General features: G+C 65.6%; 64 protein-coding genes and 1 pseudogene (2 of these 65 cut by a window edge). 30 read left to right on the forward strand and 35 right to left on the reverse strand.

The window, feature by feature from the left end:
• The 5 genes from ccoG to ccoN all read right to left on the reverse strand — a co-directional run.
• Positions 1-1,065 carry the 5' portion of a cytochrome c oxidase accessory protein CcoG gene (ccoG, locus tag AB5S17_RS10430; RefSeq protein ID WP_369238956.1) on the reverse strand. 498 nt of this gene lie to the left of the window's left edge, so the window shows 1,065 of its 1,563 coding nt (coding positions 1-1,065); the start codon lies at positions 1,063-1,065; its stop codon lies off the left edge, out of view.
• A 279-nt stretch (positions 1,066-1,344) separates the two neighbouring features.
• Positions 1,345-2,217: a cytochrome-c oxidase, cbb3-type subunit III gene (ccoP, locus tag AB5S17_RS10435; protein WP_369238958.1), complete on the reverse strand. Its 873-nt coding sequence runs from the start codon at positions 2,215-2,217 to the stop codon at positions 1,345-1,347.
• A 3-nt stretch (positions 2,218-2,220) separates the two neighbouring features.
• Positions 2,221-2,376 (reverse strand): cbb3-type cytochrome c oxidase subunit 3, encoded by a 156-nt coding sequence (locus AB5S17_RS10440; protein WP_369238960.1) that lies wholly within the window; start codon positions 2,374-2,376, stop codon positions 2,221-2,223.
• Between the two features lie 10 nt (positions 2,377-2,386).
• On the reverse strand, positions 2,387-3,160 hold the full coding sequence (gene ccoO, locus AB5S17_RS10445; RefSeq protein ID WP_369239100.1) for a cytochrome-c oxidase, cbb3-type subunit II: 774 nt from the start codon (positions 3,158-3,160) through the stop codon (positions 2,387-2,389).
• A 38-nt stretch (positions 3,161-3,198) separates the two neighbouring features.
• A complete protein-coding gene (ccoN, locus tag AB5S17_RS10450) occupies positions 3,199-4,836 on the reverse strand; it encodes a cytochrome-c oxidase, cbb3-type subunit I (RefSeq protein ID WP_369238962.1) in 1,638 nt (545 codons plus the stop codon).
• 288 nt (positions 4,837-5,124) lie between these two features.
• Here ccoN and trxC point away from each other — a divergent pair, with 288 nt between their 5' ends.
• A complete protein-coding gene (trxC, locus tag AB5S17_RS10455; protein ID WP_369238964.1) occupies positions 5,125-5,574 on the forward strand; it encodes a thioredoxin TrxC in 450 nt (149 codons plus the stop codon).
• A gap of 42 nt (positions 5,575-5,616) precedes the next feature.
• Here trxC and AB5S17_RS10460 read toward each other — a convergent pair whose 3' ends face one another.
• Positions 5,617-6,207: an NAD(P)H-dependent oxidoreductase gene (locus tag AB5S17_RS10460; protein ID WP_369238966.1), complete on the reverse strand. Its 591-nt coding sequence runs from the start codon at positions 6,205-6,207 to the stop codon at positions 5,617-5,619.
• 278 nt (positions 6,208-6,485) lie between these two features.
• On the opposite strand from AB5S17_RS10460, the gene AB5S17_RS10465 reads away from it, so the two are divergent.
• Complete coding sequence (locus AB5S17_RS10465) at positions 6,486-6,758, forward strand: hypothetical protein (RefSeq protein WP_369238968.1); 273 nt, start codon at positions 6,486-6,488, stop codon at positions 6,756-6,758.
• A 110-nt stretch (positions 6,759-6,868) separates the two neighbouring features.
• Here the strand turns inward: AB5S17_RS10465 and AB5S17_RS10470 are convergent, their stop codons facing one another.
• Positions 6,869-7,306: a MarR family winged helix-turn-helix transcriptional regulator gene (locus AB5S17_RS10470; protein WP_369238970.1), complete on the reverse strand. Its 438-nt coding sequence runs from the start codon at positions 7,304-7,306 to the stop codon at positions 6,869-6,871.
• An 89-nt stretch (positions 7,307-7,395) separates the two neighbouring features.
• Between AB5S17_RS10470 and hmgA the strand changes: the two genes are divergently transcribed.
• From hmgA to AB5S17_RS10505, 7 genes are all read left to right on the forward strand, one after another.
• A complete protein-coding gene (hmgA, locus tag AB5S17_RS10475; RefSeq protein WP_369238972.1) occupies positions 7,396-8,709 on the forward strand; it encodes a homogentisate 1,2-dioxygenase in 1,314 nt (437 codons plus the stop codon).
• 7 nt (positions 8,710-8,716) lie between these two features.
• Complete coding sequence (locus tag AB5S17_RS10480) at positions 8,717-9,739, forward strand: fumarylacetoacetate hydrolase family protein (protein WP_369238974.1); 1,023 nt, start codon at positions 8,717-8,719, stop codon at positions 9,737-9,739.
• A gap of 7 nt (positions 9,740-9,746) precedes the next feature.
• Positions 9,747-10,151, forward strand: coding sequence for a glutathione S-transferase N-terminal domain-containing protein (locus AB5S17_RS10485; protein ID WP_369238976.1), 405 nt, complete (start codon positions 9,747-9,749; stop codon positions 10,149-10,151).
• Positions 10,152-10,231: 80 nt separating this feature from the next.
• Complete coding sequence (locus AB5S17_RS10490; protein ID WP_369238978.1) at positions 10,232-11,275, forward strand: TRAP transporter substrate-binding protein; 1,044 nt, start codon at positions 10,232-10,234, stop codon at positions 11,273-11,275.
• A gap of 12 nt (positions 11,276-11,287) precedes the next feature.
• A complete protein-coding gene (locus AB5S17_RS10495) occupies positions 11,288-11,830 on the forward strand; it encodes a TRAP transporter small permease (RefSeq protein ID WP_369238980.1) in 543 nt (180 codons plus the stop codon).
• Positions 11,827-13,134 (forward strand): TRAP transporter large permease, encoded by a 1,308-nt coding sequence (locus tag AB5S17_RS10500; RefSeq protein WP_369238982.1) that lies wholly within the window; start codon positions 11,827-11,829, stop codon positions 13,132-13,134. Before AB5S17_RS10495 ends, AB5S17_RS10500 begins: the two co-directional genes overlap by 4 nt.
• Before the next feature lie 16 nt (positions 13,135-13,150).
• Entirely contained in the window at positions 13,151-13,594 is a 444-nt protein-coding gene (locus AB5S17_RS10505; protein ID WP_369238984.1) for a MarR family winged helix-turn-helix transcriptional regulator, read from the forward strand.
• A gap of 87 nt (positions 13,595-13,681) precedes the next feature.
• On the opposite strand, the gene maiA is transcribed toward AB5S17_RS10505, so the two are convergent.
• The 7 genes from maiA to AB5S17_RS10540 all read right to left on the reverse strand — a co-directional run bounded on the left by maiA (position 13,682) and on the right by AB5S17_RS10540 (position 21,026).
• Positions 13,682-14,332, reverse strand: a complete 651-nt coding sequence (gene maiA, locus AB5S17_RS10510) for a maleylacetoacetate isomerase (protein WP_369238986.1) — start codon at positions 14,330-14,332, stop codon at positions 13,682-13,684.
• Positions 14,329-15,024: a fumarylacetoacetate hydrolase family protein gene (locus AB5S17_RS10515; RefSeq protein ID WP_369238988.1), complete on the reverse strand. Its 696-nt coding sequence runs from the start codon at positions 15,022-15,024 to the stop codon at positions 14,329-14,331. Before AB5S17_RS10515 ends, maiA begins: the two co-directional genes overlap by 4 nt.
• 10 nt (positions 15,025-15,034) lie before the next feature.
• Positions 15,035-15,805, reverse strand: a complete 771-nt coding sequence (locus tag AB5S17_RS10520; RefSeq protein WP_369238990.1) for a maleylpyruvate isomerase N-terminal domain-containing protein — start codon at positions 15,803-15,805, stop codon at positions 15,035-15,037.
• A 5-nt stretch (positions 15,806-15,810) separates the two neighbouring features.
• Positions 15,811-16,908, reverse strand: coding sequence for a cupin domain-containing protein (locus AB5S17_RS10525; RefSeq protein WP_369238992.1), 1,098 nt, complete (start codon positions 16,906-16,908; stop codon positions 15,811-15,813).
• A gap of 406 nt (positions 16,909-17,314) precedes the next feature.
• Entirely contained in the window at positions 17,315-18,367 is a 1,053-nt protein-coding gene (locus tag AB5S17_RS10530) for a substrate-binding domain-containing protein (protein ID WP_369238994.1), read from the reverse strand.
• Positions 18,368-18,477: 110 nt separating this feature from the next.
• Complete coding sequence (locus AB5S17_RS10535; protein WP_369238996.1) at positions 18,478-19,467, reverse strand: ABC transporter permease; 990 nt, start codon at positions 19,465-19,467, stop codon at positions 18,478-18,480.
• Positions 19,467-21,026, reverse strand: a complete 1,560-nt coding sequence (locus tag AB5S17_RS10540; protein ID WP_369238998.1) for a sugar ABC transporter ATP-binding protein — start codon at positions 21,024-21,026, stop codon at positions 19,467-19,469. The genes AB5S17_RS10535 and AB5S17_RS10540 overlap by 1 nt, the downstream gene beginning before the upstream one ends.
• A 184-nt stretch (positions 21,027-21,210) precedes the next feature.
• On the opposite strand from AB5S17_RS10540, the gene mtnK reads away from it, so the two are divergent.
• On the forward strand, positions 21,211-22,494 hold the full coding sequence (mtnK, locus tag AB5S17_RS10545) for an S-methyl-5-thioribose kinase (RefSeq protein WP_369239102.1): 1,284 nt from the start codon (positions 21,211-21,213) through the stop codon (positions 22,492-22,494).
• Positions 22,491-23,597, forward strand: a complete 1,107-nt coding sequence (gene mtnA / locus AB5S17_RS10550) for an S-methyl-5-thioribose-1-phosphate isomerase (protein ID WP_369239000.1) — start codon at positions 22,491-22,493, stop codon at positions 23,595-23,597. Before mtnK ends, mtnA begins: the two co-directional genes overlap by 4 nt.
• A gap of 23 nt (positions 23,598-23,620) precedes the next feature.
• Here the strand turns inward: mtnA and AB5S17_RS10555 are convergent, their stop codons facing one another.
• Positions 23,621-24,589, reverse strand: a complete 969-nt coding sequence (locus tag AB5S17_RS10555; protein ID WP_369239002.1) for a sugar-binding transcriptional regulator — start codon at positions 24,587-24,589, stop codon at positions 23,621-23,623.
• A gap of 187 nt (positions 24,590-24,776) precedes the next feature.
• Between AB5S17_RS10555 and AB5S17_RS10560 the strand changes: the two genes are divergently transcribed.
• The 6 genes from AB5S17_RS10560 to AB5S17_RS10585 all read left to right on the forward strand — a co-directional run bounded on the left by AB5S17_RS10560 (position 24,777) and on the right by AB5S17_RS10585 (position 30,024).
• The gene (locus tag AB5S17_RS10560; RefSeq protein WP_369239004.1) at positions 24,777-25,445 is read left to right on the forward strand and encodes a class II aldolase/adducin family protein; all 669 of its coding nucleotides are present in this window, start codon (positions 24,777-24,779) and stop codon (positions 25,443-25,445) included.
• Positions 25,446-26,179: 734 nt separating this feature from the next.
• On the forward strand, positions 26,180-26,527 hold the full coding sequence (locus AB5S17_RS10565) for a hypothetical protein (RefSeq protein WP_369239006.1): 348 nt from the start codon (positions 26,180-26,182) through the stop codon (positions 26,525-26,527).
• Between the two features lie 79 nt (positions 26,528-26,606).
• Positions 26,607-28,616, forward strand: coding sequence for an AAA family ATPase (locus AB5S17_RS10570; RefSeq protein WP_369239008.1), 2,010 nt, complete (start codon positions 26,607-26,609; stop codon positions 28,614-28,616).
• 27 nt (positions 28,617-28,643) lie between these two features.
• On the forward strand, positions 28,644-28,832 hold the full coding sequence (locus AB5S17_RS10575) for a hypothetical protein (protein WP_369239010.1): 189 nt from the start codon (positions 28,644-28,646) through the stop codon (positions 28,830-28,832).
• A complete protein-coding gene (locus AB5S17_RS10580; RefSeq protein WP_369239012.1) occupies positions 28,832-29,518 on the forward strand; it encodes a metallophosphoesterase in 687 nt (228 codons plus the stop codon). The genes AB5S17_RS10575 and AB5S17_RS10580 overlap by 1 nt, the downstream gene beginning before the upstream one ends.
• A 47-nt stretch (positions 29,519-29,565) precedes the next feature.
• Positions 29,566-30,024: a hypothetical protein gene (locus AB5S17_RS10585; RefSeq protein ID WP_369239014.1), complete on the forward strand. Its 459-nt coding sequence runs from the start codon at positions 29,566-29,568 to the stop codon at positions 30,022-30,024.
• 50 nt (positions 30,025-30,074) lie between these two features.
• Here the strand turns inward: AB5S17_RS10585 and AB5S17_RS10590 are convergent, their stop codons facing one another.
• The 5 genes from AB5S17_RS10590 to AB5S17_RS10610 form a co-directional block, all read right to left on the reverse strand.
• Positions 30,075-30,350, reverse strand: coding sequence for a hypothetical protein (locus AB5S17_RS10590; protein ID WP_369239016.1), 276 nt, complete (start codon positions 30,348-30,350; stop codon positions 30,075-30,077).
• 67 nt (positions 30,351-30,417) lie between these two features.
• Complete coding sequence (locus AB5S17_RS10595; protein WP_369239018.1) at positions 30,418-30,612, reverse strand: hypothetical protein; 195 nt, start codon at positions 30,610-30,612, stop codon at positions 30,418-30,420.
• Between the two features lie 15 nt (positions 30,613-30,627).
• Positions 30,628-31,023, reverse strand: coding sequence for a hypothetical protein (locus AB5S17_RS10600; protein ID WP_369239020.1), 396 nt, complete (start codon positions 31,021-31,023; stop codon positions 30,628-30,630).
• Between the two features lie 40 nt (positions 31,024-31,063).
• Positions 31,064-31,294 carry a helix-turn-helix domain-containing protein gene (locus AB5S17_RS10605; RefSeq protein WP_369239022.1) on the reverse strand — a complete coding sequence of 77 codons (231 nt, stop codon included), beginning with the start codon at positions 31,292-31,294 and terminating at the stop codon, positions 31,064-31,066.
• Positions 31,291-32,379, reverse strand: coding sequence for a hypothetical protein (locus AB5S17_RS10610; RefSeq protein WP_369239024.1), 1,089 nt, complete (start codon positions 32,377-32,379; stop codon positions 31,291-31,293). Before AB5S17_RS10610 ends, AB5S17_RS10605 begins: the two co-directional genes overlap by 4 nt.
• A gap of 280 nt (positions 32,380-32,659) precedes the next feature.
• On the opposite strand from AB5S17_RS10610, the gene AB5S17_RS10615 reads away from it, so the two are divergent.
• Positions 32,660-32,893, forward strand: a complete 234-nt coding sequence (locus AB5S17_RS10615) for a helix-turn-helix domain-containing protein (protein ID WP_369239026.1) — start codon at positions 32,660-32,662, stop codon at positions 32,891-32,893.
• A gap of 327 nt (positions 32,894-33,220) precedes the next feature.
• On the opposite strand, the gene AB5S17_RS10620 is transcribed toward AB5S17_RS10615, so the two are convergent.
• Positions 33,221-33,628, reverse strand: a complete 408-nt coding sequence (locus tag AB5S17_RS10620) for a helix-turn-helix domain-containing protein (protein WP_369239104.1) — start codon at positions 33,626-33,628, stop codon at positions 33,221-33,223.
• 143 nt (positions 33,629-33,771) lie between these two features.
• On the opposite strand from AB5S17_RS10620, the gene AB5S17_RS10625 reads away from it, so the two are divergent.
• Complete coding sequence (locus AB5S17_RS10625; protein ID WP_369239028.1) at positions 33,772-33,960, forward strand: hypothetical protein; 189 nt, start codon at positions 33,772-33,774, stop codon at positions 33,958-33,960.
• Here AB5S17_RS10625 and AB5S17_RS10630 read toward each other — a convergent pair.
• The 5 genes from AB5S17_RS10630 to AB5S17_RS10650 all read right to left on the reverse strand — a co-directional run bounded on the left by AB5S17_RS10630 (position 33,943) and on the right by AB5S17_RS10650 (position 35,905).
• Positions 33,943-34,407, reverse strand: coding sequence for a MarR family winged helix-turn-helix transcriptional regulator (locus AB5S17_RS10630; protein WP_369239030.1), 465 nt, complete (start codon positions 34,405-34,407; stop codon positions 33,943-33,945). The genes AB5S17_RS10625 and AB5S17_RS10630 overlap by 18 nt on opposite strands.
• 87 nt (positions 34,408-34,494) lie before the next feature.
• Entirely contained in the window at positions 34,495-34,899 is a 405-nt protein-coding gene (locus tag AB5S17_RS10635; RefSeq protein ID WP_369239032.1) for a dATP/dGTP diphosphohydrolase domain-containing protein, read from the reverse strand.
• The gene (locus AB5S17_RS10640; protein WP_369239034.1) at positions 34,896-35,027 is read right to left on the reverse strand and encodes a hypothetical protein; all 132 of its coding nucleotides are present in this window, start codon (positions 35,025-35,027) and stop codon (positions 34,896-34,898) included. Before AB5S17_RS10640 ends, AB5S17_RS10635 begins: the two co-directional genes overlap by 4 nt.
• Positions 35,011-35,280, reverse strand: a complete 270-nt coding sequence (locus tag AB5S17_RS10645) for a hypothetical protein (protein WP_369239036.1) — start codon at positions 35,278-35,280, stop codon at positions 35,011-35,013. The genes AB5S17_RS10640 and AB5S17_RS10645 overlap by 17 nt, the downstream gene beginning before the upstream one ends.
• Positions 35,281-35,428: 148 nt before the next feature.
• Entirely contained in the window at positions 35,429-35,905 is a 477-nt protein-coding gene (locus tag AB5S17_RS10650; protein ID WP_369239038.1) for a response regulator, read from the reverse strand.
• A gap of 373 nt (positions 35,906-36,278) precedes the next feature.
• Here AB5S17_RS10650 and AB5S17_RS10655 point away from each other — a divergent pair, with 373 nt between their 5' ends.
• From AB5S17_RS10655 to AB5S17_RS10665, 3 genes are all read left to right on the forward strand, one after another.
• Positions 36,279-37,739: a diguanylate cyclase gene (locus tag AB5S17_RS10655; protein WP_369239040.1), complete on the forward strand. Its 1,461-nt coding sequence runs from the start codon at positions 36,279-36,281 to the stop codon at positions 37,737-37,739.
• A gap of 313 nt (positions 37,740-38,052) precedes the next feature.
• Positions 38,053-40,257 carry a PAS domain S-box protein gene (locus tag AB5S17_RS10660; RefSeq protein WP_369239042.1) on the forward strand — a complete coding sequence of 735 codons (2,205 nt, stop codon included), beginning with the start codon at positions 38,053-38,055 and terminating at the stop codon, positions 40,255-40,257.
• Positions 40,258-40,355: 98 nt separating this feature from the next.
• A complete protein-coding gene (locus AB5S17_RS10665; protein ID WP_369239044.1) occupies positions 40,356-41,171 on the forward strand; it encodes a hypothetical protein in 816 nt (271 codons plus the stop codon).
• Here AB5S17_RS10665 and AB5S17_RS10670 read toward each other — a convergent pair.
• The 5 genes from AB5S17_RS10670 to AB5S17_RS10690 form a co-directional block, all read right to left on the reverse strand.
• Positions 41,165-41,545 (reverse strand): hypothetical protein, encoded by a 381-nt coding sequence (locus tag AB5S17_RS10670; protein WP_369239106.1) that lies wholly within the window; start codon positions 41,543-41,545, stop codon positions 41,165-41,167. The two genes, AB5S17_RS10665 and AB5S17_RS10670, sit on opposite strands and share 7 nt — an antisense overlap.
• 58 nt (positions 41,546-41,603) lie before the next feature.
• Positions 41,604-42,032: a hypothetical protein gene (locus tag AB5S17_RS10675; RefSeq protein ID WP_369239046.1), complete on the reverse strand. Its 429-nt coding sequence runs from the start codon at positions 42,030-42,032 to the stop codon at positions 41,604-41,606.
• A 63-nt stretch (positions 42,033-42,095) separates the two neighbouring features.
• Positions 42,096-42,749, reverse strand: coding sequence for a hypothetical protein (locus tag AB5S17_RS10680; protein ID WP_369239108.1), 654 nt, complete (start codon positions 42,747-42,749; stop codon positions 42,096-42,098).
• Between the two features lie 352 nt (positions 42,750-43,101).
• Positions 43,102-43,338: a WGR domain-containing protein gene (locus AB5S17_RS10685; protein WP_369239048.1), complete on the reverse strand. Its 237-nt coding sequence runs from the start codon at positions 43,336-43,338 to the stop codon at positions 43,102-43,104.
• Complete coding sequence (locus AB5S17_RS10690; protein WP_369239050.1) at positions 43,335-43,904, reverse strand: recombinase family protein; 570 nt, start codon at positions 43,902-43,904, stop codon at positions 43,335-43,337. Before AB5S17_RS10690 ends, AB5S17_RS10685 begins: the two co-directional genes overlap by 4 nt.
• A gap of 89 nt (positions 43,905-43,993) precedes the next feature.
• On the opposite strand from AB5S17_RS10690, the gene AB5S17_RS10695 reads away from it, so the two are divergent.
• Positions 43,994-45,064: an EamA family transporter gene (locus AB5S17_RS10695; protein WP_369239052.1), complete on the forward strand. Its 1,071-nt coding sequence runs from the start codon at positions 43,994-43,996 to the stop codon at positions 45,062-45,064.
• Between the two features lie 119 nt (positions 45,065-45,183).
• Here AB5S17_RS10695 and AB5S17_RS10700 read toward each other — a convergent pair whose 3' ends face one another.
• Genes AB5S17_RS10700 through AB5S17_RS10710 form a run of 3 tightly spaced genes read right to left on the reverse strand, consistent with a single transcriptional unit; the run spans position 45,184 to position 46,602 of the window.
• Complete coding sequence (locus tag AB5S17_RS10700; protein ID WP_369239053.1) at positions 45,184-45,411, reverse strand: tautomerase family protein; 228 nt, start codon at positions 45,409-45,411, stop codon at positions 45,184-45,186.
• 14 nt (positions 45,412-45,425) lie between these two features.
• Positions 45,426-46,169 (reverse strand): SDR family oxidoreductase, encoded by a 744-nt coding sequence (locus AB5S17_RS10705; RefSeq protein ID WP_369239055.1) that lies wholly within the window; start codon positions 46,167-46,169, stop codon positions 45,426-45,428.
• A gap of 31 nt (positions 46,170-46,200) precedes the next feature.
• Positions 46,201-46,602, reverse strand: coding sequence for a cupin domain-containing protein (locus AB5S17_RS10710; protein WP_369239056.1), 402 nt, complete (start codon positions 46,600-46,602; stop codon positions 46,201-46,203).
• 114 nt (positions 46,603-46,716) lie between these two features.
• Here AB5S17_RS10710 and AB5S17_RS10715 point away from each other — a divergent pair, with 114 nt between their 5' ends.
• From AB5S17_RS10715 to AB5S17_RS10745, 7 genes are all read left to right on the forward strand, one after another.
• Complete coding sequence (locus AB5S17_RS10715; RefSeq protein ID WP_369239058.1) at positions 46,717-47,628, forward strand: LysR family transcriptional regulator; 912 nt, start codon at positions 46,717-46,719, stop codon at positions 47,626-47,628.
• A gap of 141 nt (positions 47,629-47,769) precedes the next feature.
• Positions 47,770-49,716 (forward strand): M23 family metallopeptidase, encoded by a 1,947-nt coding sequence (locus tag AB5S17_RS10720; RefSeq protein WP_369239060.1) that lies wholly within the window; start codon positions 47,770-47,772, stop codon positions 49,714-49,716.
• A gap of 283 nt (positions 49,717-49,999) precedes the next feature.
• Complete coding sequence (locus tag AB5S17_RS10725) at positions 50,000-50,314, forward strand: MarR family winged helix-turn-helix transcriptional regulator (protein WP_369239110.1); 315 nt, start codon at positions 50,000-50,002, stop codon at positions 50,312-50,314.
• 267 nt (positions 50,315-50,581) lie between these two features.
• Positions 50,582-51,355, forward strand: a complete 774-nt coding sequence (locus AB5S17_RS10730) for a MauE/DoxX family redox-associated membrane protein (protein WP_369239062.1) — start codon at positions 50,582-50,584, stop codon at positions 51,353-51,355.
• A gap of 404 nt (positions 51,356-51,759) precedes the next feature.
• Positions 51,760-51,966: a heavy-metal-associated domain-containing protein gene (locus tag AB5S17_RS10735; protein ID WP_369239064.1), complete on the forward strand. Its 207-nt coding sequence runs from the start codon at positions 51,760-51,762 to the stop codon at positions 51,964-51,966.
• Positions 51,967-52,002: 36 nt separating this feature from the next.
• Positions 52,003-52,413, forward strand: coding sequence for a hypothetical protein (locus AB5S17_RS10740; protein WP_369239066.1), 411 nt, complete (start codon positions 52,003-52,005; stop codon positions 52,411-52,413).
• A gap of 142 nt (positions 52,414-52,555) precedes the next feature.
• On the forward strand, positions 52,556-53,257 hold the full coding sequence (locus AB5S17_RS10745) for a multicopper oxidase domain-containing protein (RefSeq protein WP_369239068.1): 702 nt from the start codon (positions 52,556-52,558) through the stop codon (positions 53,255-53,257).
• Between the two features lie 150 nt (positions 53,258-53,407).
• On the opposite strand, the pseudogene istB reads toward AB5S17_RS10745, so the two are convergent.
• Positions 53,408-53,880 (reverse strand): annotated as a pseudogene (istB, locus tag AB5S17_RS10750) (IS21-like element helper ATPase IstB); its annotated part runs 334 nt beyond the window's last position; the annotation flags it as partial.

The raw sequence follows: 53,880 nt of genomic DNA on the forward strand, positions 1-53,880 counted from the left end.
GCCGCGCACCCGCGTCGGATCGATCGTCCCGGTCGCCGGGTCGGTCGCGATCGCCATGTTGGCGTTGTAGTCCTTCAGCGTCGCATAGGAGATCAGCCCGCGGGCGCGGCCGAGCCGGTCCATGACGCCGTCGCAGGCGTCGATGCACAGCGCGCAGGTGATGCAGGCGAGCTGCTGGCCGTCGCGGATGTCGATGCCGGTGGGGCACACCGCGACGCAGGCATTGCAGTCGACGCAGTCGCCGACGGCGAGACCCGCCGCCGCGGCCTTCTTGGCGCCGTGGCTCCGCGGCTCGCCCCGCCAGTCGTTATAGGTGACGACGAGGGAGTCCTCGTCGAGCATCGCCGCCTGGATGCGCGGCCAGGGGCACATGTAGATGCAGACCTGCTCGCGCATCAGTCCGCCCAGCACATAGGTGGTCGCGGTCAGCACGCCGACGGTGGCGTAGGCGACGAACGGCGCCTGGCCGGTGAGGAAGCTCGTGAGCAGGCTCGGCGCGTCGGCGAAGTAGAAGATCCAGGCGCCGCCGGTCGCCACGGCGATGACCAGCCACACCGCATGCTTCAGCACGCGCTTGCGGATCTTGTCGGCGCTCCAGGGCGCCTTGTCGAGCCGGATCCGGGCGTTGCGGTCGCCCTCGAAGAAGCGCTCGACCACTAGGAAGAGGTCGGTCCAGACCGTCTGCGGACAGGCATAGCCGCACCAGGCGCGGCCGACGACCGAGGTCACCAGGAACAGTCCGACGCCGGCCATCACGAGAAGACCGGCGACGAAGAAGAACTCCTGCGGCCAGATCTCGACGAAGAAGAAGTAGAAGCGCCGGCTGGCGAGATCGATCAGCACCGCCTGGTCCGGCGCGAACGGGCCCCGGTCCCAGCGGATCCACGGCGTCAGGTAGTAGATGCCGAGCGTCACCGCCATGATGATCCACTTCAGCCGGCGGAAGCGGCCCTCGGCGCGCTTCGGATGGATCTTGCGGCGGGCCTCGTAGAGCGGCTGCGACTGCCGCTCCGGTGCGTTGACCGGCTCGACGTCGAAGCGATGGATGTCTGGCTGCTGAAGCATCGAGGCTCTCGGCTGGAAGACCGGGGATGGCGGGCGATACCCGATCGCCTACGGGAGCCGACGAAGCGCCGCCTTGATCTCGCGCAATCGTACTGTCCCGATGCGATCCGAAGGGCCGGGAGGGCCGGGGAGAGCGGGAAGTCCACAGGCCGGCCCCGCAGCTTCGCGGTGGCGCCGGCGCTGCGACGATGGTTTCGCGACGGCCCGTCAGAACAAGCGAGCCCCCGGCCGTTGGGACGGGGGCTCGCATACGTCCGCTTCGACGACGGCGATTTGGGGCTACTCGCCGCCGCCGAGGCTGTGGACGTAGACGGCGAGCTCCTTGACCGTGGTTTCGCCGAGCCGGGCGCCCCAGGCCGGCATGACGCCATGCCGCGGGTTGGTGACCTGCGCCATGATGGCGGCGTGGCTGCCGCTGTAGAGCCAGATCGCATCGTTCAGCCGCGGCGCTCCGACGTCGCGATTGCCCTGGCCGCTCTCGCCGTGGCAGGCGGCGCAGTTGTCGGCGAAGATCTGGGCGCCGCGTCCGGCCGCCGCCGAATCGGTCTCCTGGCCGGAGATCTTGCGGACATACCAGGCGACGTCCGAGATCTGGTCCCGGGTGAGGATGCCGTCGCGGCCGAAGGCCGGCATCTCCGAGACCCTCGTGTTGTCGTCGGTGGCATAGCGGATGCCGTCTTCCAGCGTCGTGTGGATGGCGGCGAGGCTGCCGCCCCAGAGCCAGCTATCGTCGTTGAGGTTGGGATAGCCGACGCCGCCCTCGGCGCCCGAGCCGTGGCACTGGACGCAGTTGACCTTGAAGGCCGCGCGGCCGGCGGCGATCGCCATCGGCCGCAGCTTGGGATCGGCGGCGATGGCTTCGACGTCGAGCTTGCCGATCGCCTGCAGCTTCTCGGCATTAGCGGCGTTGACGGCGGCCATCTGCCGGCCGAGCTCGGCCCGGCTCGACCAGCCGAGCAGGCCGGGCGTCGCCGAATGGATCATCGGCCAGGCCGGATAGAGGATGGTGTAGACCAGCGCGAAGGCGATGCAGCCGTAGAAGGTCCACAGCCACCAGCGCGGCAGCGGGTTGTTGAGCTCCTTGATGCCGTCCCAGGAATGGCCCGTGGTCTCGACACCGGTGACTTGATCGACGTCCTTGGACTCGGCCACGGATCAGTCCTCCTTGAAGGGGATGGCGGCGGCATCGTCGGCGGACCGGCGGGCGCCGGGGCGGACGACGAAGACGAGCACCGCGATGAAGAACAGCGCCATGGCGACAAGGCCCCACGAGTCCGCGAAGGCGCGCATGGCTTGATATTCGAGGTTCATGCCAGCCTCCTCAGCGGTCGTTTTCTTGGGGCTGGTAGACCGAGAAGTCGACGAGCGTGCCGAGCATCTGCAGATAGGCGACGAGCGCATCCATCTCCGTCAGGCGCTGCGGATTGCCGTCGAAATCGGCGACCACGGCCTTGGGGTAGCGGGCGAGCAGCCCCTTGGTATCGGCATTCGGATCGGCCTGGGCGCGAAGATCGGCCTTGGCATCGGCGATCATCTCGTCCGTGTAGGGCACGCCGACGTCGCGGTTGGCGGCGAGATGCGCGGCGGGATCGGCCATGTCGAGATCGGTCCTGGCCAGGAAGCCGTAGGTCGGCATGATCGATTCCGGCACCACCGAACGCGGATCGGTCAGGTGCTGCACCTGCCACTCGTTGGAGTAGCGGCCGCCGACGCGGGCGAGGTCCGGTCCGGTGCGCTTCGATCCCCACTGGAAGGGATGGTCGTACATCGATTCCGCGGCCAGCGAATAATGCCCGTAGCGCTCGACCTCGTCGCGGAACGGCCGGATCATCTGGCTGTGGCAGTTGTAGCAGCCCTCGCGCAGGTAGATGTTGCGTCCGGCGAGTTCCAGCGGCGTGTAGGGCCGCATGCCGGCGACCTTTTCCACCGTGTTCTGCAGGTAGAACAGCGGCGCGATCTCGACGATGCCGCCGATCGTCACCACCAGAAGCGACAGGACCAGGAGCAGCGTGACGTTGCGCTCGATCTTGCCGTGGTGGGAGAGGATGCCGCGGGCGACGGGATCGGCCTTCAGCTCCGGTCGGGCCCCGGCCATGGCGGGGTTGGGTTCGTTGTGTGCCATCGTGGTTCCCCTCACTCCGCCGGCTGCAGCACGGGCGCCGAGCCACCCATCGGGACCTCCTCGCGCAGGTCGCCGCGGATGGTCTTGTAGACATTGAAGGCCATGATCAGAGCGCCGGTGAGGTACATCAGCCCGCCCATCATGCGCAGGACGTAGTAGGGATGCATCGCGGCGACCGTCTCGGCGAAGGAGTAGACGAGGTAGCCGTCGTCCCCGTATTCGCGCCACATCAGGCCCTGCATGATGCCCGACACCCACATCACCGCCGCGTAGACGACGATCCCGAGGGTCGCGAGCCAGAAGTGCCAGTTGACCAGCCGCAGCGAGTAGAGGCGCCGGCGGTCCCACAGCTTCGGCACCAGATGATAGACCGCGCCGAAGGAGATCATGCCGACCCAGCCGAGCGCGCCGGAATGCACGTGGCCGATGGTCCAGTCGGTGTAGTGGCTGAGCGAGTTGACCGACTTGATCGACATCATCGGGCCTTCGAAGGTCGACATGCCGTAGAAGGCGACGGAGATCACCAGGAAGCGCAGGATCGGGTCGGTCCTCAGCTTGTCCCAGGCGCCCTGCAGCGTCATCAGGCCGTTGATCATGCCGCCCCAGGACGGCATCCACAGCATGACCGAGAACACCATGCCGAGCGTCTGCGCCCAGTCGGGCAGGGCGGTGTAGTGCAGGTGATGCGGGCCGGCCCAGATGTAGAGGAAGATCAGCGCCCAGAAGTGGATGATCGACAGCCGGTAGGAATAGACCGGGCGGTTCGCCTGCTTCGGGATGAAGTAGTACATCATGCCGAGGAAGCCGGCGGTGAGGAAGAAGCCGACGGCGTTGTGGCCGTACCACCACTGGGTCAGCGCGTCCTGGACGCCGGAGAAGGCCGAGTAGCTCTTCGAGCCGAGGAAGGAGACCGGCATCGACAGGTTGTTCACCACGTGCAGCATCGCGATGGTCACGATGAAGGCGAGGTAGAACCAGTTGGCGACGTAGATGTGCGGTTCCTTCCGCTTCACCAGCGTGCCGAGGAAGACCACGAGATAGGCGACCCAGACGATCGTCAGCCAGATGTCGACGTACCATTCGGGCTCGGCATATTCGCGCCCCTCGGTGATGCCGAGGAGGTAGCCGGTCGCCGCCATCACGATGAACAGCTGGTAGCCCCAGAAGACGAACCAGGCGAGATTGCCGCCCCACAGCCGCGCCCGGCAGGTGCGCTGGACGACGTAGAAGGAGGTCGCGATCAGCGCGTTGCCGCCGAAGGCGAAGACCACGGCCGAGGTGTGCAGTGGCCGCATCCGGCCGAAGTTGAACCAGGGCTCGATGTTGAGATGCGGCCAGGCGAGCTGCGACGCGATGACGACGCCGACGAGAAAGCCGACGATTCCCCAGCCGACCGTCGCGACGACGCCGTAGCGCACCACCTCGTCGAAATAGCCCTGGTCGTGGGTCTTTGCCGCCTGCAGACGCAGCGGGATCATCTTCGCGTCGGTGAATTCGATCCGCCGCAGCAGCACGATCGTCGCGATCGCGAGCACGAGGAACAGCACCCAGGCATGCGCCTGGAACGCGGCGTCCTTGGCAAAGCCCGCGGCAAGCAGCGCCAGGAACGCCGTGATGCCGATCCCGACCGCCTCCATGTGGTTCTTCATTTCCGGTTCTTCCCTCCAGCCTCGCCGCCCGTGCGCTCGAGTTGAGCGGCGCCCGAGGCAGGCTCTCCCGCTCTGCCGCAAGGTGAGGCCGCCGGCCTTGACCTGGATCAAAGGCGCGGGCGGGCTGACGGTCAGCAGCCGTGAGTGGCAGGGCGGTCGGGCGATTCGGACGGGCGATGATCGGCGGAAAATGCGCCCGCCGGTCGGGGATGCGGCGGATGACGTTGCGGGCGCTCGCCGAAGGCATCATCTTCAGAGGATCGAACAGGACAAGCGGGAGGTGGATCCGTGGACCGTCATATCGTCTGCACGCATTGCGGAGCGGTGAACCGCGTCGGCCGGGAGCGCGACGCCGACAAGGCGAAGTGCGGCTCGTGCCATCAGCAGCTCTTTTCGGCTCATCCGGCCGATGTCGACAGCGCGATGTTCGACCGGCAGGTCGGCCGGGGCACGATCCCGGTGCTGGTCGACGTCTGGGCGCCCTGGTGCGGCCCGTGCCGCGCCATGGCGCCGGCCTATGAAGCTGCGGCGCGCGAGCTGGAGCCGGACATCCGGCTGTTGAAGCTGAACTCGGACAAGGAGCAGCAGGCAGCGGGGCGCCTCGGCATTCGCGGCATCCCGACAATGATCCTGTTCCACCGCGGCGCCGAGGTTGCGCGCGTGTCCGGCGCCATGTCGGCGGCGCAGATCGTCGGCTGGGTCCGCCAGCAGGCGGGCAAGCTCGCGGAGACGGCGTAGGAGCGGCGACCGGTTCGCCGGGAGGTTCCTGTTCGCGCGGATTCAGCCGGCGCGGGCGCCGAGCGCCCGCATCTCCTTGAGCCAGCCTTCCCGTCTCCTGGCGTCCGTCGCCTCCACCATGCCGTAGAGCGTCTCGCGCACGGGCCTGATGCCGACGAAGTTCAGGATGTTGCGGCGCAGGCAGGCGATGCCGTGATTGCGGAACCACAGCCGGTAGATCGTCGACGGCATGCCCATGGTGACGACGACGCGGGCGCTCCGGCCAGCGAGCCGGCCCTTCGGGAAGCGGGCGTTCTCCGCCGTCGCCTCGAAGGCCAGCCCGGGGCGCATCAACTGTTCCAGGAACGCCTTCAGGAGGGCCGGCATGGTGCCCAGCCAGAGCGGGAAGACGATCACGACGTGGTCGGCGGCCATGAGCGAGTCGGCGGCGGGCCGAAGGCTCGCCGGAATCGCACCCTCCGCGAAGTCGGCGGGGCTGCGGAGGAACGGTATGTCGAGGGCGGCGATATCGACGAAGTCGACGCCGTGGCCGGCGGCCCGGGCGCCCTCGCTATAGGCCTCCGCCAAGGCCCGGCAGAAATGGCCGGTCGCCGGATCGGGATGGCCGAGGATGACGAGGAGGCGGCGCGGCATGGCGAATCTCCGAGGCTGCTCCGCCGCAGCATCGCCTGCCGAAAGGCCGGCCGCCTTGATGCCCGTCAAGCACGCCGCCCGGACGGAGCCTCCAGCGTCTACCGGTTCGGCACCGGCGCGGTGCGGATCAGTCTCTCGGCGTTGCTACAGAGGAACGGTCTGACGCTCCCCGGCGAATATCCCGAAGGCATCCGCGACCAGGCCGGATTCTCGGTCTTCCGTGCGGTCTTCTGCGACGGCGGGCAGGCGCGGTCAGAAAGCCAGAGGCGCTGGACGCCATGGTCGTCAACGTCCGTCCCGGCTCTGTCCTGCCGCTCGCCACCTCCGCGACGGGCCGCATCGTCTGCGCCTTCGGATCGCCCTTGCCGGTCGCGCGGCGGCTGGCCGCGGAGCAGGGCATAGACATCGCCGGAGCCGAAGCGTTGCGCAGCACGATCGCCGCCGGCGTCGCCAGTGAGGGCATGGTCCGCATCGAGCGGCTGCTCCTGCCGGGCATTCCGCGATCGCCGTGCTTGTCTTCGACGATCGGGGCGGGCTCGCCGGCGTGTTGACGACGCTCGGGCCCTCGGCGGCGTTCGATGCCGCGCTTGCCGGTCCCGTCGCAGGCGCTGTCCGCAAGGCCGCGCGGGACCTTTCGTCGAGGCTCGGCTACTCGTCCGCTTCAGCGCAATGAGGGCGCGTCGAGCACCCGCTCGAAAGCAGAGAGCGCCAGTTTGACGGTGCGCCGTTCCTCCGGCGACAGATCGGCCAGAACCGCATCTGACAGCGCGACCATCTGCGGAAAGATCGTGTCATAGGCCTTGCGGCCGACGGGCGTGATCTCGACCTCGTTGAACCGCCGGTCGTCCTCGCTCTTCGCCCGCTTGATCCAGCGTCGCGTCTCCAGATCCTGCAGGGCCCTGCTGACCTTGGTCTTGTGCATGGCGCTTGCGGTGCCGAGCTGCTTCGCCGTCGCGGTGCCGAGCCGGGCGAGATGGGCGAGAACCCGCCATTCCGGCCGCGTCATCCCCTCGCTGTCACGATAGACCGGCATCACCCGCCGGCTCATCAGTTCGGCGATGATGTTCAGGCGGTAGGGGACGAAATCGTCGAGATGCATGCCGTGAGGGCTCGCCCTTGATGGTTACAATTTGGACCAATACCCTTTCGGCCAACGAGTCCACAAGGAAGCGAACCGGGGAGGCGAGGATGGACCGCACCGCCCAGTACATGCCGGGCTTCGGCAACGACTTCGAGACCGAGGCGCTGCCCGGCGCTCTGCCGCAGGGCCAGAACTCCCCGCAGAAATGCGCCTATGGGCTTTACGCCGAGCAGCTTTCGGGCACCGCCTTCACGGCGCCGCGCGGCCAGAACGAGCGGACCTGGTGCTATCGCATCCGGCCCTCGGTGAAGCACACCGGGCGCTTCGAGAAGATCGCCGTGCCGCTGTGGAAAAGCGCGCCGAACGTCGATCCCGATGTCATCTCGCTCGGCCAGTATCGCTGGGACCCGGTGCCGCATTCCGACGAATCCCTGACCTGGATCACCGGCATGCGCACGGTGACGACCGCCGGCGACGTCAACACCCAGACCGGCATGGCGGCGCATGTCTATCTCGTCACGGCGTCGATGGTGGACGAGTACTTCTACTCCGCCGACGGCGAGCTACTCGTCGTGCCGCAGGAGGGGCGGCTGCGCTTCACCACCGAACTCGGCATCATGGACGTCGAGCCGAAGGAGATCTGCGTCCTGCCGCGCGGCCTCGTCTACCGGGTCGAGGTGCTGGAGGGACCGTGCCGCGGCTTCGTCTGCGAGAACTACGGACAGAAGTTCGACCTGCCGAACCGTGGGCCGATCGGCGCCAACTGCATGGCCAATCCGCGCGACTTCAAGACGCCGGTTGCCGCCTTCGAGGACCGCGATACGCCGAGCACGGTGACGATCAAGTGGTGCGGGACCTTCCACCGCTCGGCGATCGACCACTCGCCGCTCGACGTCGTCGCCTGGCACGGCAACTACGCGCCATGGAAATACGATCTTCGGACCTATTCGCCGGTGGGCGCGATCCTCTTCGACCATCCCGATCCGTCGATCTTCACGGTGCTGACGGCGCCCTCGGGCGTCGAGGGGACGGCCAACATCGACTTCGTGCTTTTTCGCGAACGGTGGATGGTGGCCGAACACTCCTTCCGCCCGCCGTGGTACCATAAGAACGTGATGAGCGAGCTGATGGGCAACATCTACGGTGTCTACGACGCCAAGCCGAAGGGCTTCGTGCCCGGCGGCATGAGCCTGCACAACTGCATGCTGCCCCACGGGCCGGATCGGAACGCCTTCGAGGGCGCCTCGAACGCGGACCTCAAGGCGGAGAAGCTCGATGAGACCATGAGCTTCATGTTCGAGACCCGCTTTCCGCAGCAACTGACCGCATGGGCCGCCACGGAGGCGCCGCTGCAGGACGACTACGTCGATTGCTGGACCAGTCTCGACAAGAAATTCGACGGCACCCCCGGCGTGAAATGAGGACGGCATGAAACTCGGCACCTTGAAGGACACGACGCGCGACGGCCGGCTGGTGGTCGTCTCGAAGGACCTGACCCGCTGTTCGGAGGTGCCGCACATCGCCCGCACCCTGCAGGCGGCGCTGGACGACTGGGAGTACGTGGCGCCGCGTCTGCTGGCCGTCGCCGAAGGCATCGAGACCGGCAGCCAGCCGACCGTGCGCTTCCACGAGCACGATGCCCATTCGCCGCTGCCGCGCGCCTATCAGTGGGCGGACGGCTCGGCCTATGTGAACCACGTCGAGTTGGTGCGAAAGGCGCGCGGCGCCGAGATGCCGGAGAGCTTCTGGACCGATCCCCTGATGTATCAGGGCGGCTCCGACAGCTTCCTGCCGCCGCGCGACCCGATCCGCTTCCCCGCCGAGGCGGTGCCGGACTGGGGTGTCGACTTCGAGGCCGAGATCGCGGTCGTCGTGGGCGACGTGCCGCTCGGCGCGGACGAGGCGACCTGCCGCGACGCGATCCGCCTCGTCATGCTGGTCAACGACGTGTCGCTGCGCGGGCTGATCCCCGGCGAACTCGGCAAGGGCTTCGGATTCTTCCAGGCCAAGCCGTCTTCCGCCTTTTCGCCGGTGGCCGTGACGCCGGACGATCTGGGCGCGGCCTGGGACGGCGGCAGGCTCTCGCTGCCGCTTCTCGTCGCCCTGAACGGAGAGGCCTTCGGCAAGGCCGACGCCGGAACCGACATGACCTTCGACTTTCCGAAGCTCATCGCCCATGCCGCGCGGACGCGGCCGCTTGCGGCCGGCACGATCATCGGCTCGGGCACGGTGTCCAACAAGGGTGCCGACGGCGGTCCGGGACAGCCGATCGCGGCCGGCGGCGTCGGCTATTCCTGCCTCGCCGAGATCCGCATGGTCGAGACGATCGAAAGCGGCGCGGCGAAGACGCCCTTCATGGCCTTCGGCGACACCGTCCGCATCGAGATGGCGGACAAAGCCGGCCATTCGATTTTCGGGGCCATCGAGCAGACGCTCCAAGAGGCTGCCTGACGGGGCGATGAAGCTCTACCACTTTTGGCGATCCTCGGCGAGCTACCGCGTCCGGATCGCCCTCAACCTCAAGGGCCTCGACGCCGACCTCGTGCCCGTCGACATCCTCGCCGGCGAGCATCGCGGCGCGGCCTTCACGGCGCTCAACCCGCAAGGCTTCCTGCCGGTGCTGGTCCACGAAGACGTGACGCTCGGCCAGTCCTTCGCCATCCGAGACCGGCTGGAGGCGCAGGCGGCCGAAACCGCGATCCGTCCGGCGGATTCCGTTCGCCCGGCGCGGGCAATGCAAATCGGGGCCGCTTCGTGGCGGACTTTCTCACCGCCCTACACACTGATCGGCGCCGCGGCCTCCGCGACCGGACGAACGGAGGCGGACGCTCGGAAGGGGCGGAGCCGGTATTGCCGGGGCTAGAAAAGCCGTATACGACCTATTTGTCGCGTGGATGGGAGCTGCGGGACGTTCGAGACGATGACCATATTGGGAGGACTGATATGAAGTTGCACACCACTCGCCGCGGATTCATGGCCGCGACCGGCCTGTTCGCCGGTGCGCTCGCCGCACCGACCGTTCTTCGGGCGCAGACGAAGTACACGCTGAAGATCAGCCACTACCTGCCGCCGACGCACGGGTTCCAGACGGATTTCATCCAGCCCTGGGCGGAGAACCTCAAGCAGAAGACCAACGGCGCGATCGACTACAAGATCTATGACGTCAGCACCGCCTTCGGACGGGCGGACCGTCAGGCGGATCAGGTCCGCGCCGGCGTCGTCGACATCGCGCTCGGCCTGTGCGGCATTCCGCGCGGCCGCTTCCCGCATTCCTCCGTGATCGAACTGCCCTTCGTCGTCGAGCGTGCCGAGAGCGGCTCGCGGGCCCTGTGGCAGCTCTACAAGGAGAACAAGCTCGGCAACGAATACGCGCCCTTCAAGGTGCTGCTCCTGATGACGCACAACGGAGCGCTCATCCACACGGTTGACCGGCCGGTGAAGCAGCTCTCCGACCTGAAGGGACTTCGGATCCGCTCGCCCGGTCCGGCGGTCAACGCGATGCTCGAATACGAAGGCGCGAGCGCGCTGGCGCTGCCGCCCTCGCAGATCTACGAAGGCCTTGAGAAGGGCTCGCTGGACGGCCTCGCGACGACCTGGGACCTCGTCGCCGCGGTCCGCGCCAACGAAGTGCTGAAGTACCACACCGACTGCCGACTTTACGGCGCCGCCTTCTACTACCTGATGAACAAGAACAGCTTCGCGCGCCTGCCGAAGGAGCTGCAGACGCTGATCGACGAGACGACCGGGGAGGCGTTGCTGCCGAAGGTCGGGCCGTGGTGGGACAAGTGGGACGCGGTCGGCAAGGCCGACGCCGTCAAGCGCAACGAAGAGATCATCGTCATCGACGACGCCGAGCGGCGCAAGTGGCGCGACCAGCTGAAGCCGATGACGGAGAAATATCTCGCAAGCCTGAAGAGCGAGGGCGTCGACGATCCCGCCGCGCTCTACAAGGACGCGTTGGACCTCGTCCAGAAATACGGCGCGTGACGGGCGGCGCGGGTGAACCAGCGTCCGAGTGAGATGACCGGTGACGGCGGCGCGGTGGGCGCGCCGCCGCTGCCGCTCGTGCCACGCGTCATCAGCGTCTTCGGCTGGATCGGCGTCGCCGTGCTTCTGGTGCCGATCGTGCTGACATGCGCCGACATCGTCTGGCGCCGCGCCATCGGCGGCGCCTTCATGGACACGTTCGACATCACCAAGCTCTGCCTCGTCGCCGCCGCGGCCTGGACGATCCCCTACGGCTTCGTCCATGGCAGCCATGTGACCGTCGACCTTCTCCTCGAGCAGTTCCCGGCCCGTCTGCAGACGCTGGCCGACGGGCTGATCCACCTCGTCTGCGGAGCGCTGTTCGTGCTCCTCGGCTGGCTGTCCTGGAACGGCGCGATGCTGCACTACAGCTACGGCGACACGACGCAGAACCTCGCGCTTCCCGTCGTCTACTACTGGGCGATCTTCATCGTCGGCCTCGCGCTGGCGGTCGTCGCCTGCCTGTGGCGCAGTTTCGCGGCCTTTCGGCGGCTGAGGGGCGGGAGCCCGTCATGACGGCGCAGCTCGCCGGGCCTGCCGGCTTCGCCATCGTCCTTCTCCTGATCGCCTTCCGGGTGCCGATCGCCATCGCGATGGCGCTGGTCGGCACGGTCGGCGCGATCCTTCTCGGCGGCTGGGACCAAGCCGCCTACATCCTGTCGAACCTGCCCTACGAGGCGGTCTCCGGCGACGGGATGGAGGTCGTGCCGCTGTTCATCTTCATGGGCGTGTTCGCGTCGTTTTCAGGCCTGTCGGCCAATCTGTACAACGGCGTGCAAGCCTTCATCGGCCATCGCCGCGGCGGCATCGCCATGGCCACCGTCGGCGCGTCGGCGATCTTCGGGGCGATCTGCGGCTCCTCGCTCGCCACCGCCGCGACGATCGGGCGCGTCGCCATGCCGGAGATGCGTTCGCGCGGCTATGCCGACAGCCTGGCAGCCGCCTCCGTCGCCGCGGGCGGAACGCTGGGCGTGCTGATCCCGCCGTCGATCATCCTGATCCTCTACGCGATCATGACCCGCAACTCGATCGGCGCGCTGTTCTCGGCCGCGCTGGTGCCGGGCCTCATCGCCACCGCCCTCTACATGACCGCGATCACCATCCAGGTCGCGCGACGTCCGGCGCTCGGTCCGGCCGGCGCACGGCTGAGCCTTGCCGACCGGACCCGTTCGCTCCTGCGGATCTGGGACGCGGCGCTGCTCATCGTCCTGGTGATCGGCGGGATCTACGGGAAGGTCTTCTCGCCGACCGAGGCGGCGGCCGTCGGCGCCGGGGGCGCCCTGGTCATCACCGCCGCACGCGGCCGGCTGACCCGCGCCGTCCTCAAGGCCGGCATCGCCGAGACCGCCGCGATGACCGGCATGATCTTCCTGATTCTGCTGGGGGCCGCGATCTTCAACTACTTCGTCGAGCTCAGCGGCCTGACGGAGATGCTCACCGGGGCGATCCAGAGCACCGGTCTGCCGCCGCTCGGGGTGCTGATCCTCGTCATCGCCTTCTACATCGTGCTCGGCTGCTTCATGGACAGCCTGTCGATGGTGCTGCTGACCGTCGTGCCGATGTACAACCTGATCACCGGCGCGGGCTATGACCCGGTGTGGTTCGGCGTGCTGCTCGTCTGCGTCGCCGAAATCGGGCTGATCACGCCGCCGATCGGCATGAACCTCTTCGTCCTGCAGGGCACGACGCCGGGGCTGAAGCTCGAGACCATCGTGCGCGGCATCCTGCCGTTCATCCTCGCCGACGTCGTGCGTATCGCCATCCTCGTCGCCGTGCCGGGCCTTTCGCTCTTCCTGCCGAGAATGCTCGGCCTGTCGTGACCCGAAGGACGCTGCATTGAGCGATGAGGACAGGAGCCGGTCCGGGCTAGAGCGCTATCCCGCCTTCCTGGTGCGGCGCCTCAACCAGGTGTCGACGGCGCATTTCTCGCAGGTGATGGCGGAGAACGGTCTCGACGTGACGCCGGTCCAGTTCGCCGCCCTGCGCGAGATCGCGGATGCGCCGGGGCTCGACCAGGGCACTCTGGCGAGCCGGATCGCCTGCGATCGGGTGACCACCGGCGACGTGATCAACCGGCTCGTCCGCAAGAAGCTGGTCGAGCGGCACCGCTCGACCGTCGACCGGCGCTCCCGGGCCTTGTTCGTCAGCGAGGACGGCCGAGACCTGCTCGCATCGATCATGCCGCTCATCGACGAGGTGCAAAGCCGGCTGACGGCGAGGCTCGACCCGGCGGAGCTGGCGCAGCTGATGGCGCTGCTGAACAAGGCGGTCGGGGAGTGACGCAGAGACGGCGTCCGGCCAGCGGATCTGCGCGCCCGCGACCGGACGGGCCGGAACCTCCCGAGACTCATCCCTGCCGGCGGGGCGTCAGGCCTCGGCGTCCGGTTGCCTCGCCGGCACGGCGTCCGCGAAGGCGGGGAGTTCGGCGCAGGCGGCGGTGATCTCGCGCAGGCGCGGCATCGCGCTGGTGTCGACCCCGAACCGATCGGCGGAACCCATCTGCGGCACCAGGCAGATGTCGGCAAGGCTCGGCGCATCGCCGAAGGTGAAGCGCGTGTCCCCTCCGTGGCGGCGGGCCAGCGCCTCGCATGCCGCCAGCCCGTCGCCCAGCCAGCGGCGGCACCAGGCGTCCACGCTCTCCTGCGGCAGGCCGATCTCCTCGCGGAGATAGCTGAGGACCCGCAGGTTCTGCAGCGGATGGATGTCGCAGGCGACCGCTTCGGCGAAGGCCCGAACGAGCGCCCGCCGGGCGGGATCGGCAGGCAGCAGCGGCGGCTCGGGATGGGTCTCGTCGAGCCACTCGATGATCGCGAGCGACTGCGTCAGGACCGTCCCGTCGTCGAGTTCCAAGGCGGGAACCAGCCCCTGCGGGTTCAGCGCGCGGTACGCCGGGCGCTTCTGCTCGCCGCCCTCCCTGCGCAGATGGACGAACCGCGTCTGCGGCTCGATCCCCTTGAGATTGAAGGCGATCCGGCAGCGCCAGGCGGCCGACGAGCGGAAATAGCCGTGGAAGATCATTCTGCCGGCCCGAGCGTCAGTTCGATATCGGGGAGCCCGTCGATCCCGCCGCGGATCGCGTCGCCGGGTCCCACCGGCCCGACACCGGCCGGCGTGCCGGTGAAGATCACGTCGCCGGGCGCCAGGTGGTAGTAGCGCGACAGGTGCGCGACGAGTTCGACCGGCGACCAGACGAGGTCGGAGAGGTGCGCGTCCTGTTTGACCGCGTCGTTGACCGACAGCCAGATGCGCTGCGGTCCGACCGCGCCGAACTCGGCGGCCGGGACGAGCGCGGTCATCACCGCCGACTGCTCGACATTCTTGCCGATATCCCACGGGCGCTGCTTGGCGCGGGCGGCGAGCTGGAGGTCGCGCCGGGTCATGTCGAGCCCGCAGCCATAGCCCCAGATCGCGGCCGCCGCCTCGCTTGCCGTGGCGCGGAAGACCGGGGCACCGATCGCCATCACCAGTTCCATCTCGTAGTGGTAGTTCTCGGTGCCGGGCGGATAGGGCACCGTCGCTCCGGAGGGCACCAGGCTCTGCGCGTCCTTGAGGAAGTAGAAGGGCGCCTCGCGGTCGACCTCGACGCCCATCTCTGCGGCATGGTCCGCGTAGTTGCGCCCGACGCAGAAGATGCGGTGCACGGGATAGAGGGCATCGTGTCCTGCAGGGACGGTCGGATAGGCGGGGGATTCGAACAGGCGCGTGGCCATCGGTCTTCCTTCAGCTGTCGGTGAGATCGGGCATGGGCGGGCGGGGCAGGGGGCGATCGCATGTCAGGCGGTGCGCGCCCCGGCCGGCGAGCCAGCGGACGAGGTCGGCGGCCCGGCCGGAAACCGTGGCGTTCCCGGGGCGCGGGGGTGCCGCCGGCGGCCGGTCGGTCGGCTGCAGCGCCACCGGGACATCGTCCCAGGCGGCGATGGCCTCAGCGAGCATCCGGTCGACCATCTCTCGCGGCGCGTCCAGCAGCGACCCGCCGGTGCCGAGATCGACGGCGCGAAGCCAGATCCTGCGGGCGCGCAACCAGGCGGTGTCGCGGGCGGTGATCCGGCGCCCGTCCGGCAGGGTGAGCGGTGCGTCCCAGGCGGGACCGTTGAGATCACGCCATTCGACGTCGAGGTGCACGGCGGCATGGCGAAAGAGCCCGCGTAAGGCTCTCGCAGGCAGCGTCGCGCCGGACGCGATCTCTTCTCTCTGCGCGGCGCGCGAGGCGTACATCGGCCGGGGAACGCCGTCCGCCGCCCATTCCGTCAGCCGCGTCAGCGCGCGCGCGTGGTATCCGACGTCGGCGACGACGTGCCGCCGGGTCCAGCCGGGCACGAGGCTCGGCCCTGCGAGATCTGCGTCGGGCAGGTCGTTCAACAGTCGCGCGAAATAGGCCGTGCCGAGACGGGCCCATCCGAGCTCGACCGCGGGCGCCTCCGGTGCGTCGTAGCGCGCGCCGCTTCCCTGGCGCTCCCGCAGGGCCGCCCGCGCTTCGTCCAGCGTCGTCATCGGCCTCAGCGATCGCCGGCGTCGACATGCGTGCGGGCAAAGTGCAGGCGTTCCATGATCGGCGCGTCGGAGAAGCGAAAGAGGTCGAACTGCGTTTCTGCGCCGAGCGACCAGTGGCACCACGAGGGCGCGACGAACATGTCGCCCTTTTCCAGCCGATGCTCGGTGCCGTCGAGCGTCACCAGGCCCCTGCCTTCGAAGACCTGGAACACCGAGGAGCCGACCTCGCGGCGGCCGGGCGTCTGTGTGCCCTCGCGCAGGCGGTGGAACTCGGCGCGGATCGTCGGCATGACGTCGCCGCCGGTCGTCGGATTGACGTAGCGGACCGCGGCATGGCCCTGTTCGACCGTCGCCGGCTGGCCTTCCTCCTCGAGCAGGAGCTGTTCGGTCAGGGCGCGGTCCGTGAACTCCCAGCGATAGGCGCCGATGGGGGAGGAGACCGTGTCCTGAAGTCCCGACAGCGGACGCAGGCCCGGATGGCACCAGAGCCGCTCACCGCGCGAGAAGGCGGGCGTCGCATAGTCGGTGACGCGTTCGGAGCCGAATTCGAAAAAGCCGACGTCCATCTGCTGCGAGAACGGAATGTCGAGGCCGTCGATCCAAGCCATCGGCGCATCGGTGGCGTTCTGGTGGCCGTGGAAATGCCAGCCGGGCGTCAACAGGAAGTCGCCGCGGCTCATGCGCACCGGATCGCCGTTGACGACGGTCCAGACGCCTTCACCCTCGACGACGAAGCGGAAGGCGTTCTGCGAGTGGCGGTGTTCCGGTGCGGTCTCCCGCGGCCCGAGATATTGGATCGCGGCCCACAGCGTCGGGCTGACATAGGCGTGGCCGCCAAGGCCGGGATTGGCGAGGCCGATCGCCCGCCGCTCGCCGCCGCGGCCGACCGGGACCAGGTCGCCGGAGCGCTTCGCGAGCGGGTAGAGATCCGCCCAGCGCCAGACATGGGGGACCGCCTTCGGCTTCGGCGTGAACGGCATCAGGTCGTTGGTCTGCGTCCACAGCGGCATCAGATGATGGGTTGCGAAGTCGGCGTAGAGCTGCTCGAGCTGCCGTTCTTCCTCTGCGGTGGCTTCCGGCGCGGGGCTTTTCAATGACGACATCTTCTCCTCCGGATCTGGCGGCGCGACGACCGCACAAGCCCCGGCGGAACTCGAGCGGCGGCCCGGCGGCCTCCTCCGCCGCCAAGATTATGATACGTGTACGTATCAATTGGGGGCGCTGTCAACCTGTCGAGGGCCTCAGGAAAGCAGCGGCCAGAGCGCGGAGTTGGCGGAGATCATCTTGTGGAGGTCGTTCCGCAGGCGGGGCTTCCCGACGTCTTGCTCGCGATCCTCGCCGCGGCGAGACGTCCCGCGGCGGCCCTCCGGCCACCGGCGGTCGCCGTCCCTGACGATGGCGACCGCTGGCAGGCGAAGCTTCAGCAATGCCCGCCGGCCGGCTCGATCTGCGCGTGAAGCCGGGCCGGATGCCACCTGGCCGCGTCGCGCCCGGCGCGTTCCCGTGTTCTCAGGGAACCGGCATCCATTTCGGCGTCGCGACGTCGGTCTTCGCGAATTGCGGCAGCTTCTTCGCCAACTCGTCCATGTTCTTGATGTCGTTCGTCATCAGCATGTCGCGGGTCACCAGCGTCGGCGGCACCACGACGCTGTGGCCGGGATCCTCGCCGGCGAGCAGCATCGCCAGCGCGCGCACCGAAACCTCGCCGATCAGCTGCGGATTCGTGGCGGCGGTGGCGACCCAGGCGCTCGGCTCCTCGCGCATTGCCTGGATGTCCGCCGTCGAAATGTCGGCGCTGTAGATCTTGATGGCGTCGGTCAGCCCAGCCTCGTCGACCGCGATCTTCACCCCTTTGGCGAACTCGTCATAGGGAGCGAAGACCACGGAGATGCCGGGATTGGCCCGCAGCACGGCGGCCGCCTGGTTGGCGACGGAGTTGGCGATCGGGTTGTCGAGCGTTCCGAACTGCGCATCCTGCTTGATGCCCGGATACTGCTTCTTGAACTTCCGCCAGGTCTCGTCGCGGCGGTCCAGGGGGGCGATGCCAGGCACGTAGACATAGGCCGCCTCGAAGCTGTCGCCGTTGTCCTTGACCGCCTGTTCCAGGGCGAGGCGGGCGAGGTCGCGGTCGCTCTGCTCGATCTGCGGCACCTTCGGATTGTTCACGTTGACGTCGAAGGCGACGACCTTGATCCCGGCCGCAACGGCGCGCTTGACCGGTTCGCTCATCGACTCCGTCAGGCCGTGCTGGACGATGATGCCGTCCACCCCGAGCGCGATGGCCTGGTCGACCATGTCTGCCTGGAGCGCCGCATCCTGGCGCGAATCGAGGACGCGCAGGTTGATGCCGAGCGCCTTCGCCTGGTTCTGCACGCCGGTGAGATAGGCCTGGAAGAAGTCGCCGGTCGACAGGTAGCGCACCAGCGCGATCGTCACGCCATCCGGCTTGTCGAAGGGCTTCGGCCGGTCCTGCGCGAGGGCGAGCCCCGGCAGGCAGAGGAGCATCGCGGCCCCCGCCGCGAGCTTGGCGAGGGATCGCCGGGTCCATGTCGTCTGTTGCATGCCATGTCCTCCCTTGTCGTCAAGATGATGCCACCGGCCCGGTCCTCCACCGGGGCGGCCGCGATTGAAGCTGTCGTGGCGGCGCGGGGCGGCGGCCCGGGCGCAGCGCGTCAGGTGCCGGCCCGGCGCGTCATCGAGAAGGTGAAGAGCAGCGCCAGGACCAGCACCGCGCCCTTCACCGCGTCCTGCGTGTAGTAGGGGGCGTTCATCATCGTCAGCCCCTGCAGGAGCATGCCGACGAAGAGGGCGCCGATCAGCGTTCCGAACGCGTTGGGCTTGGCGACCCCCAGCACGGCGAAGCCGATCAGCGCCGCCGCGACCGCGTCGAGCAGGAGATTGTTGCCGGAGGAGACGTCGCCACGCCCGACCCGCGCGGCGAGCAGGATGCCGCCGACGGCGGCGAAACCGCCGGAGATCATGTAGGCGCCGATCTTGTAGCGGCTGACCGGGGCGCCGGCGAGCCGGCTCGCCTGCTCGTTCGAGCCGATCGCATACATGACGCGGCCGAAGCGGGTAAATTCCAGGAACACGAAGATCATCGCCGCCAGCGCCAGCATGACGATCACCGAGATCGGCAGGATGTGGAAGAGGTGCGAACGGCCGAGCGCCAGGAAGGACTTGTCGAACGAGCCGGTCGCGGTCGAGCCGTCGGGGAGGAGCATGCCCTTGGCGATGGAGCGCCCCGCGGTCGGAACGAGCTGCAGGCCAAGCAGCAGGAACATCGTGCCGAGCGTCGCAAGGAGGTCCGGCACCCGGCCGTAGACGATGATCAGGCCGTTGATCAGCCCGACGAGCAGCCCGAAGCCGATGCACAGTGCAACGGTCGGTGCCGTGCCCCAGCCCCAGATCACCATGGCGTAGGAGGCGGCCATCATCGAGGAGGCGGCGACCGAGCCGATCGACAGGTCGAAGCCCCCGACCACCAGCGTCGCCGTGACGCCCAGCGCGAGAATGGCAGTGATCGAGACGGACTGGAAGACGAAGATCATCGAGCGCAGCGACAGGAAGGCCGGCTGTGCCACGAAGAAGAAGATGGCGAGGGCGATCAACAGCACGAAGAAGCCGTAGCGGATCGAGAGGTCGCGCATGGCGAGTGGCATCAGGCGGTCCTTTCGCGGGAGGGCGCCGGCAGAGCTTCGGCGGTCGACGGGCTTCCGGCGACCTCGGCGAGAAGCTGCGCCATGTCGAGCGTCGGGCCGGTGCGGTGATCGCCGACGATCGTGTGGTCGGACATGACGAGGATCCGGTCGGCAACCGCCAGCGCCTCGTCCAGCTCGGTCGCCAGCACCAGCGTCGCGCGGGTCTCCGCCGTGTCGCGCAGCCGGCGGCCGATATCGGTGCGGGCGCGGATGTCGACGCCCTGGAAGGGCTCGTCGAGGACCAGCACCGCGCAGGGCTCCGACAGCCAGCGCCCGACCACGACCTTCTGCTGGTTGCCGCCCGACAGCATCGGCATCTGGTCGGTCTCGCCCCGGCAGACGATGCCGAGGCCGGCGATGGTCTGGCGGGCGCGCCGCCGCTCCTCGGCAAAGTCGACGAAGCCGGCGCGCGATCTGCGGTCGAGGAAGGGCAGGGAGAGGTTCCGTGCGATGTCGAAGGCCGGGATCAGCGAATTGGTGGCGCGGTCCTTGGCGGCCATGAAGACGCCTGCCCGGATCGCGTCCGCGCTGCTCTGCGGCCGATAGGTCTCGCCGCGAAGCCCCAGGCGGCCGGCGACCGGGCGGCGCACGCCGAACAGGATCTCGGCAAGCTCGCTCTTGCCGGTGCCGACGAGACCGGTCAGAGCCGTCACCTCGCCGGCATGAAGCGCGAACGAAAACGGCCGCGACCAGGGCTTCAGCCGGCAGTCCTCGACCGACATCACGACCGGGCCCTGGACGCCGCCGGCGGTGCCCGCCGGCTGGACCGCCTCGCCGAGCATCGCGACCACCGCCCCTTCGTAGTCGAGCGGCGGCGAAAACGTTCCGGTGATCCGCCCGTCCCGCAAGGTGACGATCCGGTCCGCCAGGCGCCGGATGTCGGACATGCGGTGCGAGATGTAGAGGATGGCGACGCCGCGCCGCCGCAAGGTCTCCACGATCCCGAACAGGCGCTCGGCCTCGCGCTGCGAGAGCGAGGAGGTGGGTTCGTCGAGGACCAGCACCTTCGGATCCTCTGCCAGCGCCCGGCAGATCGCGACCAGCTGGCGGTCGGCGAGCGGAATGTCCCGCACGGGACGGTCGAGCGGCAGGTCGAGGCCGAGGATCGCCTGGATCTCCCGAGCCTGCCGGCGCGCGTTCCGTCGGGTGAAGAGGGCGCCGGCGCGTCCGGAGCACAGCCGGTCCAGCAGCAGGTTCTGAGCGACCGTGAGATCCGGCGCGACGGCGTCGTTGATCGACTGGTGCACGACCGAGAGGCCGGCATGCACGGCGTCGATCGGCCGCTCCGGGCGATAAGGGACGCCGGCCAGGGTCAGCGTGCCGCCGCCCGGCCGATGGACACCGGCGATGATCTTGACCAGCGTCGACTTGCCGGCGCCGTTGGCACCCATCAGCACCACGACCTCGCCCGCCCGCACGCCGAGGTCGACGCCCTTCAGGACGCGGTTCGGGCCGAACGAGCGCTCGAGCTGACGCAGTTCGAGCATCGCCCGCCCGGATGGTTCGGCCGGATGCTTCATGGTTCCTCCCGGCGACAGAGCGTATGGAAAACTAGGCGAAAGTCAACAAACATTGACATTCGCCCAATGGCCCGGCAGCCTAGCGGATGTTCGACGCGCGTCGCGGACGGCGTGAGGGTCAGCCGATGCGACCGTCGACGGACGGTGCGAGCCGCGACAGGACAGGGAGACAGTCATCGTGACGATGGAGGATGCGCATTCCGGCGGCTACCGGCCGTTCGACGTCGAAACGGTGAAAGCGCATGTCGCGGGCCTGCCGGCGGTGGCCGAGAGATTGGGGGAGGGGTCTGCGGGCCTGTCGGCGCGTGAGGTCGGCGACGGCAATCTCAATCTCGTCTTCATCGTCGAGGGACCCGCCGGCGCGGTCGTGGTGAAGCAGGCGCTGCCCTACGTTCGCCTCGTCGGCGATTCCTGGCCGCTGCCGCTCAGCCGCGCCTTCTTCGAGTGGAACGCGCTGACGCGGCAGGCGGCGATCCGACCGGAGCGCCTGCCGCAGCTCTTCCACTTCGACGCGACAAATGCGCTGGTGGTGATGGAATATCTCACCCCGCACGTGATCCTGAGGAAGGAGCTGATCGCCGGCAAAAGGTTCGAGAGCCTCGCCGGGCACATGGGCACTTTCCTCGCCGAGACGCTGTTCCGCACGTCCGACCTTTCCCTGGAGACGGCGAGGAAGAAGGCGGATGTCGCGCTGTTCTCCAACAATGTCGCGCTCTGCGCGATCACCGAGAACCTCGTCTTCACCGACGCCTATTTCGACGCGCCGCTGAACCGCTGGACCCGGCCGGGGCTCGACAAGGCGGCGCTGGCGCTGCGCGCCGACCGGGCGGTGAAGATCGCGGCGCAGGAAATGCTCCAGGTCTTCACGACGAAGACCGAGGCACTGCTGCACGGCGATCTGCACACCGGCTCGGTCATGGTGACAGGGGACGACACCCGCGTCATCGACCCGGAATTCGCCTTCTACGGCCCGATGGGCTTCGACATCGGCGCATTCCTCGCCAACCTCCTGCTCGCCTATTTCTCGCAGGAGGGGCACGAGGGCGCGGACGGCGAGCGCGACGAGTACGGCGAGTGGCTGCTTGCGACGGTCGAGGCGGTCTGGGCGATCTTCGCGGACCGGTTCCGCGAACTCTGGCGCACCGAACGCACCGGCATTCTGTTTGCCCGCAGCGTCTTCGAGGACGAGGGCGACGGGCTCGGCGCCGAGATCGCGCTCGCCCGCTTCCTCGACGGGCTGTTCGCCGACACGGCCGGGTTCGCCGGCGCCAAGATGATCCGGCGGCTGGTCGGCCTCGCCCATGTCGAGGACATGGAATCGATTGCCGACGAGACGCGCCGCGCTGCCTGCGAGGCCAGGGCGCTGGCCATGGGCCGCGAACTCCTGGTCAACCGCGGCCGGCTTTCCGACGTTTCCGCCATCACGAGCCTTGCGCGGGCGATCAGCCGCCAGAAGGACCTTCCATGAGAATAGGCGACCGCGATTTCCGCTCCATCTGGGCCGAGCCCGACGGGGCGAGCGTCGGGATCATCGACCAGACGAAGCTTCCGCACGAGCTGAAGGTCGTTACGCTGGCTTCGGTCCAGGAGGCCGCGACGGCGATTTCCGACATGTGGGTGCGCGGGGCGCCGCTGATCGGCGCGACCGCCGCCTACGGGATGGCCTTCGCGCTGCGCGTCGACGCCTCGGATGCGGGCCTCGACCGGGCCTATGACATGCTTCATGCGACCCGGCCGACCGCGATCAACCTGCGATGGGCGCTCGACGCCGTCCGCCGGCGGGTGCGCCCGCTGCCGGTGCCCGAGCGCGCCGACGCGGCCTGGGCCTTTGCCGCGGAGATCTGCGACGAGGACGTCGAGACCAACCGGCGGATCGGACTGAACGGGCTGGCGCTGATCGAGGCGGCGGCGAAGGGCAAGCCGGCCGGCGAGCCGGTGAACATCCTCACCCACTGCAATGCGGGCTGGCTGGCGACCGTCGACTGGGGCACGGCGACGTCGCCGATCTACCAGGCCTTCGAGAAGGGCGTTCCCGTTCACGTGTTCGTCGACGAGACCCGCCCGAGGAACCAGGGTGCGAGCCTCACCGCCTGGGAACTCGCCAATCACGGCGTGCCGCATACGCTGATCGTCGACAATGCCGGCGGCCACCTGATGCAGCACCGGATGGTCGACCTGTGCATCGTCGGCTCCGACCGCACGACCGCGCTCGGCGACGTCTGCAACAAGATCGGCACCTATCTGAAGGCGCTCGCCGCACGCGACAACGGCATACCGTTCTACGCGGCGCTGCCGGCCTCGACGATCGACTGGACGGTCCGCAGCGGCGTCGACGAGATCCCGATCGAGCAGCGGAACGGCGAGGAGGTCTCCCACGTCATCGGCATCAACGACGACGGCGTGGTCGAGCGGGTGCGGATCGCCCCCGCCGGCACGCCGGTCTCGAACTATGCCTTCGACGTCACGCCGGCGCGCCTGGTCACCGGCCTGATCACCGAGCGCGGCGTCTGCACGGCGAGCGAGGCGGGGCTCGCCGCGTTGTTCCCGGAATATGCGCGAAAGAGCGCCTGACGCCGAGCGTCGCGGTGCCCATCTCAATGCGGCAGATTGAGGATCGCCTGGGCCGTCGGTTCGTCGGTGACGAGATGGGTGACGTAGCCGCCGACCATGGCGCCGCGCATGGCGGCGACGCGTTCGTGGCCGGACGATACGAGCACCCCGGCGGACAGACCGCTCAGCCGGTCAGGCGTGATGCCGATCATCCGCTCGTCGATCGGCCCGGCGACGTGGCGGCCGGCGGCGTCGATGAAGCGGCCGCAGACGACGCCGACGGCGCCCCGGGCGGCATAGGCCTCGAGATCGTCCAGCGTCGCGATGCCGCTCTCCACGACGTGGCTGTCGGGCGACATCGAGCCGACGGCGAAGATCGCCTTGCGCATCCGTGCGAGCAGCTCGAAATGCCGGCGGATCAACGGCTCGGCGCGCATGACCGCCGCCGCCTCCGGGCTCGACAGCGCGGCCGGGGCATAGAGGTTGACCGCCCGGCCCGACAGCTTCAGCGCCACGTTGGTCGAGCAGCTCTCGGCGGTGAAGATGTACGGCGTCGGCATCGAGCCGACCATCTGCACCACCGTCAGGTCCGGGACGGCGCGCGGCAGCATCTTCTCCGCCATCGCGAAGATCGTCTGGCCCCAGGCGATGCCGACGATGTCGCCACGCTCGACGAGGTCCGGCACGTATCGCGCGGCGGCCAGCGCGACGGCGGCCTGCGAGTAGACCGGCCCCGGGACGACGAGGGCGTCGGCGAGGCCGAAGCGGTCGCGCAGGCTCGTCGCCAGCTTCTGCCGGTTGAACATCGCCTGATTGAGGCGGAGCTCGACGAGCCCCTGGTCGCGCGCCTGCTGCAGGTAGTTCACCACCGTCGCCCGCGACACGCCCAGCCGCTCGGCGATCTCGTTCTGGTTTCGCTCCTCGTTGTAGTAGAGCCAGGCCGCCTCCAGCACGTTGTCCTCGACGGTCCGGCCGCCCCGGATGCGCCGAAGCGGCTCGTCGCCTTCTGCCATCGATCCGCCTCCGGCTGTCGCTGCGTGGTATCTGTTCCCACCACGTTGCCGGGGCTCGTGCAACCACCGCGACGATCGAGCCGCCGCGTCGCCCTCGGACGCGCGAGGCCGCCGGCGATTGGTGCCGCTTGCGGCCTGCGCCGGGGGCGCTGACGTGAATCCGTCGACTTCAGGAGGAGTGAAGGGCATGGCCGACAAGACCGAATCCGCGCTGCGCAAGGCGCTCGTGGAAAAGGCGCGCTGGATGAACGACAGCGGCCTCAACCAGGGCACCTCCGGCAACATCTCGGCCCGGTCCGGTGACCGGATGCTGATCACGCCCTCGGCCACCCCGTACGACACGATGACGCCCGAGATGATCGCATCGATGCCCATCGAGGGCGACTACGGCGCCTGTGAGGGGCCGCTGAAGCCGTCCACGGAATGGCGCTTCCATCTCGATATCATGAAGGCGCGGCCGGATGTCGGTGGCATCGTCCACACCCATTCGACCTACGCCACGGTGCTCGCCATCGCCCGCAAGCCGATCCCCGCCTGCCACTACATGATCGCGGCGTTCGGCGGCATGGACATCCGGGTCGCCGACTATGCTACCTACGGGACGAAGGAACTGTCCGAAGCGACTTTGAAGGCGCTCGAAGGGCGGACGGGATGCCTTCTGGCCAATCACGGGATGATCGCGGTCGGCGCCGATCTCGACAGGGCGCTGTGGCTCGCGGTGGAATTGGAGACGATCGCCAAGCAGTTCTATCACGCTCTGCTGATCGGCGGGCCGGTCCTGCTCTCGCGGGAGGAGATCGACGACGCGATGAGATCCTTCGGCAGCTACGGCCTGCGACCCTCCGGCGATAAGTGATTCCGCTCTTTCGAGGCGGACCGACCGTACCGACCGGACCAAATAGGCTCGCCTCGTAGACGACTGCGGCAGCATCGCGCCGGAATACGGCCCACGGAAGTCGTCAACGAAGGGGCGCGCGGGTCGTCCTGTGGTTCAGCGCTGCGTTACGGCCCCGGTTCATCATCGGCTCCGCTGCTGTTCCAGATCCTTACCGGCGCGACCCGCGCCGGGGTGATCTGCATCCCGCAGCAACTTATCGTCCATCTACGGCGCGAGATCGCGGGCTTCCTGTCGATGTCATGGGAGATCCCGACCAAGGTCTACTGGCACCATCATCCGGACGCGAATCGCGATGTCGGTGAACTCTTCACCGGGAAGGCGGGACGACGGAAAGCGGCGGCATGACGGGCAGTTCTGGGAACGAAGCCGTCGTCGTAACGGTCGTCCTGTCGAAGGCGTCCTGGTCGGGTAGGGGCGGAAACCTGGATAATCAATGGTGGGCGCGACAGGGATCGAACCTGTGACCCCTTCGGTGTGAACAATGGAATTGCGGGGTAAACTACTGTCGCTTCTAGGGTGGGTCTCCTGCTGTCATGCCTTCTAGTCTCTCTTTGTTCCGGGGATAACGGTCGGAAACGGTCGGGCGGTCGCATTCCGTTCCGCCGGAGGCGATGTTGCGGCTTCAGCCCCACACACCCTCTGTCCGTGATACTCCTCGGCGATCAACGACCAGGGCGAGGGAGGCCCATTCCATGACCGACGACAAACCCCAGAACCCGGATTTCGTCCCGTACGACACCGCCGCCGTTCTCAAGCTGATCCACGACGTCTTTCCCCGAGGCCCGGCTGAGATCTTCTACAAGTCCCTTAACCATGTCCCAATGCGGACGATTACCCGCTGGATCAAGGGAGAGTCACGCGTCCCGCCAAAGCTCGTCGCGAAGCTTGAGAAGCAGCGCGAGCTGAAGAACCGCTTCGATCACGAAGTCCGGATGTTGTATGCGGCCTTTCGGGAGGAGGGCATGCTGATTCAGGTCGCGAGATCGGCTCTTCTCGATATCGCTCACGACGACAACTACGTTGAAGTCGATGACATGTGAGGATCCTCACGGAATTCCTAAAGCGGCGTTAACCCGCAACTGTTAGACCGGAAACCTCCAGACGAGACCGGGCGATGAAATGCCCCATCCGTCGCATACTGGAGTTCCCCGGATGGCTATCCGCACTGTCGGCTCGCGCCGAATCCCCGTTCAGCCCGAAAAGACGTTCTCCGCCGACGACGCAGATCCGGACGCTTACCGCGACGGCCTGTCGCTGTCGCAGCTCCTCGTCGATCTCGCGAACCGCGGCGAGATCGACCGCATCCGCGCTCAGGTGACGTCGTCGACGCGGAACCTGGTCGTCATCCTCCGTACCGACGATCGCTGGCTCCACGCCGCTACCGACCTCCTGCGGACGATCCTGCTCGCGTCAGAAGAGATGCCCGCAATCAAGCGAGGCGGCCAGCAGGATCTGGCGTACGTCCTCGCGTCTCTCGGCTCGCACCACGTCATCCTATCATGCCAGCCTGGCGACGTGATTCCGGATGTCTATCAGCGGCTTGCGTTCGCTGAGGTCGACGTCGGACGGGTTCGGAGCGAGCACCTCAACACGCTGATTTCGGAGCGGTGGCCGGGGACCGACTTCCGGTGGCCCGCCGACCGCGACGTCCTCTCTATCCCGTCTGTGCACCTGTCGACCGCGTTCTATCAAGCGGATCGTCCGGAGGACGTCATCGAGATCCTCGATGCGATCGCTCGGCACGAAGCGGACGAAGCCCACGTCGCCGCGGACGAACCGGCCGTCGTCGGTAAGACGGATTTCATTCCCGAAAAGCCGAAGCCGGCGAAGAAGCCTGTCATCGATGAGAAGATGAAGAAGGCGATCCAGCAGGTCGAAGTCCAGAGCCCGACGTCTCCTCGCGTCGAAGACCTGGCTGGGTACGGCGCCGCTGCGGCCTGGGCTCAGGACCTGGCGCAGGACGTCGCGGACTACCTCGACGACGAGATCGCGTGGTCCGACGTCGACCGTGGCTGCCTCCTCGTCGGCCCTCCCGGCACCGGCAAGACGATGTTCGCGAAGGCGCTGGCGGCGACGACGGGGCTGCCGTTGATCGCGACGTCCTATGCGCAATGGCAGTCGCATGAAGAGGGGCACCTCGGCCACGTCGTGGAGATGATCCGCGCCGTGTTCGCCCGTGCCGAGCAGGTCGCCCCCTGCATTCTGTTCATCGACGAGATCGACGCGATCCGGGGCCGAGGTACGGATACTCGCGACGACGGATGGTGGACTGCGATCACGACGTGTCTCCTCGAGTGCCTCGACGGCATCTCGAGGGTCGAAGGCATCGTGACGATCGGCGCTTGCAATCACGCCGACAGCTTGGACCCCGCGCTTGTCCGGTCCGGCCGCCTCGACCGGCGATTCGAGATTAGTCTTCCGGACGAAGCGGCGCTGATCCAGATCCTCGCGCACCATGCCCCGGATGTTTCCGTCCAGTCGCTGGAGCCGATCGCGACCGCCCTCGCGGGGACGATCTCCGGCGCCGACGTCGCCAGGATGACGCGGGAAGCGAAGCGGTCGGCCAGGCGCGAGAAGCGGGAGATGACGGGCGGCGATCTCATGTCGGCTGCGCTGCCTCCGGAGACGCGCTCCAGGGAGATCATCTGGAGGACGGCGATCCATGAGGCCGGTCATGCGGTCAGCTTCCTCGTCGCTGGCATGGTCCCCGATGCGTTGTCGCTGATTGCCGGCGCCGGGATGTCCGGCCACGTCCGCGGCGTCGGGGTACAGGACCAGCAGCGCCTAGGCGATCTCGAAGCTCGCGTCCTGCCGATCTTGTGCGGCCGGGCGGCGGAAGACGTCATCCTTGGCGAGCCGAGCGCCGCAGCGACGCAGGATCTCGAACAAGCCGCGGCGATTCTGGCGTCCGTCGAGTCTGCGTTCGGCCTCGGCGGGTACCTGACGCCCGTGCGCGACGTCGACCGCTCGTCTGTCGAGACCCGCATCCGGCGTCTCTATGGGGACGCGCTGATGCTCGTTGTCCGGCACCGTCGCCACATCGTCGAGCTTGCGCGTCTCGCGGTGGAGCGGCGCGTCCTGTCGCGGTCGACGCTGGAGACGTTCGGGCGCGAGCGCGGCCTGATCTAACGGAACCGGGCAGTGGAGGCCCACACTATGATCATCATTTTCGATCGGCACGTCCAGAAGAGGCTCGACGAGATCGAGGCCGCCGAAGGCATCCCGCCCGTCGACTTCGTGAGGCAGGCCGTCGAGGCATGGTCGCTCGTCGGGGCGGATGACCGGCGCGCTATCGCGATCAGCATCATGCATATCGCGTTGTCGACGGTGAGGAGGACGCACTGATGGGGCGGATCTTCTACACTGCAGATCACCACTTCTGCCATTCGAAGGTCATCGCGATGTCCAAGCGTCCGTTTCGCGACGTGAGGCACATGAATGGCGAGATGATCCGTCGATGGAATGACCGCGTCCGACCGGCCGACGTCGTCTACCACCTCGGCGACTTCTCGTTCGGACCCGTCGTCGAGGCCGAACGGTACTTCCACGCCCTCAACGGCAAGAAGCACCTGATCATCGGAAACCACGACAAGCCGTCCGTCCGCGACTGGCCCTGGGAATCGGTGAGCGAGATGAAGATGATCGAAGACGATGGCCGCCGGATCTTCCTGTGCCATTATCCGATGGCCGAGTGGCCGTCGTTCTACCGCCACGTTCCGCACTTCCACGGCCACGTCCACGGAAATCGGCAAGTTCCCGGAGCGGTCGATGTCGGCGTCGACCTGTGGGGCTATGCTCCGGTCACCGCCGACGAAGCGCTGGCGACGCTCGTCGAGCGCGAGCAGCGACGAGAGCGGAAGTCGGTCGTGGACTTCGGGAGTGAACTCGTCCGGGAAGTCGCCGCCAGAGCTGACAGCTGGATGGTCGGCTGGGAGCGCGAGCATCTCGCGAATGCGATCGACGAGGCTGCGATGCGGGCGCTGGACGACCTCCTGCAGGACCGCGTGGACAGGTCGGGCGGCAGCCGGTGACCAGGATCGGCGACTGGATCGCGTTTGAGCGGCGTCGGTGGTCCGACATGATCACCTACCCCGGCGACGAGGCCTTCATCGACGCCTGGGGCGACCTCGTCCGCCGGACAGTCGCCGTCGTCCCGCCCCGAGACTTCCTTCCACCGCACGTCGACGCCGACCATGCCAGGACGCCGCCGTGGCCCTGGCGTCCGATGCCGCTCGACGGTGAGTGGGAGCGCTACGGTGAGGCCTGGCAGTCATTCCTCTACCGAAATCCTCGCGCCCGGTTGGCGTCGATGATGGCGTCGATCTCTGAGACGCATGATTCCGCGTCGTGGCCGGCCGGATGGGAAGACAGGATTCGGGATTGGGTCCGGGCCGGGTGCCCCGGGGAGCGCCCGTTCGACGACAGGCTCGGGATCGACACGCCGATCTGGCGCGTCCAGCTCATCACCACCGCGGCCGCCGCCGGACGGGGATGGGTCTACTATGACGAGGGCCGCCTGCGCTGGATCGACAGGTGATCCTATTACGCAAAATATGCGAAAACCCCAAAAATCGCGTAATAGACCCGTCACCCATGCCCGCCGCGGGCGCCGGTATCGATCACGTGCTCGCACCGGATATGCCGTCGCAGCCTCACGACGAGGTGCTCGGCGATCTCGCGTCTCGCTTGTTCGCAGTCGAGGAAGTCGGCGCGGGTCTTCCCCTTGATCAGACGGGCGCGCAGCTCGGCCGGCAGCTCGGCGAGGGCCATGCTGATAATAGTGCGCATCTCGCGATCCGTAGCGTCCGGCTGGCGTTCGGCGAAGGAGCCAAGGGGCCCGCGGAATTTCTGGCGTGTGGACATGAAGAAGCCTCCGAGTCGTGGACCCGGAGGCTAGGCGATGTTCACGGTTTGATCTAGTCGTCGGCGGTTACCGGCCGATCTGGTCGTCGTGGGATCGATGCGCCGCGGCGAGCGCTTCAATGCCGGCGTCGGAGAAGGCGGAGTAACCGAGACGGCTGACGACGTCGGCGAGGAGTTCGGAAGCGACTTCTTCGCTGCCGGCGCGGCCCGGGATGCCGTGGATGCTGTCGATCAAGCGGATGTCTTTGTCTCTCTGTGTCATGATAGTTCCTTTCATTCAGTTGGTGATGGTGATGGCATTCCGCTCGCGGACGATCTCGCCGAGGCGGTCGAGGCCGAGCATCCCGCCGGTGCCGATCTCGATCCAGAACGCCGCGTCCGGTCGGAAAAGCTCCGCGATCAGCGCCAGCCCGTGCCGGAAAACGCCGGGCTCGTCCTGGCATTCGAGGACCGCGTCTTCGATCTCGCGGACGTAGTACGGCATCCACTGCGACCGGAGGGCCTCCGCCCGCGTGACTTCCCGGCGCCGGCCGATGAGGGGCGGGAGCGGGCGGCGGAGTAGGGACCACAGATCGCGTAGGACGAGGCGGAAGGTCTCACGATAGCTGTGCCCGGCGCGGATCAGGCGCCGGGTTTTCGCGTGGGCGCGGTGCATAAGCGAGGCGAGGTTCATAGGCTTCTCCTTTCGGCGCGCCTCGATGGCGCTGTTGCAGTCAGGTCTTCGGCCAGTCGGTGGGCCTGTAGCCATCCTCGAGGTACGCCCGCAGGAGCCGAGCGGTGGCCGGCTGGACGGGCCGGTGAGACGGCTTGTCGGCGCCGATCTTCAAGCGCCGGACATGTTGGGGGTTCTCGATGCCGAGGACGAAAGCAAATTCAGCGTCGGAGAGACCCAGTCTGCGCTGGGCCTCCTTGAATTCTTCCGGGCTGTAGGTCGGCTGGATCACTCGTCGCTCCTCTTCTGGCCGCGGATGGCGGCGATCAGCTCGTCGGTGGCCGGAACACGTCGGCCGACCGTGTTGTAGCCGGCGTTGCGGTCGCCCCACGTCGCGCCGTCCGACCCGTCGTAGGTCAGGTGCCAGAGCCATCCGTCCGGCGTCAGGACGATCCAGGTCCGGTAGCCGGCCGCGGCGTTCCGGTCGTCGGACCAGATGATCTCGCCGGCCGGCTCGACGCCGATCGTCGGCATGTCGTCGGAAGCGGCGACGGTCGCGATCGCCTTCTCACGCTCGATCCGGATGCGGCGGCGGTCGGCTTCGGCGGCTTCCTTCGCCTCGAGCGCCGCTCTTTCCTCGACGGTGGCGTTCTCACAGTAGGCGTAGCAGGCGAGTTCGCCCTCGCAACCGACCGGCCAACCCATCGAAGACGCGTTCTCGTCGAGTCGGAAGGATTTGCCGTGCCCGGTGATCCGGACGACGCTGTCGCCTCGACGAAGGACGGTACCGATGGCCGGGGCCTGTCGGACGAGGACGCTTATCCGGCCGCGGCCAGCTTCGCGATCGGCGCGCTCTTTCGCTTCGCGAGCAGCCTCGACCTTCGCCTGCTCGGCCTCGCGCCGCTTCCTGTTCTCATCTTCGAGCGCGGCGCTCCTCGCCTCGACCTCGCGGAGCGCTTCGATGACAGCATCGACCCGGTCCATCGTTGAAACCTCGGCTTTGTAGCACTTCCGGGTCGAGTCCCAGCGGGCAGACGGAACCGCTTCCTTCAATGCCCCGAGGTCGGCGTAGCTTGAGACGCAGATCATGCAGCCGGACGCCCAGTACTCGATCTTGATCGACAGCCGCGGGCAGGCTCCCCTGATCTCGTCTGCGCGCTTCGCCAAAGCAGCGTTGAACGCTGCGCCCGCCTCCTTACCCGCCGCTGCCAGTTCATCGACCTTCGACCGGTAACGCGTCGAGATCGACCAAGCACGGCGCTCGCTATCCCATTTTGCGCCGGGGATCGACTTCACCTTCGTGACCATATCCGGGTCGTACGGAAACGAAATCAGGATGCGCTTCGGGTCGGAGGTCGGGATGATTTTGATGGACATCTGTCATTCTCCTGCCTGGCGCGCCGCGTTGGTGCTGACAGGAACAATATGTATCCATCGGCAACTGAATTCAATTAAGTCACTGAAATAATTATAGCTTCCAGGATGACCATACAGCGCCTTCTTCAGTGGTTGGTGACATAAACCCCATCCGACGGGACAAAGCCGCCTACGGGCGTTTTAGAGCCTGTTTCGCGTTTTGTTCTCGTTTTCACGCTAGGTTATGCGCCGCGAACGCATCTCAGAAGGAACTCCGTGCTCCACCATAGATTCCCCGGCGATGACTGACACCGATCTTCCAACAGAAGTCACCGCCCGCATCTCAAACAGCGCCGCCCCGGCCCGGGCCCTCCGCGAGCACCACGACCTCCAGCTCGAAGCCGTCTGCCTCACGACAGGCATCGATCCTGAGCGCCTCTGGCAGATAGAAGGAGGCGACATCCCGACGCCAGACGAGCGGGCCAAGCTCGCGGCGGTTTACGGTGTCGAGGAAAGCGTATTCGGAGCACCGTGACTCCGCCCGGGAAGTCGGCTAGCTCTACGTATGCGCGAAGCCGTTCGGAAGGAATGGCACGTGCGACGGCGATGTCTGGGAGGACGCTCGCTCAACCAGGCGACGGGGCGAGGCGCGGGTTGCCGCAGCGCCGCCCCGTCGTCCCCTACGGAAAATCGCTTCCGATGTCAGTTGCCGGGCAGCAATGCCCATCATAGATTAAAGGCACGGTCGGTTGTTGGGAGCGACCTCACCGCGCCATGTGTCTCCCCTGTGCTCGGAAGACGGGCATTACTAGCATAGCTGCGGCAGGATGCAATGTTCTGCCGCAGCGGCACTGCGAGATGGTTACTCGGCGGCGGCTTGCAGTTCGGCTTCCGCCTGACCTGCCGCGATCGCCTCGACGAGCCGGATGACACGCCGCCTGACGTCGCGCCCGCTGATCGCCGCAAAGGCGCTGTTCAGCTCGCGTCCTTCGCGGCTGCTCACGAACGCTGCCATACCGCCGTCGTCGACCTTCTCTGCCGACGCTGGATCGAAGAAATACGCGATCGGCACGCGGAAGATCTCTGCCATCCGCTGCAGCCGGCCGGCCGGCACCCTGTTCGCGCCCTTTTCGTATTTCTGCACCTGCTGGAAGGTCACGCCGAGAGCCTCGCCGAGCGCCGTCTGACTCATGCCGAGCGCCAGGCGGCGTGCACGGATGCGCTTGCCGATCATGATGTCAGCGGCGTCGTCTGATTCGGTCTTTGTCATGTAGCCCCCCGGTTGCATCCGAAAATATATCAGAGCGCGATACCGCTGCAATCGCCTCCAGCTTCAGTGGTCGGCTAATCTTGATAATGTTGCCTGACCAAATTCCGCAGCTTACGTTTGGTCGAGAGGGCTTGGGAGGCTAGATGCCGATTTTCCGTGACGCCCGCGAAGAATTCCCCACTGACAAGACACCTGTGGAAGTCGCCGAGGAGGCGGGCTTCCACCCCGACGAGATCGCGTTCATGCTCGCGCTCGACAAGCCGCAGCGTCCGGACATCCGGGAAGGCGGCCGGAGAAGAAGCGCGTCAACTGACTCATCGAAGCCGACGTAGCCGCCGGTCCAGCAACTGCCGCACCTGCTCCAGCCGTTCGCGAGTATCGCGGAGTTCGTCGGGTCCAAGCGCTGCGACCAGATCCGCATCCATCTCCCGCCAGATACGGTGGACTTGTTCCCGCGCATCGATGCCAGGGGGTAGCAGCGCGATCATCGTCTTGCGCTTGTCTACCGTGCCCCGGTATCGCGCAACGTAACCCTTCGCTTCCAGATGATCGATCATCTTCGAGGCAGTGGACGGGCGTATGTTGATGACGTCCGCGAGGACATTGATGGTCACCGGTCTCTCTGGATCGAGAGCATCCAGGAGAACGTCATGACCCGGTACAAGCCCGATTTTGCCGAGCGCGATCGTAGACAGCGCCCGCGTCGCCTTGCCGATCGTCAACAGCGGGGGCACCAGAAGAAGCGGCTTTTCCGCTTCAGATGTGCGGGATTCTGACACTGAACCTCGCATACCGTTAGCCGGACAAGTGAAACTATATCCCGAGATAGGCAGCACTGCTACGCGACAAGCCTTCGTAATTCGGAGCTACGCCGCTTTCCTCACCTCGACCTGCGCCCGCCTCTCCAGGATCGCCGACTGCACCTCGGCCAGCGCGTCCGGTCTGGCGTTCACGCGGTCGTCGACGAGCGTCCCGCATGCCGCCGCGTCCAGCACGATGGACATCCCCGCCATCACGTGCGCGGCGTGCGGGATCTGCGAGTCTCCGGCGACGTCCTCGCCTTCCTTGAGCGCGAGAAGATGCCGGATCGCCGCATCGATGTAGTCCGATAGCTTGATCGGCTGGTTGCGCCAGTTCAACGCGCCATACTTGATCGCGCCGTCGAGGTGGGCTTCCGCGAGCCACGCCAGCGATGTCGCCGGTACCGGCTGATGAGGGGAGCTTTCCGTCGGCCGACGAGAGCCTTTCGGGTTTTCGATCGTCTCGCTCACAGTATCCCTTCGACAGCTTGGATTTCCATCATCAGCATGTTCGCCACGTCGATGTCGTCCGCCCACCGGCCCCGCAGGCGCCGGATCTCGAAGGCAATATCGGGCTCCACTTCATAGTGTGACGGCACGAACCTCCGCTCGTCCGGCGCGTCCTCGTCCATGCCGAAGGATCGCCTCGCACCAGCCGACCTCCACGTCGATGCCCTCAACCAAGTCGCCATGCATCGCCTCAACTGACGCGCCGATCCGGTCGCAGATCGCCCGGTCGAGCCCGTCCTGGATCGCGGTGACGGCTGGACCGAGCAGCCGCTTGAACGGGGTCGTCATATCTCCGGAAGCATATTCGTGCCCGTCATGCAGCAGGCCGGCGAGCGTCAGCATGGGGGTCCGGTAGCGCTGCTGTCACTCGGCCCAGCGTAGTGACCCCACCAGTTTCTAGGCGGTCAATGGCTTACCGCGCCTATCGGCTCCGGAACCCGACGCCGATCCAGTGTCAATTCGCCCCTCTCGCCTGGGACCTTCCTCCATGTCAGTCTTTGGAGGGCTCCCGTGTGGCCTCCGGAAAGCCTCCGGCCAAGCTCTTGCTGGGAGCATCGGCGAAGGGAAGTCGAGGATCAGCATGACCCGCTTCAGAGATCGGCCGCGCAATGACAGACTCCACAGCAGCCACAAGAGCGGGTGGCAAGAACGGCTTCGGCAGGAAGATAGCGCCAGCAGGCAATTCCGCGCCCTGAGGCCTTCGTGCACCTGAGGCAACGACGATGCCAACGGACGGCCAGCTCCTTCGAACGAGACGCGCCAGTGTGAAGCCGTTGATCGGTCCTGGCATATCCACATCCGTTGCGATCGCTACGATTCCGTTGCGAGCTTCCAGAAGCACGAGTGCCGTATCGGCACTGCCAGCTTCGAGCACCCGGAATCCGGCGTCAGTCAGGGTATCGCTCATAACCATGCGCACGAGGGGATCATCCTCGACCAGGAGGACAACCGGATGGGTGTTCGACACGGGGGCCAAACCCTTTGTGCATCGTCGTGTGCGCGAAAGAGACGAGCACAAGCGGCGGAAGCCTAACGATAATCTAGACTTACAAGTTGGAAGTAAGTTGCTCATTTTCGCGGATTTATTCGCTTTGGGCAACTGACGGTCTGGTCTGGCGCCTGCGAGGGGGTCCGTGTTGCGGCTTCCTTCTGCCGCACCACCCTTTAACAAATGATAGTCCGACAGCTGAATCAGGGGGTGCGCCTGCGGGAAGCAAGAAAGTCAGCTTCCCCTATGATCCTTGGAAAATGAAACTCCTGCGCTTCAAGTTTGTCCGCCGCTAACCCTTTGGCATCTAATCCCCTGTACATCTTGAAGGACTGTTCAAGGTGGCGACGGCATGGATGTGCGGACGACGCGGCTGACGGCCGCATATTTTTTGCCGGTTCTCGGCCTGTTGATCCTGACCGGCGTCTTCGTCGCGTTCACAGCCTATTGGTCCGCCACCGAGACCGATGCCGACTCCATCCAGCGCGAAACCACGCTTGTCCGGCGGCTGCTCGACCAGCGGATCGCGGATGTGACGAAAAACCAGCAGACGTCCACCACCTGGGACGATGCCGTCGACGAGGTGCTCGGTCCACGCCATCTGGATTGGCTCGACGCGAACCTCGGCGTCTGGATGCACACCTACTTCGGAATCGACCGCGTCTTCATTCTCGACGGTGGCGATCACTCGATCTATGCGATGATCGGCGGCACCCGACTGGCGCCGGACACCTACTTCTCGCAAGCGGCAATTCTTGCGCCGATTGTGGCCCGGCTCCGGCGGCTCAGAAGGACGGCGGCTTCTCTCGATGATGCGCCGACATTCGTTCGGCGATACGTGCTCCTGGAGAACCGACCGGCCGTCGTGAGCGCCGCGGCAATCACTTCCGACACCGGCAAGATCTATCAGGCGGCGGGACAGGAACCGGTCCACGTGGCTGTCGAATTCCTCGACGGACCGTTCCTGTCGAAGCTGGCGTCGGACTTCCTGATCCGGAACCCGCGGTTCTCCTGGACCGGGCATCTCGGACCTCATGAAGCCGCGTTTCCGCTGGCGACCGACGGCACAGACATCGGCTATCTGCTCTGGACGGTGCAGCAGCCGGGAATGAAAGTTCTCGATCGAATGGTGCCGATCCTGGCGGGGGCCGGGATTGTCATCCTGCTGCTCGCCGGACTCCTTCTGTTCCGGCTCTACCGCACCACCGGAAAGCTCGTCAGCTCACAGAGGCAGATCGAGCATATGGCGCATCATGACGCGCTGACCGGCCTTGCCAACCGCTTTTCCTTCGACAGGCGTTTGGAGGAGCGCCTGCAAGAGTTCGAGCAGACAAAGCGGAGCTTTGCGGTGCTCTATCTCGATCTCGATCGCTTCAAGGACGTCAACGACACCCTCGGCCACCAGGCCGGTGACGAGCTGATCCGTCAGGTGGCGGCGAGACTGCTTTCGTTGGTCTCCGGCGAAGACATGGTCGCGCGGCTGGGCGGCGACGAATTCGCAGTACTGCGAGACGCGGTCAGTGACCGGATGGAGATCGAAGTCCTGGCCCGCCAGATCGTCGAGGCCATTCAGAGCCCGTTCGAGGTGGCCAAGCAACAGGTGGTCATCGGAATCTCGATCGGCGTCGCCATCGCCTTCCGGGATACGCTGACACAGCTTGATCTGGTTCGCCGGGCGGATGTGGCTCTATACCGCGTGAAAAGCTCCGGCCGCGGCGGCTATGTCATCTTCGAAGAGCAGATGGAGCGCCTCGCCTTCGGGGAGAAGATGCAAGGGATTGCCGGGCTTCCGCAGGGATTTTCGGCCTCTTGAGCGACGGACGCTCTGATCCAGAGCAGAAATGAAGGGCGATGCCTCGATGTCTTTGCGGCATGAACCCGCGGAACCTAACGGTCCGCTTTAACTTATACAGCCGAGGCGACGGGCCCTTACGTCTCATCGTGGAAAAGGACAGCAGAAGCAGCCTGGCAACGGATCCTTTCGCTGGGCTGCTTCTGTGCCGACAGGGCTCCTCCGGCGCGCGACTCGCCGCCCTTATTCCCTTCTGCCAACTAGCCAGGAAAGAGGTGGCGCGGCCGCGACCGGGCTGCTACCCGATGGTGTCGTCACATCTTCGGAGCGCCTGGTGTCCGCCGAGCCCCATACGCCCAGTTCGGCAGAACCCCCCCAAGGACTCCTTCAGACCATCCTTGCCAGCGCCGTGGACTACGCTGTCGTGGCGCTCGACGATGATGGGATGGTCGTCTTCTGGAGCGAGGGAGCGCAGCGGCTGTTCGGCTGGACTGCCGCGGAAATCGTAGGCCATTCGGCCAACCGGCTCTTCATGCCCGACGATCAGGCGATCGGCGTCCTGGCGGCGGAGATGCAGGCCGCGCGGGAACATGGCCGCGGTGCCGACGACCGTTGGCATGTGCGTAAAGACGGCAGCCGCTTCTGGGCGCGAGGAGAGGTGCTGCCCCTGATCGACCAGGCGAACCGCAGGATTGGGTTCGTCAAGATCGTCCGGGATCGGACGGCGGAATGGAGGCTTGCCCAGGAGAAGGAAGCCGCCGCGCGTGCGACCGAAGATGTGGCGCTACGCTTGCGACTGGCCATGGTCGCCGGGCGCATGGCGAGTTTCGAGCTCGAGCTCGGAACGGACATCCTGCACGGATCTCCTGAACTCAACCGCATCCTCGGCTATCCGGAGGACGCATCCCCTTCGGCCGAAGAGATCCGCCAGAATTTCTACCCGGGCGAACGGGAGCGGCTGCAGGCTCTGTCGGCTGATCTCCCGCCGGACGAAGCTCGCTTCATTGAAGTCGAATTCCGGTACATCCGGCCGGACACCCGCCAGGTCCGTTGGCTGTGGCTGCGAGCGGAAATCCAGCAGTCGGGGGCGCAGCAGCGCTACCTCGGTGTTCTGTTCGACATTTCCGAGCGCAAGTTCGCCGAGCAGGCTCGGCAGGAGAGCCAGACCCGTCTCCAAATGGCAATGGAAGCCGGGCGGATGGCGGTCTGGGATTACGACGTTGCAACGGAGACCGTGACGGGCTCGGCCGAGCTGAACCGATTGCTTGGGGTCGGCCCGGAGCACAATCTTTCGATCGCAGAAATTCGTGCCAACTACTACGACGGAGACCTGGAAAGAGTCCGCCAGGAAGCGCAATCCCGCCTGGCGCGAGGCGAGCGCTTTATCCAATCTGAATACCGCTACCAATGGCCTGACGGATCTGTTCACTGGCACCTTCTGCGCGCTGAAGTGCTGTTCTTCGGGGGAGCCCCCGTCAAGCTTGTCGGCATCGTGATCGACATCACCGATTGGCGACAGGCGGAAGAGGACCTGCGCCAGCGCGAAAAGGACCTCCAGGCGGCGCTGGCTGCCGGATCGCTCGCTCTTTACACCTTCAACAACGTCACCCGCGAACTGAACGGGTCACCGCGGCTGAACGAGATCTTCGGCTACCCGCCTCAGCATCGGCTGACGCTCGAGGATATGGCGGCACGACACCACCCGGAGGATCTGGAGCATATCGCCAGGCAGTTCGGCACCGTGCTGGACCCCAACCTGCACAAGTTCGAGATGGAGTTCCGGCTGCTCATGCCGGACGGGTCGGTCCGCTGGATCAACGCCCGAGGGGATTATCTACGGGATGAACACGGTCGTGCCCTGCAGTCGCGCGGCATCATCATGGATGCGACCGATCGTAGGCAGTGGGAGGAACAGCAGCGGCTGCTCATCGGCGAGCTGAATCATCGGGTCAAGAACACCCTGGCTATCGTGCAAGCCGTGGCGCAGCAAACGCTGCGCTTCCATGATGATCCTGCCGAGGTTCAGGCCGTGCTGATTTCGCGCATCAGCGCCCTGGCCAAGGCTCATGAAGTCCTGACGCAGGAGCACTGGCGTGGCGGCGAACTATCAGAAGTCGTTGCCCGTGCTTTGCAGCCGTTCCAGAATGATGACGTCCAGCAGATTACAGTCGGCGGCCCCTCGATCCGTCTGCCGCCTCAGACGGTGCTCTCGCTCTCGCTGGCGCTGCACGAACTGGCAACGAACGCCGTAAAATACGGCGCATTATCTGTGCCAGACGGGCGAGTCTCCGTCACTTGGGAGCTATCTGATCCGAGAACGGCTCAGGTCGTTCTCGTGTGGCGAGAATCCTCTGGCCCACCGGTCATTCCGCCCACCCGCAAAGGGTTCGGGTCACGACTGCTGATGACCGGCCTCAGCGCCGAAGTCAGCGCAGAGGTAGAACTATCCTACCCGGACTCCGGTGTCGTCTGCCTGATCCGGTTTACCCTGTCCCCCCTTCGAAATCACACGTCATCGACGGATGTGAACAAATTTTAACAAGTATCTTCATAAACTGGCCTTCAAATCACATTATCATTCTGAAAATTATGTAGAAGTGACCGGAAGTTTATTTGTATCCGTCCTAAAGGGATGCCATGAGAAATCAGCGCAAGAGTCCGATCCCTTTGAACGCTAAATATAGGCGCCTGATTGGCGTGTACCTTATCGCGCTTCTCCACAGCCAAGCGCCAGCTTTGGCGAACGATATCGAAACATCCCCGATAGCCCGCTCGTCTGAGCTGGCCACCGACTGCAATTTCGGAGCTGTGACATTGGCGCGACGCGGGTGCCCTGCTCCAGACGACGTCAATACGAATGAGAATTATGCCGAGACCTGCGACCAGGAAAATCCCGATCTTGAGAGAAAAATTCGAAATGTCGGATGCCAGGTGGCCCGACACGTCCAGGACCCCTTTGCCGAGAAACTGTTCTTCAGCTCCGACACCAGCGAAGCATCTCTCAGCTTTTTTCCTGACCGGACCTACCAAAACGACACGCGAAACACTCCTCGCGTTCCAGCTGAAATGGGCCAAATTGTCTGCCGAAATGATGGCGGTGCTGAAATAGTCTTACTACTCGATGATAAAAAAGTGAATCCGGCAAAAGGGCAGGCCGAAACATTTTCCTCGGCAGATCCCCATCATAGTCTCACCGCGCCCCTGTCATTTTCTAGAAAGGAAATGGGGGGGAAGATAGCGACGATCATCGATGCCGGCGCCGACATTGTGCCGATAATCGAAGCTTTGTCCGAAGGTGAAACCGTTTCATTTATTACCACTTCGGATGCGTCAGATGAAAAGCCAGTAGATTTAAGTTTCTCCCAGGCGCTTTTGAACGGCCGTAGCGGTAGACTTGCCGCGGCTCGTATGGCTGAAGCATGTCGTACGTATGTTTCTGAACCCACTCACTGATTGAGGCTGGCGTCCGATTGGGTTCGATTCATCACCGGCTTCTGGCCAGGAACATGAGACATGGTCTTGGTGCGGCTCGAAAGATCGCCGTCCTTCACCTTCGTCTTGGTCTTCGACTTTGAGAACGTGCCCTTGTCATGGGCCATGGCCTGCGCGTGAGCGTTCAGCTTGTATGGGTTGGCGTTAACCTTGGTCTGGCTCTTGGCCTTACCGCCACCGGACGCAGCACTGCCTCCAGATCCGATTGAGGCTGCATAGTCGCCGTTGTCGTCGGTCGTCGCGCCTGCGGTTCCCAGAGTGGAGGCAGACGTATCCCCCGCTGAAGCCGATCCTCCCGAACCTACCGTTGCCGCGTCATCGGCATAGGCCGACATCGGCAGGAGAAAGGCCGAGAGGAGCACGAGGACAGAGACGGATTTCATGGATTTCACCTTAGTGAGTAACGATCACGCAGTCGCCGTTCGACGAGGTCGCCGCGGCGACACCGTTGCCGCTTGTTGATGATGAAGAGGTCGAGGCAGACGAGCCGTTACCGTTGCCCTGGTTTGTCACGGTCACGCTTGAACCGTTTTCGCTGCCGGATGTCGTCACCTGCCCGCCACCCGCGGTGACAGACGTTTGGGGTTGCCCAGGCATCGTGGTCGATCCTGAGACGGATCCGTTTCCGGCGGTAACACTGCTGCCGATTGTGGAGCCTGACATTGCACTCCCACCTTTGTCATCACGGTCGCCTTGGTGGATCACGCGGCATCCATCCTGGATTTCGACGCCGTTCGAGTCGTCAGCCAAAGCCTGCCCGGCAAAGGCAAAAGCGCCGCCGGCGATAACGCAGGCACTAGCCCACCGTGTCATCTGACCCATGAGAAAACTCCCTGGTCATGAGGGACGGGCCGACCCATTCGGGTCGACCCGGATTATGCTGGATCAGCACTTGTTCTTCTTGGCCTGACCCGGAGGGCAGCTCTTGTTGGACGTGTCATCCTGAGCCGCGCCTGCGGCCGAGCCGCCTGTGCCCACCGACGACGACGACATGCCGGCGCCAGCCGACGTACCGCCCGTGCCAAGCGTCGAGGCAGATCCGGAGCCGGAGCCCGATCCTGCGGCAGAACCGCCCCTGCCGACCGAGGAAGAGCTCGAGCCGTCACCAGCCGACGTGCCACCGGTGCCGAGAGTCGAAGCGGAGCCGGAACCGGAGTCACTGCCGGAACCTGCCGCCGAACCCCCTGTGCCAACCGACGAAGAGCTGGTGCCGTCACCAGCCGACGTGCCGCCAGTGCCAAGGGTGGACGCCGATCCGGAACCGTCACCCGACCCCGCGGCCGAGCCGCCGGTGCCGACCGACGACGAGGACATGCCGCCACCAGCCGACGTACCCCCCGTGCCAAGCGTCGAGGCAGATCCGGAGCCCGAGTCGCTCCCCGATCCCGAAGCCGAACCGCCCGTGCCGATCGTGCTGGAAGATGTGCCGTTTTGGATCGTCGTGCCGCCAGTGCCCATCGTCGAGGTGGACGACTGAGCGTAGGCGCCAGCCGCGGTCCCTGCCAAAAGCAGTGTAGCGACGGCGGTGGTCTTCAGAATTTTCATCAGGTGCACTCCCTAGTGGATCTCTTGGCGTGTATCCAAGATGGACCCCAACAACTAGCGAGAAGCCGATGTGGTTGCCGCTTCACACGATTTGACACCAAAAGGCCCTAATTCTAATCGGCGCACATATGGAAAATGATCCCGCTTTGCATTGCAGCATTTGCTTCAGCTGCTGAACTGCCGGGGTTTGACTTAGTTTCAAACGTTACTTCTAGAGAACTACAATCAAATGATGCCCCCAACCAGAATGCCACCTCTCGGCGACTTGTTGATTGTCGGTATGATGGCCGGAGCCATTGTGATCGTGGGGCTTATCGCCATGGCCTATCTGCTGACGTAGCTACTGTCAGAGAGGTGGCTGTAAATAGCCCCGCCGCACCTTGGCCCGCCACTGGCGCTCGAGCGCCGCTTCGGCCGCCTCGGCGGTAGGGAAGGGGGTTTCCCGCACCGTCCCCGCCCGGCCAATCCTCCCCCACTCACGAAACAGGGTGTATTGGCCGAACAGGTTCGGCTGGATCTCCATGACGTAGAACCGGCGCATGTTCTTCGCCGGATCTTCCCGCCGCAGCTGCACCCGCATCATGGCTGAAGCCTCCGGATGGTCTGATTACTGACGTTGTAGGAGCGGGCGATCGAGGTGTGCGCCTCGCCATTAGCTTTGCGCTCGAGCGCTTCGCGCCGCTGCGCGGCGGTGAGCTTCGGCTTGCGCCCCATCTTCACCCCACGCGCCTTGGCCCGGGCGCGGCCCTCGGCCGTGCGGGTCTTGATGAGGTCGCGCTCGACGTCAGCCAACCCGCCAAGCACGGCGAGCATCAGCCGCCCGGTGCTGTCGTTGGTATCGGCCCACGGCTGAGCGAGGGAGCGGAACCGCGCACCGGCATCGACGATGCGCTTGACGATGGCGAACATATCGAAGGTGGAGCGGGCAAGGCGGTCGATGCGCGTCACCACCAGCTCGTCGCCGGGCTCCAGCTTGGCGAGGAGCTTCATCAGCTCCTTGCGGTCGCTCTGGGCGCCCGAGACCTTCTCGCGGAAGATGATCGTGCATCCGGCGACGTGCAGCTCCTCGAGCTGCGCCTCAAGCGTCTGCCCCACGGTGCTAACGCGGGCATAGCCGAAGGAGCGGGAAGGGGCGTGCAATGTGTCCATGATTTGAGGCGGAACGGGCAAACGAAATGGACAAAATTCGTGACTTTTGGAAACCCGGTGCGAGTTGACCCGGCGTGGTATAGTTCCGCATGTCAAATCATCATTCTCACCTGTGGCCCGGCGTTCCCCTTGCCTTGGGAGCGGCCGTCTTGTTCGGCGCCTCCGCTCCCCTGTCGAAGCTGCTGACAGGCGCTGTCGATCCGTGGCTGCTGGCGGGCTTCCTTTACCTCGGTGCAGGGGTGGGCCTCGCCGCGGTTCACTGGGGGCGCCCCTTACTCGGCCTCGCCAATGTCGAAGCGCCGCTACAAAGGGCCAATCTGCCCTGGTTGGGGGCGGTGGTGCTGTTTGGCGGGATGCTCGGCCCGCTGTTTCTGCTGCTTGGCCTGTCCCAGACCTCGGCCGCGTCGGGGTCGCTGCTGCTCAACCTCGAGGGGCTGGCGACAATGGCGATTGCATGGGTCGTCTTCCGCGAAAGTGTCGATCGACGCTTGCTGCTCGGCGCGGCCGCCATCCTCGCCGGTGCCGTTCTGCTGTCATGGAACGGGGAGGGGGTAAGCCTCGACAAAGGCGGGCTCCTGATCGCTCTGGCCTGCCTGTGCTGGGGGATCGATAACAACCTCACCCGGAAGCTGTCATCGGCCGATCCCGTCCAGATCGCCATGATCAAGGGACTGGTCGCAGGCTGCACCAACCTCGTGTTGGCGCTGTCGCTCGGCGCCGCTCTGCCTTCGGGCGACTGGATCGTCTCCGGAGCTGTGGTCGGCTTCCTCGGGATCGGCGTCAGCCTTGTCATGTTCATGCTCGGGCTGCGGTATCTGGGAACGGCGCGGACAGGGGCATATTTCTCGCTTGCGCCTTTCATAGGCGCGGCCCTGTCGCTGCTGCTGTTTCGCGAGAGCATTACCACGCAATTCCTCGTGGCGGGCGGCTTGATGGCCCTTGGCCTATGGCTGCACCTCTCTGAGCGCCATGACCATTCCCATGAGCATGAAGCTCTCGAGCACGAACACGCGCACGTCCATGATGAACACCACCGGCACCAGCACGCTGGAGAGATGACGGAGCCGCATTCGCATTGGCACCGGCATGAGCCCATGCGGCACAAGCACGTCCACTACCCCGATCTGCACCATCGCCATCGGCACGATGAAGCCGCCTAGCGGCGGAGTCCATAGTTCTTGATTAGTGCGCATCGTCATGGCGGTTTTCGCAGCGGCACGCGTGGTGTAGGGCCCAAGCCGGACGGGCAAACGTCGCGCGTTTCCCGTCCGGGCGGCCGTCACATCTTGTAGCCAGGCTTCTTGTAGAGCGTGTCGGCCTTGGCTTCGATGTCAGGCCGGAAGACCTTTGCGGCCCAGTCGGAAGAACTCACCTCCTCAAGCGCCACCGAGACCGCATCAGCGCCGTAGCCAAGCGTTTCCATCACGTCGCGGGTGATCCGGTCGGCAAGTTTCCGCTTCTGATCCTCCGACTTGCCGGGCCAGAGCTTGACGATGACGTGAGGCATTGGGTGTCTCCTTCCTACCAGGGCTGGGTCGTCGGGCCGACCGTGAACTCGTTGATCGTCACGTCCTCCGGCGCGTCGATGGCGAAGGAGACGACGCTGGCAATGCGCTCCGGGCTGATCGCGTGCTGTTCATAGAGCTTCCCCATGGCCTCGGCCGCTCCCGGATCGGTGATGCCGCCGAGAAGTTCCGTGCTGATCGCAGCGGGATAGAGGGTCGCCGTGCGAATGTTGGTGCCTTCCATGGCCGATTCCATGCGCAGCACCTCCATGAAGTCACGCACGAACCACTTGGTGCCGCCATAGACGGCGCTGCCCGGATAAGCCTTGATACCGGCCACCGAGGACACCGCGATCACCTGGCCGGACTTGCGGGCGAGGAACGTCGGCATGACGGCGGCAACGCCGTTCATCACGCCCTTGATGTTGATGTCGACCGCCTGGTTCCACTCGTCCGTCTTCAGCGCCGAAACCGGGGAGGTCGGCATGATGCCGGCGTTGAGGAAGATGACGTCGACGGGTCCGAAGGTCGCTTCAGCGAGCTTGACGATGGCCTGGTTGTCGTCAGGCTTGGTGACGTCGAGGGTCTGGTAAGCCGCATCTCCGCCGTTTGCCTTGATGTCCTCGACGATGGCTTTCAGCCGGTCCTCGCGGCGCGCGCCGAGTACTACCTTGGCACCCTGGCTGGCGAGGAGCCGGGCCGTAGCTTCGCCGATGCCCGACGACGCGCCGGTGATGATGACGACCTTGTTCTCGATCATGACGGTCTTCCTTGTTTGCTCGGTTGAACCGTCAGCGCGCCGCGCCGTACTGCTCGTCGCTGACCTGTTCCATCCAGTCGACAACCTTGCCGTTCTGAACTTCCTGGATCGCGATATGCGTCATGGCGACTTCCGGGCCGGCACCGTGCCAGTGCTTCTCGCCCGGTTCGAAAAAGACGACGTCGCCCGGACGAATTTCCTCGATGGCCCCGCCCCACCGCTGGACGCGACCGATGCCGGCGGTGACGTAGATGGTTTGGCCCAACGGATGGGTGTGCCAGGCGGTCCGGGCTCCCGGTTCGAAGGACACGCTCGCGCCCTGGACACGATCGGGGGCGGATGGGTTGAAGAGTGGGTCGACTCTAACCGTGCCGGTGAACCAGTCGGTTGGTCCCTTGGCGGAGGGCTTATGACCTGCGCGGAAGATTTCCATGATGTTCTCCTTGTCTTGGACGGCATCCCGTCGCGTGTTGGGGAGAAGATGGCACCAATGGCAAACATTGATTAGACGGCGTAAACTTAATGCGTTTGTGATATAAGCTCAGGAATGCCGCGCGATCAGATCAACGAACTTACCGCCTTTCTCCTGGTTGCCCGCCATCGCAGCTTTACCAGGGCCGCGGCTGAACTGGGGGTTACCCCGTCGGCTCTCAGCCACACGATCAAGCGCCTTGAGGAGCGGGTGGGCGTGCGACTTCTGGCAAGAACCACGCGCAACGTCGCACCGACGGATCTCGGCGAAGCGTTCCAGCGCCGGATCGGCCCCCTGTTCGAGCAGGTTGATGCCGAGATCGACGCCCTCAGCGCGGCGCGTGACAAACCGGCCGGGACGATCCGCATCACCTGCGACGATGCGGCGATCGAGACGATCTTGCGGCCGCAGCTTGGCGACTTCCTTTTGCGATACCCGGATATCCGTGTCGAGATCTCCATGGACTACGCCCTTGTCGACATCGTTGCCGAACGGTTCGACGCGGGCGTGCGGATCGGGGAGTCGATCGATCGTGACATGGTGGCGACGCGAATCGGAGCTGACTGGCGCTTCTGCGTCGTCGGCTCGCCAACCTATTTCGAGCGTTTGTCCGCCCCTGCGACGCCACAAGAGCTGACCAACCACAACTGCATCAACATGAAGATGTCGACGGCGGGCGGGAACCTGCGCTGGGAATTTCGCTCACCCGAGGGGCATGATGTCGCCGTGCGGGTGGACGGCCAAGCAACCTTCAGCAACACGATGTTGGTCCTGAACGGCGCCCTCGACTGTCTGGGTCTCGGTTTCGTGCCCGAGCCGCTGGCTGCGCCACATCTCGCCAGCGGCCGCCTGATCGAGGCCCTGGCAGACTGGTGCCCGATGCTCGAAGGATATCACCTCTATTATCCAAGTCGCAAACAGCATTCACCGGCGTTCGCAGCGTTCGTGGAGGCTATGCGCCATCGAAGCGGCCGATCGTCCTTGTGATGTCCGCTTCTTCAACCCTTGGGCTTTCACCCGTCCGAGCCATCCGCGCCGTGCAAAATCTTTAAGATTAGAAGGCCGCAGTCGGGATTTTGCCACCTTGTCGGGGAAGAGGGGGATTCAGACCTAGAGAGGGATTAGCGCTTGGCGCAGGAAAGGCCGGTTTTCGGGGACGATCCGCCGCTGATAGCTGATACCCGGCGCAAGCCGGATCGCCGGCAGGTGTCGGCGCGGTGGCTGGCGGGAACGCTCCTGACCGGCATCACCTCGACGGCGCTGATGGGAATCGCGCTGTCGGCCGCGCTCGAGGGGCACCAGGGTGCGGTCGATCCGGCGGGCCTCGCTCTCGTCTTCGACAGCGAGGACGGATCGGACGCCCCGGTGAAGGGGCAGCGCGTCGTCGCCACGGCCCTGCCTGTCGCCCGCAGCCGCCAGGTGGTCGAACTCTCCACCATGACGCGCGACGGCGACCGGGAGATGATCCGCACCCTGCCCTTCGGCTACGTCAACATGCTGCTCGCCGCCCGCTACCCCACCAATGTCGAATACCCCGCCTTCGATCCGATGACGATCTTCGGCAATCCGAAGAGCGACGGTGACGACAAGGACAGTGACGCGGGTTCCAGCGAGCCGGCGCAGATCTACGGCGCGCGGGTGGAATCGGAGGTGCAGCTCAAGGTCGAGCCCTTCGCCTTCGACCCCTCGAGCTACGACAAGTCCGTGCCGCTCGACACCGCCCAGGCGGAGAGCCTGGTGCGCACCGTCATTCCGCAACTCGCCGACAAGCCGGTGCAGGTCGCCTCGCTGACGACGGTCGACCCCTCGCGCTTCAACCTGACCAGCGACGCCACCGAATACGAGCCGGGCTCGGCCTTCCGGGTGATCGAGGAGAACGTCTCGGTCGCCGTGTCGGATCCCGACGGCGACAAGCTTCCCCGGTTCCACGAGGAGATCGTGCCGTTCCGCGAGGCGATGCCGATCGCGGAGATGATGACCCGGTCCGGCCATGACATCAATGGCCACGACGACGCCGTCGCGGCGCTCGCCGACCTCATCGGCAAGGACACGCTCGAGGCCGGCGACGCCCTGCGGATCGGGATCGAGACCAAGGACGGCAAGGACGAGATCGTCCGGCTTTCGGCCTATCAGGGGGCGAAGCATCTCGGGACCGTCTCGGCGACGCAGGACGGGCCGTTCCAGCCCGCGGCCGCGCCGGAGATGGCCGACTCGGTCGCCGAGGCCTTCGGTGACAAGCAGGACGAGGCGCCGATCCGGGCCGACATGCCGACGGTCTACGACGGCATCTATCAGGCGGGCCTCGCCTACGGTCTCAACGATCGCCTGTGCCAGCAGCTGGTCCGCATGCTGGCGAGCGACGTCGACCTGCAGGCGCGGCTGAGCCCCACCGACCGCCTCGCCGTGTTCTATACGATGGAGAAGGGCGAGGAAGAGGCGACCGACAGTTCCGAGATCCTCTTCGCCGAGATCAAGTTCGGCAACAGCGTCAAGCGCTTCTACCGCTACCGGCCGAGCGGCTCGGAGACCGCGGACTATTTCGACGAGGACGGCAAGAGCGCCAAGCAGTTCCTGATGCGCAAGCCGGTTCCCAATGCCCGCTTCTCCTCCGGCTATTCGACGGGACGGCGGCATCCGGTGCTCGGCTATGTCCGGCCGCACTGGGGTACCGACTGGGCCGCGCCGCGCGGCACGCCGATCCTCGCCGCCGGCGACGGCGTCGTGGAGCGCGCCGGCTGGTCGTCTGGCTACGGGCGCGAGACAGTCCTCAAGCACGCGAACGGCTACGAGACCGTCTACGGCCACCAGAGCGGCATCGCCAAGGGCATCTCTCCCGGCGCGCATGTCCGCCAGGGCCAGGTGATCGGCTATGTCGGCTCGACGGGCATCTCCACCGGCAACCACCTGCATTTCGAGATCCATGTGAACGGCCAGCACGTCGACCCGATGCGGATCAAGCTGCCATCCGGCGACGTCCTCGCCGGCGCCGACCTGTCGAAGTTCAAGCGCGAGCGCGAGCGCATCGATAAGCTGCTGCAAGAACGCATCGACCGTCCGCTAGTCGCGGACCGCTGACACGTGCCCCCTCTTTCCGTCGTTTGTTCGACAGGAAACCAATCCTGCCTAATGTACTTCCTTCGGAAGATCACGTCTTTCTAGCGTTTCGGTGATCTGCCCTTCCAGCCGAGAGGTCGATCATGCTTCTGGAACGCCCGAGTGATGCGGCCAACACGAAAGAGCCGGCTTTTTCCATCCTGCCGCTCTTGCTATCGATTGGAACATCTGTTCGTGCCTTCAACCGGATCGCCATGGGTAAAATCGGTGTGATGCGAGGGCAGGATCGCCTCCTAGATGTCCTATACGTAAACGTAGCAAGGCCACTGACCGAGATCGCCAGGAACTCGACGTGCGAGGATCGACGCTCTCAAAGATGATCGATCGGCTCGAGCGCGACGGCTATGTCGAAAGAAACATTGCAACCCTGGATGCGCGCATCAAATTGATCACGCTGACCCCAAGGGGTGCCGAGGCTAAGCGCCAAGTCCGCGAGATATGGATTTCGATGGAAAGTGAGCTCGCTAAGGGTATCCCGCTGGGAGAGTTAGAGGAATTCTGTGCCGGGCTTCAGAGCACCCGAAACATGCTGAAACGCCGTGTTGGCAGGTTGCGGTAAGGTCTGTAGATATCTCGGCATCAACTTGTTGAGCGCTGCCCATGATGCCTCCGACGCTGCTACCGCCCCCCATTGATATGCTCCTTCTGGCCGTACTGCTGGGAATTGCGGTCGCCATGGTCCTCGGGTTCGTCATCTACCTTGTCGTGTAAGTCCTGCCAGGCTTGACCTTCCAGTCACCGGAACATCCACCTGAGCTTCGGGTTGAGTGATGGGCACTATTCAAGCACCACAGCTGCCGTTCGCTGACGACAAGGAACAAAGGGAATGAGTACGACCGAGACGGCAAAACACGACAAGACAGCCATCCTTTACCGGATGGTCATGGACAAGCACATCTGCCCCTACGGCCTGAAGTCAAAGGATCTTCTGGAGCGTGAAGGGTATGTCGTCGAGGATCACTGGCTGAAGACCCGCGCGGAGACGGATGCCTTCAAGGAGGCGCATAGCGTCGAAACCACTCCGCAGACGTTTATCGGCGACAGCCGCATCGGTGGATACACCGAGCTGCGCAAGCACTTCGGCAAAACCGTAAAGTCGAAGGACGCGACAACATACCAGCCAGTCATTGCGATTTTTTCGGTAGCCTTCCTGATGGGACTCGCGATCTCTTGGGCAGCCTACGGCACGATATTTACCATCCGGGCCATCGAGTGGTTCTTCGCCGTCTCAATGACGCTGCTGGGCATCCAGAAGCTTCAGGATGTCGAAAGCTTCTCGACCATGTTCCTGAACTACGACCTCCTGGCTCGGCGTTGGGTGCGTTACGGCAAGATCTACCCTTTCGGCGAAACGCTAGCCGGTCTGCTGATGATAGCTGGCGCTCTGACCTGGATCTCTGCGCCGATCGCGCTTTTCATCGGCACGGTCGGTGCCATCTCGGTCTTCTATGCCGTTTATGTCCAGAAACGCGAGCTGAAGTGCGCCTGTGTTGGCGGCAGCTCGAATGTGCCCTTAGGCTTTGTCTCGCTCACTGAGAACCTTGTGATGATCGGCATGGGGGTCTGGATGCCGATCCGTATGCTGGTCTGGGGTGCGTGAATGCCAACGAAGCGATGATGCGGATCGCACCATGAGCAATCTGCGGCCGGTGGCGCATATCGAAACGCCCTTCCAGCCCGAGTGACCATGCGCCCGCCTTTCGATCGAGTATCGGTATATCAGTGCCTGTGCGCCTCCACATCAAAGCGTTGCGGAGGCGCCGGGGGCGGAGCGTCCGGGCTTTCAATCGTGAACGGTGGTGCCTCGCTCGCGACGTCCGCCGGCGGGTCGATCGGGGCGTCTGGGTCGAACTCATGTTCACCCGTGTCCGGCAGCGGCTGACCGTCACGCGTTCTTCTGTGCTTCATGATACTCTCCCGTGCATGAAGCCCGAACGCATTCCGCGACCATACGTTTCCACCGGTGCGCGACCATTCCGGTCGGCGAAACGGAGGATGTCTGGAATGCAAAGGCTCAAGGTGCCGAATCTGCACTGCGGCGGATGCGCAACGGCGGTCACGCGGGCGATCAGGGAACACATGGGCGCAAAGGCCGAAGTGGAAGTCGACGTGGCGGCCAAGGAGGTCCGGGTTTCGGATTCCACCGATCTACAGGTCGTGACGTTCCTTCTTCATGGAGCCGGCTATCCAGTCGAACGCGTTCTCGAATAGTCGACGTAGCGACCCGATGTCTGATGGACGGGACCAGTGGCGAGCGGTATTGAGGCCGCCATGGGCTCGGTAAGAAAGCATCTTCGACCTGTGTGCCGATCGCTCGCCGCGGTCGTGATCCTGCTCGGTCTGCTCATCTCCACAACGGGCACCGCAGCCACGGGCGGGGGTTCCCGCCAGGCCATCGAGCATTGCGTCACCGCAGGTACGGATCTTGCAGTGATGAGGGCCATGCCGCACATGGCCGCTCCTTCACAACGGCACACCAGGCTTGCCAGCCATGGCACGATGGACGGAACCTGCGCCGCCCAGTGTCTGACGGCCGTCCCCGCCGCAGGTCTGCGGGTGGATTTCCTCCCGCTGAGTCGCGACATCGTCTTCTCGATCACGGCGAGCGAAGGCGACGGAGTGAGCGGGCCTGCTGTCGAACGCCCTCCACGCGCCTGATCGTAAGGCGGCCGGTGTAGGTCGCTATGAGGGTTCGCGATCGGGACGATCGCGAGGAGCAAATCCGGACGAGCCCGCCGACAGGTGCCGCCACGGAGATGGTGCGGCACGTGCGCGCTCGCAGACGAGCGAGAAAGCCAACATGACACTCTTGACCCGCAGACGCTTCCTGGCGTCTTCGGCAGCAGCTGCTGCTGCCACAGCATTTCGGCCTATGCCTTCCCAGGCGGAGCCGGTTTCGACGCGTCTCGTCGTCGAACGCCGCACGATCGAGGTGAACGACCGTGCCGCCTCTGTCCTCGGCGTACGACAGCCGAACGGCACGCCCGGCCTCGTCCTCGACCCCGGAGAGGCCTTCCGCACGCGGCTGGAGAACCGCCTGGGCGAACAGACGATCGTGCACTGGCACGGCCAGACGCCCCCGCCCTCCGAAGACGGCGTCGCCGACACCGGCTACGTGTCGCCGCTCGCTCCGGGAGAGGTCCGCGCATACGACTTTCCGGCCCGGCCAGGCACGCATTGGATGCACTCCCATCAGGGACTGCAGGAACAGCTTCTGCTGGCATCTCCCCTGGTGGTCCGGACGACCGAGGAAGTGCGGGACGACCGCCAGGAGGTGACCGTCCTCCTTCAGGACTTCAGCTTCCGGGGACCCGCCGAGATCCTGGCCGACCTGACGAACACGGCAACCGACACGGCGACCGTTCACCAGGGCATGAACCACGGCAGCATGGTCATGGCCCCGGCGCCGGCTATGGGTTCCGGTGTCAATGCCGCGCGAATTTTCCCCAGAAGCGCCGAAGTAAAATTCCCCAGATCGGCCGCTCAGGCTGTCGCGGAGTGATGTGCATTTTTCGGAGGCCGACCTCTTCGCCGGGGGACAGGATCGAGCGCGGGTGGTGTGATGATCGCTTTGGATCGGACGTGCTCGGGCATCAGTTCGGCATGCTGGCGCAGGCGGTAGCTTGAGCCTTCGATCNGGGACAGGATCGAGCGCGGGTGGTGTGATGATCGCTTTGGATCGGACGTGCTCGGGCATCAGTTCGGCATGCTGGCGCAGGCGGTAGCTTGAGCCTTCGATCTGAACGACGACAGCGTGGTGAAGAAGTCTGTCCAAGAGGGCTGTGGCGACGACGGGATCGCCGAACACCTCGCCCCATTCAGCGAAGCCGCGGTTGGAAGTGAGGATCATCGCGCCCTTCTCGTAGCGGGCGTTGACGAGCTGGAAGAACAGATTGCCTCCGCCGGGCACGACGGGCAGATAGCCGATCTCGTCAACGACCAGGAGGGCTGGCCGGCAAAAGAAGCGGATGCGCTCTTGGAGGCGGCCCTCGCGTTCGGCGCGGGCAAGTGCGGTGATGAGTTCGGCGAGCGTCGAGAAGTAGACGCTCTTGCCGGCCTTGACGGCTTCGACGCCAAGGGCTGTCGCCAGATGGCTCTTTCCGGTTCCGGGCGGCCCGAGGAAGT

The sequence above is a fragment of the Jiella sp. M17.18 genome (assembly GCF_041027365.1).
Lineage (GTDB): Bacteria > Pseudomonadota > Alphaproteobacteria > Rhizobiales > Rhizobiaceae > VKMB-3413.

Bases quoted from the DNA above. Each gene is read 5' to 3' on its own strand.
- AB5S17_RS10440 (WP_369238960.1), bottom strand. From the start codon at position 2,376: ATGAACCTCGAATATCAAGCCATGCGCGCCTTCGCGGACTCGTGGGGC.
- ccoO (WP_369239100.1), bottom strand. From the start codon at position 3,160: ATGGCCGGGGCCCGACCGGAGCTGAAGGCCGATCCCGTCGCCCGCGGC.
- ccoN (WP_369238962.1), bottom strand. From the start codon at position 4,836: ATGAAGAACCACATGGAGGCGGTCGGGATCGGCATCACGGCGTTCCTG.
- AB5S17_RS10460 (WP_369238966.1), bottom strand. From the start codon at position 6,207: ATGCCGCGCCGCCTCCTCGTCATCCTCGGCCATCCCGATCCGGCGACC.
- AB5S17_RS10465 (WP_369238968.1), top strand. From the start codon at position 6,486: ATGGTCGTCAACGTCCGTCCCGGCTCTGTCCTGCCGCTCGCCACCTCC.
- AB5S17_RS10470 (WP_369238970.1), bottom strand. From the start codon at position 7,306: ATGCATCTCGACGATTTCGTCCCCTACCGCCTGAACATCATCGCCGAA.
- hmgA (WP_369238972.1), top strand. From the start codon at position 7,396: ATGGACCGCACCGCCCAGTACATGCCGGGCTTCGGCAACGACTTCGAG.
- AB5S17_RS10480 (WP_369238974.1), top strand. From the start codon at position 8,717: ATGAAACTCGGCACCTTGAAGGACACGACGCGCGACGGCCGGCTGGTG.
- AB5S17_RS10485 (WP_369238976.1), top strand. From the start codon at position 9,747: ATGAAGCTCTACCACTTTTGGCGATCCTCGGCGAGCTACCGCGTCCGG.
- AB5S17_RS10490 (WP_369238978.1), top strand. From the start codon at position 10,232: ATGAAGTTGCACACCACTCGCCGCGGATTCATGGCCGCGACCGGCCTG.
- AB5S17_RS10500 (WP_369238982.1), top strand. From the start codon at position 11,827: ATGACGGCGCAGCTCGCCGGGCCTGCCGGCTTCGCCATCGTCCTTCTC.
- maiA (WP_369238986.1), bottom strand. From the start codon at position 14,332: ATGATCTTCCACGGCTATTTCCGCTCGTCGGCCGCCTGGCGCTGCCGG.
- AB5S17_RS10515 (WP_369238988.1), bottom strand. From the start codon at position 15,024: ATGGCCACGCGCCTGTTCGAATCCCCCGCCTATCCGACCGTCCCTGCA.
- AB5S17_RS10520 (WP_369238990.1), bottom strand. From the start codon at position 15,805: ATGACGACGCTGGACGAAGCGCGGGCGGCCCTGCGGGAGCGCCAGGGA.
- AB5S17_RS10525 (WP_369238992.1), bottom strand. From the start codon at position 16,908: ATGTCGTCATTGAAAAGCCCCGCGCCGGAAGCCACCGCAGAGGAAGAA.
- AB5S17_RS10530 (WP_369238994.1), bottom strand. From the start codon at position 18,367: ATGCAACAGACGACATGGACCCGGCGATCCCTCGCCAAGCTCGCGGCG.
- AB5S17_RS10535 (WP_369238996.1), bottom strand. From the start codon at position 19,467: ATGCCACTCGCCATGCGCGACCTCTCGATCCGCTACGGCTTCTTCGTG.
- AB5S17_RS10540 (WP_369238998.1), bottom strand. From the start codon at position 21,026: ATGAAGCATCCGGCCGAACCATCCGGGCGGGCGATGCTCGAACTGCGT.
- mtnK (WP_369239102.1), top strand. From the start codon at position 21,211: ATGGAGGATGCGCATTCCGGCGGCTACCGGCCGTTCGACGTCGAAACG.
- mtnA (WP_369239000.1), top strand. From the start codon at position 22,491: ATGAGAATAGGCGACCGCGATTTCCGCTCCATCTGGGCCGAGCCCGAC.
- AB5S17_RS10555 (WP_369239002.1), bottom strand. From the start codon at position 24,589: ATGGCAGAAGGCGACGAGCCGCTTCGGCGCATCCGGGGCGGCCGGACC.
- AB5S17_RS10560 (WP_369239004.1), top strand. From the start codon at position 24,777: ATGGCCGACAAGACCGAATCCGCGCTGCGCAAGGCGCTCGTGGAAAAG.
- AB5S17_RS10565 (WP_369239006.1), top strand. From the start codon at position 26,180: ATGACCGACGACAAACCCCAGAACCCGGATTTCGTCCCGTACGACACC.
- AB5S17_RS10570 (WP_369239008.1), top strand. From the start codon at position 26,607: ATGCCCCATCCGTCGCATACTGGAGTTCCCCGGATGGCTATCCGCACT.
- AB5S17_RS10575 (WP_369239010.1), top strand. From the start codon at position 28,644: ATGATCATCATTTTCGATCGGCACGTCCAGAAGAGGCTCGACGAGATC.
- AB5S17_RS10580 (WP_369239012.1), top strand. From the start codon at position 28,832: ATGGGGCGGATCTTCTACACTGCAGATCACCACTTCTGCCATTCGAAG.
- AB5S17_RS10585 (WP_369239014.1), top strand. From the start codon at position 29,566: ATGATCACCTACCCCGGCGACGAGGCCTTCATCGACGCCTGGGGCGAC.
- AB5S17_RS10590 (WP_369239016.1), bottom strand. From the start codon at position 30,350: ATGTCCACACGCCAGAAATTCCGCGGGCCCCTTGGCTCCTTCGCCGAA.
- AB5S17_RS10595 (WP_369239018.1), bottom strand. From the start codon at position 30,612: ATGACACAGAGAGACAAAGACATCCGCTTGATCGACAGCATCCACGGC.
- AB5S17_RS10600 (WP_369239020.1), bottom strand. From the start codon at position 31,023: ATGAACCTCGCCTCGCTTATGCACCGCGCCCACGCGAAAACCCGGCGC.
- AB5S17_RS10610 (WP_369239024.1), bottom strand. From the start codon at position 32,379: ATGTCCATCAAAATCATCCCGACCTCCGACCCGAAGCGCATCCTGATT.
- AB5S17_RS10615 (WP_369239026.1), top strand. From the start codon at position 32,660: ATGACTGACACCGATCTTCCAACAGAAGTCACCGCCCGCATCTCAAAC.
- AB5S17_RS10620 (WP_369239104.1), bottom strand. From the start codon at position 33,628: ATGACAAAGACCGAATCAGACGACGCCGCTGACATCATGATCGGCAAG.
- AB5S17_RS10625 (WP_369239028.1), top strand. From the start codon at position 33,772: ATGCCGATTTTCCGTGACGCCCGCGAAGAATTCCCCACTGACAAGACA.
- AB5S17_RS10645 (WP_369239036.1), bottom strand. From the start codon at position 35,280: ATGCTGACGCTCGCCGGCCTGCTGCATGACGGGCACGAATATGCTTCC.
- AB5S17_RS10655 (WP_369239040.1), top strand. From the start codon at position 36,279: ATGGATGTGCGGACGACGCGGCTGACGGCCGCATATTTTTTGCCGGTT.
- AB5S17_RS10665 (WP_369239044.1), top strand. From the start codon at position 40,356: ATGAGAAATCAGCGCAAGAGTCCGATCCCTTTGAACGCTAAATATAGG.
- AB5S17_RS10670 (WP_369239106.1), bottom strand. From the start codon at position 41,545: ATGTCGGCCTATGCCGATGACGCGGCAACGGTAGGTTCGGGAGGATCG.
- AB5S17_RS10675 (WP_369239046.1), bottom strand. From the start codon at position 42,032: ATGGGTCAGATGACACGGTGGGCTAGTGCCTGCGTTATCGCCGGCGGC.
- AB5S17_RS10685 (WP_369239048.1), bottom strand. From the start codon at position 43,338: ATGATGCGGGTGCAGCTGCGGCGGGAAGATCCGGCGAAGAACATGCGC.
- AB5S17_RS10690 (WP_369239050.1), bottom strand. From the start codon at position 43,904: ATGGACACATTGCACGCCCCTTCCCGCTCCTTCGGCTATGCCCGCGTT.
- AB5S17_RS10695 (WP_369239052.1), top strand. From the start codon at position 43,994: ATGTCAAATCATCATTCTCACCTGTGGCCCGGCGTTCCCCTTGCCTTG.
- AB5S17_RS10700 (WP_369239053.1), bottom strand. From the start codon at position 45,411: ATGCCTCACGTCATCGTCAAGCTCTGGCCCGGCAAGTCGGAGGATCAG.
- AB5S17_RS10705 (WP_369239055.1), bottom strand. From the start codon at position 46,169: ATGATCGAGAACAAGGTCGTCATCATCACCGGCGCGTCGTCGGGCATC.
- AB5S17_RS10710 (WP_369239056.1), bottom strand. From the start codon at position 46,602: ATGGAAATCTTCCGCGCAGGTCATAAGCCCTCCGCCAAGGGACCAACC.
- AB5S17_RS10715 (WP_369239058.1), top strand. From the start codon at position 46,717: ATGCCGCGCGATCAGATCAACGAACTTACCGCCTTTCTCCTGGTTGCC.
- AB5S17_RS10730 (WP_369239062.1), top strand. From the start codon at position 50,582: ATGAGTACGACCGAGACGGCAAAACACGACAAGACAGCCATCCTTTAC.
- AB5S17_RS10735 (WP_369239064.1), top strand. From the start codon at position 51,760: ATGCAAAGGCTCAAGGTGCCGAATCTGCACTGCGGCGGATGCGCAACG.
- AB5S17_RS10745 (WP_369239068.1), top strand. From the start codon at position 52,556: ATGACACTCTTGACCCGCAGACGCTTCCTGGCGTCTTCGGCAGCAGCT.